This window comes from Psychromonas sp. MME2, assembly GCF_040566515.1.
Taxonomy (GTDB): Bacteria; Pseudomonadota; Gammaproteobacteria; order Enterobacterales; family Psychromonadaceae; genus Psychromonas.
Genome location: NZ_JBEWXI010000012.1, coordinates 57,672 through 115,342, shown reverse-complemented (window position 1 = coordinate 115,342; position 57,671 = coordinate 57,672). Strand labels below are relative to the sequence as shown.

At 39.5% G+C, this 57,671-nt stretch carries 46 protein-coding genes, 2 tRNA genes, 3 rRNA genes and 8 pseudogenes (1 of these 59 only partly in view); 13 read left to right on the top strand and 46 right to left on the bottom strand.

Annotated features, from left to right (window positions below; all coding sequences use genetic code 11):
• Positions 1–65 carry the 3' portion of a trypsin-like serine protease gene (locus AB1A03_RS10815; RefSeq protein WP_354624664.1) on the top strand. The gene continues 3,985 nt to the left of window position 1, outside the view, so 65 of the gene's 4,050 nt are visible here — the last part of the coding sequence; its start codon lies off the left edge, out of view; its stop codon occupies positions 63–65.
• A 963-nt stretch (positions 66–1,028) separates the two neighbouring features.
• On the opposite strand, the gene msrQ is transcribed toward AB1A03_RS10815, so the two are convergent.
• From msrQ to AB1A03_RS10720, 18 genes and pseudogenes are all read right to left on the bottom strand, one after another.
• A complete protein-coding gene (msrQ, locus tag AB1A03_RS10810) occupies positions 1,029–1,628 on the bottom strand; it encodes a protein-methionine-sulfoxide reductase heme-binding subunit MsrQ (protein ID WP_354624663.1) in 600 nt (199 codons plus the stop codon).
• An 11-nt stretch (positions 1,629–1,639) separates the two neighbouring features.
• On the bottom strand, positions 1,640–2,662 hold the full coding sequence (gene msrP / locus AB1A03_RS10805) for a protein-methionine-sulfoxide reductase catalytic subunit MsrP (RefSeq protein ID WP_354624662.1): 1,023 nt from the start codon (positions 2,660–2,662) through the stop codon (positions 1,640–1,642).
• A gap of 77 nt (positions 2,663–2,739) precedes the next feature.
• A complete protein-coding gene (gene trmB, locus AB1A03_RS10800) occupies positions 2,740–3,399 on the bottom strand; it encodes a tRNA (guanine(46)-N(7))-methyltransferase TrmB (RefSeq protein WP_354624661.1) in 660 nt (219 codons plus the stop codon).
• Positions 3,396–4,169: pseudogene (locus AB1A03_RS10795) on the bottom strand (ABC transporter permease). Before AB1A03_RS10795 ends, trmB begins: the two are co-directional and overlap by 4 nt.
• Positions 4,162–5,083 (bottom strand): annotated as a pseudogene (locus tag AB1A03_RS10790) (ABC transporter ATP-binding protein). The pseudogenes AB1A03_RS10795 and AB1A03_RS10790 overlap by 8 nt, the downstream one beginning before the upstream one ends.
• A gap of 280 nt (positions 5,084–5,363) precedes the next feature.
• Positions 5,364–6,086, bottom strand: coding sequence for an amino acid ABC transporter ATP-binding protein (locus AB1A03_RS10785; RefSeq protein WP_354624660.1), 723 nt, complete (start codon positions 6,084–6,086; stop codon positions 5,364–5,366).
• The gene (locus tag AB1A03_RS10780; RefSeq protein ID WP_354624659.1) at positions 6,083–6,733 is read right to left on the bottom strand and encodes an amino acid ABC transporter permease; all 651 of its coding nucleotides are present in this window, start codon (positions 6,731–6,733) and stop codon (positions 6,083–6,085) included. The genes AB1A03_RS10785 and AB1A03_RS10780 overlap by 4 nt, the downstream gene beginning before the upstream one ends.
• Positions 6,733–7,404 (bottom strand): amino acid ABC transporter permease, encoded by a 672-nt coding sequence (locus AB1A03_RS10775; RefSeq protein ID WP_354624658.1) that lies wholly within the window; start codon positions 7,402–7,404, stop codon positions 6,733–6,735. Before AB1A03_RS10775 ends, AB1A03_RS10780 begins: the two co-directional genes overlap by 1 nt.
• A gap of 118 nt (positions 7,405–7,522) precedes the next feature.
• Positions 7,523–8,083, bottom strand: a complete 561-nt coding sequence (locus AB1A03_RS10770; protein ID WP_354624657.1) for a transporter substrate-binding domain-containing protein — start codon at positions 8,081–8,083, stop codon at positions 7,523–7,525.
• A complete protein-coding gene (locus tag AB1A03_RS10765; protein WP_354624656.1) occupies positions 8,080–8,349 on the bottom strand; it encodes a transporter substrate-binding domain-containing protein in 270 nt (89 codons plus the stop codon). The genes AB1A03_RS10770 and AB1A03_RS10765 overlap by 4 nt, the downstream gene beginning before the upstream one ends.
• 879 nt (positions 8,350–9,228) lie before the next feature.
• Positions 9,229–9,465: a hypothetical protein gene (locus tag AB1A03_RS10760; protein WP_354624655.1), complete on the bottom strand. Its 237-nt coding sequence runs from the start codon at positions 9,463–9,465 to the stop codon at positions 9,229–9,231.
• 10 nt (positions 9,466–9,475) lie between these two features.
• Positions 9,476–12,636: pseudogene (gene putA, locus AB1A03_RS17365) on the bottom strand (bifunctional proline dehydrogenase/L-glutamate gamma-semialdehyde dehydrogenase PutA).
• 835 nt (positions 12,637–13,471) lie between these two features.
• Positions 13,472–13,587 (bottom strand): 5S ribosomal RNA (rrf, locus tag AB1A03_RS10745).
• 111 nt (positions 13,588–13,698) lie between these two features.
• A 23S ribosomal RNA gene (locus tag AB1A03_RS10740) occupies positions 13,699–16,587 on the bottom strand.
• Positions 16,588–17,106: 519 nt separating this feature from the next.
• Positions 17,107–17,182 (bottom strand) — tRNA-Glu (locus AB1A03_RS10735).
• A 72-nt stretch (positions 17,183–17,254) separates the two neighbouring features.
• Positions 17,255–18,798 (bottom strand): 16S ribosomal RNA (locus AB1A03_RS10730).
• Together the 16S, 23S and 5S rRNA genes with 1 tRNA gene alongside form the textbook arrangement of a ribosomal RNA operon.
• Positions 18,799–19,437: 639 nt before the next feature.
• Entirely contained in the window at positions 19,438–19,725 is a 288-nt protein-coding gene (gene ppnP, locus AB1A03_RS10725; RefSeq protein ID WP_354624652.1) for a pyrimidine/purine nucleoside phosphorylase, read from the bottom strand.
• 75 nt (positions 19,726–19,800) lie between these two features.
• Positions 19,801–21,714 carry an ABC transporter ATP-binding protein gene (locus AB1A03_RS10720; RefSeq protein WP_354624651.1) on the bottom strand — a complete coding sequence of 638 codons (1,914 nt, stop codon included), beginning with the start codon at positions 21,712–21,714 and terminating at the stop codon, positions 19,801–19,803.
• A gap of 133 nt (positions 21,715–21,847) precedes the next feature.
• On the opposite strand from AB1A03_RS10720, the gene AB1A03_RS10715 reads away from it, so the two are divergent.
• The 5 genes from AB1A03_RS10715 (at position 21,848) to AB1A03_RS10695 (ending at position 25,026) form a co-directional block, all read left to right on the top strand.
• Positions 21,848–22,063: a YheV family putative zinc ribbon protein gene (locus tag AB1A03_RS10715; RefSeq protein ID WP_354624650.1), complete on the top strand. Its 216-nt coding sequence runs from the start codon at positions 21,848–21,850 to the stop codon at positions 22,061–22,063.
• Between the two features lie 23 nt (positions 22,064–22,086).
• The gene (slyD, locus tag AB1A03_RS10710) at positions 22,087–22,713 is read left to right on the top strand and encodes a peptidylprolyl isomerase (RefSeq protein WP_354624649.1); all 627 of its coding nucleotides are present in this window, start codon (positions 22,087–22,089) and stop codon (positions 22,711–22,713) included.
• A 274-nt stretch (positions 22,714–22,987) separates the two neighbouring features.
• Entirely contained in the window at positions 22,988–24,265 is a 1,278-nt protein-coding gene (locus tag AB1A03_RS10705) for a hypothetical protein (protein ID WP_354624648.1), read from the top strand.
• Between the two features lie 15 nt (positions 24,266–24,280).
• On the top strand, positions 24,281–24,679 hold the full coding sequence (locus AB1A03_RS10700; protein ID WP_354624647.1) for an MlaA family lipoprotein: 399 nt from the start codon (positions 24,281–24,283) through the stop codon (positions 24,677–24,679).
• Between the two features lie 23 nt (positions 24,680–24,702).
• The gene (locus tag AB1A03_RS10695) at positions 24,703–25,026 is read left to right on the top strand and encodes an MlaA family lipoprotein (protein ID WP_354624646.1); all 324 of its coding nucleotides are present in this window, start codon (positions 24,703–24,705) and stop codon (positions 25,024–25,026) included.
• Positions 25,027–25,122: 96 nt separating this feature from the next.
• On the opposite strand, the gene AB1A03_RS10690 is transcribed toward AB1A03_RS10695, so the two are convergent.
• The 12 genes and pseudogenes from AB1A03_RS10690 to rlmE all read right to left on the bottom strand — a co-directional run bounded on the left by AB1A03_RS10690 (position 25,123) and on the right by rlmE (position 37,307).
• A complete protein-coding gene (locus tag AB1A03_RS10690; protein ID WP_354624645.1) occupies positions 25,123–25,335 on the bottom strand; it encodes a hypothetical protein in 213 nt (70 codons plus the stop codon).
• 39 nt (positions 25,336–25,374) lie between these two features.
• A complete protein-coding gene (truB, locus tag AB1A03_RS10685) occupies positions 25,375–26,307 on the bottom strand; it encodes a tRNA pseudouridine(55) synthase TruB (RefSeq protein ID WP_354624644.1) in 933 nt (310 codons plus the stop codon).
• A complete protein-coding gene (gene rbfA / locus AB1A03_RS10680; protein ID WP_354624643.1) occupies positions 26,307–26,708 on the bottom strand; it encodes a 30S ribosome-binding factor RbfA in 402 nt (133 codons plus the stop codon). The genes truB and rbfA overlap by 1 nt, the downstream gene beginning before the upstream one ends.
• A gap of 95 nt (positions 26,709–26,803) precedes the next feature.
• Positions 26,804–29,440, bottom strand: a complete 2,637-nt coding sequence (infB, locus tag AB1A03_RS10675; protein WP_354624642.1) for a translation initiation factor IF-2 — start codon at positions 29,438–29,440, stop codon at positions 26,804–26,806.
• Positions 29,441–29,463: 23 nt separating this feature from the next.
• Positions 29,464–30,966: a transcription termination factor NusA gene (gene nusA / locus AB1A03_RS10670; protein WP_354624641.1), complete on the bottom strand. Its 1,503-nt coding sequence runs from the start codon at positions 30,964–30,966 to the stop codon at positions 29,464–29,466.
• Positions 30,967–30,981: 15 nt separating this feature from the next.
• A complete protein-coding gene (rimP, locus tag AB1A03_RS10665) occupies positions 30,982–31,440 on the bottom strand; it encodes a ribosome maturation factor RimP (RefSeq protein WP_354624640.1) in 459 nt (152 codons plus the stop codon).
• A 274-nt stretch (positions 31,441–31,714) separates the two neighbouring features.
• Positions 31,715–31,799 (bottom strand) — tRNA-Leu (locus AB1A03_RS10660).
• An 18-nt stretch (positions 31,800–31,817) separates the two neighbouring features.
• Complete coding sequence (gene secG, locus AB1A03_RS10655) at positions 31,818–32,141, bottom strand: preprotein translocase subunit SecG (RefSeq protein WP_354624639.1); 324 nt, start codon at positions 32,139–32,141, stop codon at positions 31,818–31,820.
• Positions 32,142–32,305: 164 nt separating this feature from the next.
• Positions 32,306–33,641, bottom strand: a pseudogene (gene glmM, locus AB1A03_RS10650) (phosphoglucosamine mutase).
• A gap of 12 nt (positions 33,642–33,653) precedes the next feature.
• Entirely contained in the window at positions 33,654–34,433 is a 780-nt protein-coding gene (gene folP / locus AB1A03_RS10645) for a dihydropteroate synthase (RefSeq protein ID WP_354624638.1), read from the bottom strand.
• A 129-nt stretch (positions 34,434–34,562) separates the two neighbouring features.
• A pseudogene (gene ftsH, locus AB1A03_RS10640) lies at positions 34,563–36,510 on the bottom strand (ATP-dependent zinc metalloprotease FtsH).
• A gap of 128 nt (positions 36,511–36,638) precedes the next feature.
• The gene (gene rlmE, locus AB1A03_RS10635) at positions 36,639–37,307 is read right to left on the bottom strand and encodes a 23S rRNA (uridine(2552)-2'-O)-methyltransferase RlmE (protein ID WP_354624637.1); all 669 of its coding nucleotides are present in this window, start codon (positions 37,305–37,307) and stop codon (positions 36,639–36,641) included.
• Between the two features lie 136 nt (positions 37,308–37,443).
• Between rlmE and yhbY the strand changes: the two genes are divergently transcribed.
• Positions 37,444–37,740, top strand: coding sequence for a ribosome assembly RNA-binding protein YhbY (yhbY, locus tag AB1A03_RS10630; protein WP_354624636.1), 297 nt, complete (start codon positions 37,444–37,446; stop codon positions 37,738–37,740).
• A gap of 83 nt (positions 37,741–37,823) precedes the next feature.
• Here the strand turns inward: yhbY and greA are convergent, their stop codons facing one another.
• From greA to prfC, 3 genes and pseudogenes are all read right to left on the bottom strand, one after another.
• On the bottom strand, positions 37,824–38,303 hold the full coding sequence (gene greA, locus AB1A03_RS10625) for a transcription elongation factor GreA (RefSeq protein ID WP_354624635.1): 480 nt from the start codon (positions 38,301–38,303) through the stop codon (positions 37,824–37,826).
• 137 nt (positions 38,304–38,440) lie between these two features.
• The gene (locus tag AB1A03_RS10620) at positions 38,441–39,208 is read right to left on the bottom strand and encodes a TatD family hydrolase (RefSeq protein ID WP_354624634.1); all 768 of its coding nucleotides are present in this window, start codon (positions 39,206–39,208) and stop codon (positions 38,441–38,443) included.
• 122 nt (positions 39,209–39,330) lie between these two features.
• Positions 39,331–40,916: pseudogene (prfC, locus tag AB1A03_RS10615) on the bottom strand (peptide chain release factor 3).
• A gap of 240 nt (positions 40,917–41,156) precedes the next feature.
• Between prfC and AB1A03_RS10610 the strand changes: the two are divergent.
• The 4 genes from AB1A03_RS10610 (at position 41,157) to AB1A03_RS10595 (ending at position 45,135) form a co-directional block, all read left to right on the top strand.
• A complete protein-coding gene (locus AB1A03_RS10610; RefSeq protein ID WP_354624633.1) occupies positions 41,157–41,813 on the top strand; it encodes an NAD(P)H-dependent oxidoreductase in 657 nt (218 codons plus the stop codon).
• Between the two features lie 558 nt (positions 41,814–42,371).
• Positions 42,372–43,613, top strand: coding sequence for an EAL domain-containing protein (locus AB1A03_RS10605; protein WP_354624632.1), 1,242 nt, complete (start codon positions 42,372–42,374; stop codon positions 43,611–43,613).
• Entirely contained in the window at positions 43,603–44,409 is an 807-nt protein-coding gene (locus AB1A03_RS10600; RefSeq protein ID WP_354624631.1) for a GGDEF domain-containing protein, read from the top strand. The genes AB1A03_RS10605 and AB1A03_RS10600 overlap by 11 nt, the downstream gene beginning before the upstream one ends.
• A 381-nt stretch (positions 44,410–44,790) precedes the next feature.
• Positions 44,791–45,135 (top strand): RNA recognition motif domain-containing protein, encoded by a 345-nt coding sequence (locus tag AB1A03_RS10595; RefSeq protein ID WP_354624630.1) that lies wholly within the window; start codon positions 44,791–44,793, stop codon positions 45,133–45,135.
• 81 nt (positions 45,136–45,216) lie between these two features.
• On the opposite strand, the gene AB1A03_RS10590 is transcribed toward AB1A03_RS10595, so the two are convergent.
• The 4 genes and pseudogenes from AB1A03_RS10590 to cspE form a co-directional block, all read right to left on the bottom strand.
• Positions 45,217–45,579 carry a hypothetical protein gene (locus AB1A03_RS10590; RefSeq protein WP_354624629.1) on the bottom strand — a complete coding sequence of 121 codons (363 nt, stop codon included), beginning with the start codon at positions 45,577–45,579 and terminating at the stop codon, positions 45,217–45,219.
• An 8-nt stretch (positions 45,580–45,587) separates the two neighbouring features.
• Positions 45,588–46,817 carry a cystathionine gamma-synthase family protein gene (locus tag AB1A03_RS10585; protein ID WP_354624628.1) on the bottom strand — a complete coding sequence of 410 codons (1,230 nt, stop codon included), beginning with the start codon at positions 46,815–46,817 and terminating at the stop codon, positions 45,588–45,590.
• 344 nt (positions 46,818–47,161) lie between these two features.
• Positions 47,162–47,747: pseudogene (dcd, locus tag AB1A03_RS10580) on the bottom strand (dCTP deaminase).
• Between the two features lie 156 nt (positions 47,748–47,903).
• On the bottom strand, positions 47,904–48,110 hold the full coding sequence (cspE, locus tag AB1A03_RS10575; RefSeq protein ID WP_019613006.1) for a transcription antiterminator/RNA stability regulator CspE: 207 nt from the start codon (positions 48,108–48,110) through the stop codon (positions 47,904–47,906).
• A gap of 369 nt (positions 48,111–48,479) precedes the next feature.
• Between cspE and AB1A03_RS10570 the strand changes: the two genes are divergently transcribed.
• Entirely contained in the window at positions 48,480–48,935 is a 456-nt protein-coding gene (locus AB1A03_RS10570) for a YaiI/YqxD family protein (RefSeq protein ID WP_354624627.1), read from the top strand.
• Positions 48,936–48,991: 56 nt separating this feature from the next.
• Here AB1A03_RS10570 and nqrM read toward each other — a convergent pair whose 3' ends face one another.
• The 9 genes and pseudogenes from nqrM to AB1A03_RS10525 form a co-directional block, all read right to left on the bottom strand.
• A complete protein-coding gene (nqrM, locus tag AB1A03_RS10565) occupies positions 48,992–49,183 on the bottom strand; it encodes a (Na+)-NQR maturation NqrM (protein ID WP_354624626.1) in 192 nt (63 codons plus the stop codon).
• Positions 49,180–50,214, bottom strand: coding sequence for an FAD:protein FMN transferase (locus AB1A03_RS10560; RefSeq protein WP_354624625.1), 1,035 nt, complete (start codon positions 50,212–50,214; stop codon positions 49,180–49,182). The genes nqrM and AB1A03_RS10560 overlap by 4 nt, the downstream gene beginning before the upstream one ends.
• 5 nt (positions 50,215–50,219) lie before the next feature.
• The gene (gene nqrF, locus AB1A03_RS10555; RefSeq protein WP_354624624.1) at positions 50,220–51,440 is read right to left on the bottom strand and encodes an NADH:ubiquinone reductase (Na(+)-transporting) subunit F; all 1,221 of its coding nucleotides are present in this window, start codon (positions 51,438–51,440) and stop codon (positions 50,220–50,222) included.
• Between the two features lie 61 nt (positions 51,441–51,501).
• Positions 51,502–52,110: an NADH:ubiquinone reductase (Na(+)-transporting) subunit E gene (gene nqrE / locus AB1A03_RS10550; protein WP_354624623.1), complete on the bottom strand. Its 609-nt coding sequence runs from the start codon at positions 52,108–52,110 to the stop codon at positions 51,502–51,504.
• A gap of 5 nt (positions 52,111–52,115) precedes the next feature.
• The gene (locus tag AB1A03_RS10545) at positions 52,116–52,748 is read right to left on the bottom strand and encodes an NADH:ubiquinone reductase (Na(+)-transporting) subunit D (RefSeq protein WP_354624622.1); all 633 of its coding nucleotides are present in this window, start codon (positions 52,746–52,748) and stop codon (positions 52,116–52,118) included.
• A pseudogene (locus AB1A03_RS10540) lies at positions 52,741–53,528 on the bottom strand (Na(+)-translocating NADH-quinone reductase subunit C). The gene AB1A03_RS10545 and the pseudogene AB1A03_RS10540 overlap by 8 nt, the downstream one beginning before the upstream one ends.
• Positions 53,521–54,729: an NADH:ubiquinone reductase (Na(+)-transporting) subunit B gene (locus AB1A03_RS10535; protein ID WP_354624621.1), complete on the bottom strand. Its 1,209-nt coding sequence runs from the start codon at positions 54,727–54,729 to the stop codon at positions 53,521–53,523. The pseudogene AB1A03_RS10540 and the gene AB1A03_RS10535 overlap by 8 nt, the downstream one beginning before the upstream one ends.
• Before the next feature lie 2 nt (positions 54,730–54,731).
• On the bottom strand, positions 54,732–56,072 hold the full coding sequence (locus AB1A03_RS10530; RefSeq protein ID WP_354624620.1) for a Na(+)-translocating NADH-quinone reductase subunit A: 1,341 nt from the start codon (positions 56,070–56,072) through the stop codon (positions 54,732–54,734).
• Between the two features lie 295 nt (positions 56,073–56,367).
• The gene (locus AB1A03_RS10525; RefSeq protein WP_354624619.1) at positions 56,368–56,679 is read right to left on the bottom strand and encodes a BolA family protein; all 312 of its coding nucleotides are present in this window, start codon (positions 56,677–56,679) and stop codon (positions 56,368–56,370) included.
• Between the two features lie 140 nt (positions 56,680–56,819).
• Here AB1A03_RS10525 and AB1A03_RS10520 point away from each other — a divergent pair, with 140 nt between their 5' ends.
• Positions 56,820–57,539, top strand: a complete 720-nt coding sequence (locus AB1A03_RS10520; protein ID WP_354624618.1) for an arginyltransferase — start codon at positions 56,820–56,822, stop codon at positions 57,537–57,539.
• Positions 57,540–57,671 lie beyond the last annotated feature (132 nt).

Genomic DNA, 57,671 nt, shown 5'->3' with positions numbered 1-57,671 from the left:
GTGCCACGGAATACTTATTACTACTGTTAACGCTTCTATTTTTCAGAATGAAGTTTAAAGTGTAAAAATGGGGTAATTTTAATTACCTTACCACTACACTGAATAACACAAAGGGGATGTTGTATGAAAATACAGCCCCCTTTTTTTGTAGCTCTATACCTGACGCTTAGCATTTATTTTAGCAAGACCGAATACCATAAAAATATTCATATTAGCAGCAACTAATACCAACTCCGGTAAGTATGTGATCTAAATTTCGCGTAGGAAAAACAGCTTAATTCAAGGCGTAATTTGACGTAAATGGTTATTCCCTTTGCGAAAATTACAACGCAGCAGTAAGTTGTTTTAACCAGTAAAATAGATCAGCTATTTATCGGAATTGGTATAAATTGCAGACCTGCAAAAAGAGAGGCAATATCGTAATTGATTTTTTGGTGAATGAAAGTGAAAGAGGTAATTTATTGAAGCATTTGAAATGTTGAAGAACTAAGAAACTAACCTAAAGTAAGACTAAATTACTTTAGTGACTCATAAAAAAGCGGAAGAACGACTCCCGCTTCTGTATTTATTATTGAAGGTCGGTTTTCTCTAACCGGAATAATTTTCATTATTTTCTAAAGTAAGTCGGATCAAAATCACGTCTGTTGGCTTCCGCACTGTTAAATATTGAAAAATTGCGACCTGCATAAAAAAACAAAATATCCATAATAATTTCCTTTTATCATTTTTAGTTAACGTCCTCAGTGGACAGGACAAATGTAACCTAGATCACACTTTTACTCAAGCTTTTTTGAAAATTAATTACGAAACAAGGCAACACAACGCACAGAAACAAATTATAAAGCGCTTACATGTTCTTTTATTACGTAAAATAATTCTTGTTATACACAGTGAATAGAACAAATATCGCTAAAGAATGTAAAGTAAAAAAATGAATGATTGCCAGTTCACAAACCAGCTCTGCGTTGTAACACTCTAAAAGTGAACAATAATTATCTCAAATTGCACCTTGCTCGGGTATCAGAGTGTTAAATATGTAGTAATTTTTTAAAATATTCCTTGCGTTGTGCGAGTAAAAACAGACAGATCGCGATATAAATCGCTGGTTCAATTAGTCCTGATTTTACTGACCAGTAATAATGAATAACCACCAATAACGCCGCCCAATAAACAAAGCGATGCAGTGTTAGCCACGCCCGTTTCATTTTTTTACGGATAAAGGTGACGGAGGTAATACTTAAAAGCAGTAAAATAATCCATGCCAACGCCCCCACTGTCATGTAAGGACGCTTAATAACCTCATCGACAAAAAGTGCTAGTTGCCAATTTAATTCTAAATAGACAAACGCGAGTAGATGCACACATGCCCAAGCAAAGCTATATAATCCAAGTACACGGCGTAATTGTATTAATAGAGGTTGCTTAAATCGCTTGGCAAGTGGAGTTATTGCCAAAGTGATCAGTAGAAAATTCATGGCTGTTTTACCGACAAAATGAATTAACTCTTTAACGGGATCAGCCCCCAACAATCCCTGTTCGATGAGCAGCGCTAAATAGAGTAAGACAAACAGTGCAGCAAGGTGAATCAATATTTTAATGCTCATTATCTCTTTGTGATTAATTGTCAAAATAGATAACCTTAATAATTTTTTTGCAAATTTAAATTCGCGTACAAACTCGCTACCTCTTCTTGGTAGCCATTAAACAGCAACGTTTTTTGCCGAGTTTGCGAAAATAAATTCCCCTCACCAAGGAAACGTTCACTTGCTTGACTCCAGCGAGGGTGATCGACAGCTGGATTGACATTAGCATAAAAACCATACTCATTTGATGCGATTTTTTGCCATGTGTTGATAGGTGCTGTATCGGTAAGCGTGATTTTGACAATGGATTTGATACTTTTAAAACCATACTTCCAAGGGACTACCAAGCGGATAGGTGCACCATTTTGCGGTGCTAACGTTTGCCCATAGAGACCAACCGATAACAGGGTTAACGGATTCATCGCTTCGTCCAGACGCAAACCTTCGACGTAAGGATAATCAATCCCCCCACCAACATAGCGTGAAGCTTGTCCTCTCATCTGCTTTGGATCATGCAAGGTTTCGAAACGAACAAACTTAGCATTTAATTTTGGCCCTACTGATTTCAATAATGATGCAAGTGTAAAGCCTAACCAAGGGATATTCATTGACCACGCTTCAACACAGCGCATCCGATATAAACGTTCTTCAATGGTGAAACGTTTTAATAAATCTTCATAATTGAGGGTAATAGGCTTATCAACCAAGCCATCAATCGTTAGTGACCAAGGATCCACTTTAAACTGTTGAGCATGTTCAAAGGGATCGCCCTTCCCCGTGCCAAACTCGTAAAAATTATTATACTGTAATATTTTATTTTCCGGCGTTAACGGGGAGAGTGAATCATAGTGGCTATTTTTTATATAATTTAATTTGCGGCGCTTAAACTGTAAATCGCTCTGCGCAGAGTCACTATCAGAAAAAATATCCAGTAAAGCGGCGTGTAACGGTTTTGCTAGTGGTAACATTAATGCCGATAAGCCGAGTGATTTTATTATTTGGCGGCGATTTAAATAGGTATCCTCAGAGGTTAATTGCGACTCTTTAAGGTCAGATTTTTTACGAAGTCTAATAAGCATGGTTAATCCCCTAGTTAGATAACTATAAAAATATAGACCTTATCACTCGGGAATTAATTGCAAAAAATAAAAAATAATTAGTCTAATGAGCTCATTAACCGTAATGATTTTTGCCCACTTGCCCAATATTTACGTTCAAAGGGAGTAATAGCAGCATCACTATGAAACGCTTCAACGACACTGGAATGGCCTGCAAGTTGCAATGCATGACTAAATTCATGAATGTAAGTAAACCAATTACTACGCAGCTCCAACTCTCCCCCTAGCTTTATAATAGCGGGAAAAACAGCACTACCGTGCCATCGACGTTGTAGGTGTTTCGCCTTAGGCCAAGGGTTCGGATAGAGTAAGTAATGGTGCGATAGATGCCAATTTGCCTCTACCGCTAAACGCCAGAAATCATTCAAATTAACCTGCAGTAAACGGTAGTTATCGCTGATTTGTTGTGGGTGTTTACTAAGCCTATCGGCAGATTTATCTAACCCTAAAATTATCGCTTCGGGGTGTTTTTTAGCAAGGTGATAAGTACTTTCACCGACACCACAACAGGAGTCAAAAATAATATTTTTACCCTGTTGCTCGACCCACTTTTCACATGCTTTAAAAGCATCCAGTGTATGTTGCTGATAGGGCTTACGAAAAGTATGTTTGAGGTGTTTTAAGACCACCTCATCGAGTTGTTCATGCAAGCCTTGCTGATTAGAGATTATGACTCTGGAATTACCTAATTCACTCATGAACGAATCCCCACACCATTTTTTAGCAACAAAGAGACTAGGCCATAAAGCCCCGCTGTAAATACCGCTATTACAGAAAATGACCAAACGAGTGACACATCGGATATACCTAAAAAGCCATAACGGAACGCATTGATCATATAAAATACGGGGTTAAAGTGTGAGACTCCCTGCCAAAAGTCAGGCAATAATGTGATCGAGTAAAACACGCCTCCTAGGTAGGTTAATGGCGTTAATACAAAGGTAGGAATAATACTTATATCATCAAAGGAGCGTGCAAAAATCGCATTTAATAGCCCACCAATGGAAAATAAAATCGAGGTACAGAGTACACTCAATATTAAAACGACAATGTTATAAATATGTAACTTAACAAAAAACATTGAGATACAGGTAACTAAAAAACCAACCATTAATCCACGAATTACACCACCACCCACATACCCCCAAATAATGACGTAATTCGGCACGGGGGCAACCAAAAAGTTCTTCTACATTGCGCTGAAACTTAGCACTAAAAAATGATGAAGCGACATTCGAATAGGAATTGGTAATAACAGACATCATGATCAACCCAGGTACAATAAAGGACATATAGCTAAAACCGTCCATGTCACCTATCCGAGAGCCGATTAAATTACCAAAAATGACAAAATATAAACTCATGGTGATAACGGGGGAACTGAGGTCTGCACCCAGATGCGCAAAAAACGATTGATCTCTTTACGCCAAATACTTTTTAAGGCGATTATATAACTACTGTTAATCATGCGCGTTACCCTTTTCTACCAAACCAATAAATAACTCTTCTAAGCGATTAGCCTTATTACGTAGGCTTTTCACATTGACCCCTTGTTTAGTGAGATCGGCAAATAAAGCATTCAGCGACTCGTTCTTACTAATTTCAACTTCAAGGGTTTGCGCATCTATTTGCGTTATCTTGCAGTTATCGCTATATGGAACAGTGGTAGTTTTATCAATGTCCAAAATAAAAATTTCACTGTCCAAACGAGCGAGCAACGATTTTCATGCTGGTATTTTCAATTAAACGCCCTTTATTAATAATGCCAATATTGCGGCATAACATTTCTGCTTCTTCAAGGTAATGCGTTGTTAAAACAATCGTGACACCTTGGCGATTAATCTCTTTTAAAAATTCCCACATTGAACGTCGAACTTCGATATCAACGCCCGCCGTTGGTTCATCTAAAATAAGTAATCGAGGTTCATGCATCAAAGCACGGGCAATCATTAAACGACGTTTCATCCCACCAGATAATTCACGAGAGGGTTCATTACGTTTATGCCAAAGATCCAGCTGCTTTAGATAGCGCTCGGCACGCAGCAGGGCTAATTTACGGGTAATGCCATAATACCCAGCCTGGTTAACGAGAATCTGTATTGGCGGCTCAAATTGATTAAAATTAAACTCTTGAGGGACTAAACCAATTTGGCTTTTCGCAAGCTCTAATTCTGTATCTAAAGAATAACCGAAAACCTTAACATTGCCGGAACTTTTATTGACCAAGGAAGAGATGATACCTATGGTTGTAGATTTCCCCGCTCCATTGGGTCCAAGCAGTGCATAAAAGTCGCCCTCAGCAACCGCTAAGGAAATACCTTTTAACGCGGTGACTCCACCCTTATAAGTTTTTGTTATATTTTGAAGTTCTATTGCATTCATAACAGCATATGCCTTAATAATTTGATTTATAAGCAACAAGATAAAACAGTAAAAGAATCGAGTGCCATAATTATCGGGGATTGTACCACTAAATATTCACGATACCCATGCTAGTTAAGATGCATTGTTAGTTCATTTTAGGAATCGTAAAAGTATGTTTAATACACTTTAGTTAAGTATGAAGTCTAAATTTTACGCAGGAATAATCGCTTAATTAGGGTAATAAGTAAGTGATTTGAAAATAATAAAATCACTTACTTAATAGTTTGATTTCAACAGATCAAAGCACTTTACTTAAAAATTGCTGGGTTCTCTCTTGCTGTGGATTATCTAATACTTGTTGTGGCGTTCCTATCTCTTCAATTAACCCTTTATGGAAGAAGGCCACTTTATCAGAAACCTCTTTTGCAAATGCAATCTCATGGGTCACACAAATCATGGTCATACCATCATCACGTAATAATCTTAATGTATCTAACACTTCCCCCACCAGCTCCGGATCGAGTGCTGAAGTCACTTCATCAAATAACATATAAGGGGGCTCCATCGCCAATGCTCTAGCAATAGCAAGCCGTTGTTGCTGACCACCAGACATTTTAGTCGGATACTCATTAAGTTTGTCACCAAGGCCTACGTGAATAAGTTCTTTTCGCGCAATTTCCTGTGCCTTTTCTTTACTAAAACCTTTAACTATCTGTGGAGCTAGGGCGGCATTTTCCAACACGGTTAAATGAGGAAAAGAGTTCCACTGTTGGAAAACCATCCCTAAATTTTGTCTTAATTTATTGATATCAGTATTTTTATCATGGACATCGACACCATCAACAATGATCTTGCCACTATTAATTTTTTCGATGGCATTAATGCAATACAATAGTGTCGACTTACCACTCCCACTGGCACCAATGATACTCACAACCTCACCGCGATTTACATTTAAGTCAATACCTTTTAACACTTCCAAATCACCAAAAGATTTATGAACTCCTTTAATTTCAATCATATTTCCATTTTCCTTTCTACATATTTTCCATAACGCGATAAGGGGTAAGAAATAACAAAATAAAACACCCCCACACCTATTAGTATCATTAGCGGTTGTTGTGTTCTTGATATTAGCTGTTCGGCTGTTCTTAAAAGCTCCATATAACCAATCACAGAAACAAGTGCAGAGTCTTTTATCACACTCAGTGCGACCCCCAACCAAGAGGGAAAGACCGCTCTCATTCCAATGGGAATTCTAACGTGGCGAACGGCCTGTAAATAATTCATTCCTAATGATCTAGCAGCATTTATCATGGCAGGAGAAACACTCTCAAAACCACTCCTAAACACTTCGCTCATAAATGCCATAGTATAAAGAGATAATATAATCGCCCCCGCTTCAAAGGGGTCGAGTGGATAACCCATCGCACCAATAAAAGTACTGAATAGGATAAGTTGAATAATCAGGGGAACTAATCGCAGAATATCTAAAAATGCACCCAACAATACATTTACCGCTTTATTAGATTCAGCTCGTACAAAACCAACCAGCAAGCCCAACAAACTACCCACAATGATTGCCACAACGGATATATAAACGGTGTTTAATATACCTGTTAATATAAATCCAGCATCATTCCATGATAGGGGAGTAAATAAATTCATTATGAAATCTCCCCTTTAAACATTTTATTGGCAATTAAGCCAGACGAAATAAGCACGATTTTGGTGATCACAAAATAGATAACCGCAGCGACTATAAAAAATTCTAATGTTCGAAAAGAGGTTGACTGTAACCGTTGTGTTTCACCTGAAAGCTCATCCATACCAACCAATATGCCAAGAGAGCTCATTAATATTGACCAAACAAACTGATTGGTCATCGGGTGATATATTCTCCTAAACATTTGTGGCAAAATAACATAGCGATAGACTTGTATATTGTTCATACCTAAAGATTTAGCAGCGCTATACTGCGTCGTTGGAATTGAGAGAAAACCACCGCGAAATGTTTCCGCTAAATATCCCGCATTGATAAAAACTAATGCAGAAAAAACAGCAACATAGGGGCTAAGGTGGATACCGTAGGCACCTAAGCCAAAATAGGCCATATATATTAAAAAAAGTGCGGGAGTATTTCTTGCAATCTCCACCCAAATATTGGCGGCATGATAAAAAACTTTCGATGTTGACATTTTTCCTAGTGCTAATAACACTGCAATGGCGATACCAACAAGCATTGATAAAACAGAGACGTGTAAAGTTGTAAATGCACCAGTTAAAAGTTGTGGAAATGCATCAAAGACGACATTCCAATGAAATTCATAATTGTCCATATTTCCTCTTTATCAGCCTCCTTACCGGACGGTATGATTTGTTTGATCATGACTGAGGAGCCTAAAGATCCTCAGCTTAGCTGGAGGTTTATTGCTTTTGATTCAAGATTCGATAAAGTTACTTATTATCAATTAAAGATTGAACCATATCTGGCGATACTGGCGTGCCAAAATGTTTCATATGTAGATCATTTAAGCGACCGTCTCTAATTTGATGAACTAAAAATAGATTAAGGTAATTTATCCAAGCAAGTTCATTGCGTTTTGCAATAAGCCCAACAACATCATCATAATTTGGTACATAAGGTCCAGCAACGAAATCGTCAAACTGACCAGAAGTGAGCTTGGTGGCTATATTGGTGTTAGTGGAAATTAATGCATCAACTTTACCTTGATATAGCCCTAAAAACGCATCATTTTCTGATTTAAAAGAGGTGTAATTATCACGCCCCCATCCTTTCGAATCCGCATATTTAAAGTACTCGCTTTCGTATGTTGTACCTAATGCAGCACCAACTTTCACATCCTTAAGATCATCAAAAGATATCATTTTCACACCTTTCTTCGATAATACTTGAAACTTAAAGACAAAATAGGGGTAAGTAAATCCAACTGATTTGGCACGCTCTAATGTATCTGAAGTTGAACCAACCACCACATCTGTTTTAGCAGAGATCAATGAAGGAATTCAATCTCCCAAGTCAGGTTGATCACGTTTGATTTTACGCCTATCGCTTTAGCTAAGTCGTTACAGTAGTCAACGTCAAAACCTGCGGGTTTGTTGTCTTTATCGGTATAACCCATCGGCGGGAAGTCAAAAACAACACCACAATTTAAAGTGCCTCGATTGATAACGTCATCAAGTTTGTCTGCATTAGCGGCAGAAATCGATCCAATAACGGCAATTGAAGTAATAACTAATGAAACTTTCTTTACTAAATTCATACACTCTCCTTAGGTATAATTTATCACTGAATTAACTTAGGAAAATGACTGTATGACAGTTTAAAAAACATGTAATCGCATCATGCATTTTAGCCACTTAATCCTAATTTCAAGTTAATTTTACATTCATAATGTCAATGCTAATTTTTTAACATTGTGAATACTGTATCAAAATTAAGGCAAGTTCTCAAACAGAGCATAGTATAAGTCTTTGTAAGGATTAAAAAATAGAGCGATTATAGTCTGTTATTACTTCGTAAAAAAACAACAAAAAGTCCCAACCCTTGGTATCTATAGCGCTGTTTTGGCATATCACATTACAGTTCGCTCGATTAATTTTAAATGATGAATTAAACTGAAAAAATAGCGTCTATATGTGATTAAAAATCAACCAACAAACCATTAATCACCACAACCCAATGCCATCAATGTTGCATTTCCCCCTATAGCGGTAACGTTGATTGTCTGTGTTTTTTCAGTAATAAAACGCAATAATAGATAACTGTCCAAGAGCGTTGTTAAGCGCCATAAATCTGTTTCTACAATTAATGGGGCAATAGCCCCTTCACGACAGGCTAAATCTTTTTTAATATTAACCGCCTTAGACTGATCCCCATGAATACAACGCCGGCAATTGTACTTTTGTTTATTACGCTATCAACTTCCCTATAGTTAACTGTCGTTACAATAGATTCACTTAGCCCAGCAGCCATTAAACTACTACATAAACGGTCCGCCAGTGACTCCCGCTCTGCTAAAGAGAGCAATATTGTATTACCTGCCACCAGTGCACAACTTATAAACCCCACAATGGCTGTCAGAGGAACTTCACGCTCAGCAGCAATAAGAAATACCCCCCGACCAGCGGTAGATAACTCATTAATTTCTCCCGTGGCCGGTCATTATTTGCGCCTGAGAAATCAGTTCAATCGCTCTACTCGATTGATATTCAATCATTTTTATAACTAATGAATCGACACATTCAACAGTAAGTTGTTTCGGTAATAGTTCAGCCCAACGTTGTAAGCATTGCGCTCTTATTGTTACGCTTAATGCACTCCAAGATGGGTAAATATTTAATGCCTTACGCAAAGCTAGTTGGGTATTACTTAACATCACTTATTTCCTATGAAAGACCATCTTCGGCAGAACGATTATTGTCAACTTGATCAACAAAACGATACAAGTAACGGGGTCCGCCAGCTTTAGGCCCCGTACCAGAAAGCCCTTGCCCACCAAAAGGTTGTACACCAACCGCAGCGCCAACTTGATCGCGATTAATATAACAATTACCGACTCTAGCTCGTTTGGCAATCGACAAATAACGTTTTTCATTGCGACTGTGTATGCCAATAGTCAAGCCAAAACCTGTACCATTTATTTGATCGATTACCTTATCTAGCTGCGCTGAGTTAAAACGAATAACATGTAAGACGGGCCCAAAATTTTCAGCTTGTAATTGTCCTAAATTATCAATTTCGATAGCCGTTGGAGCAACAAAATTCCCATCTAAGCAACTGTCATCTAATATCCCGGTAGCGATTAATTTATGATTATCATTACAAAGACTTGCAATATGCGAAAGTAATTTAGCTTTCGCCCTGCTATCAATAACAGGACCGATATCAGTGCTATGTAAATAAGGTAAACCAACCTTTAACTCTTGCATTGAACCTTTAATCAAGGTGATAACACGCTCAGCTATCTCTTCCTGAATGAATAGAACACGTAATGCAGAGCAGCGCTGCCCGGCAGAAGCAAAGGCCGAGCGAATAACATCTCTTACCACTTGTTCAGGTAAAGCTGTACTGTCCACTATCATCGCATTTTGCCCCCCTGTTTCAGCAATAAAAGTAAACTCAGCACTACCACGCGCGGCTAAAGCGCGATTTATTGCTTGTGCGGTTATCGTTGAACCTGTAAAAACCACACCAGATACTCTCAAATCGCTCGTTAGAATAGATCCAACCTCACTACCAACTCCGGGTAATAAATGAATTGCTTTTTCAGGAACCCCTGCGGCAAGTATAAGCTCTACGGCACGCGCAGCGATTAGTGACGTTTGCTCAGCAGGTTTAGCTAAAACCGTATTTCCCGCAACTAAAGCGGCACTAATTTGCCCAATAAAAATTGCAAGCGGAAAATTCCAGGGGCTGATACAGACAAACACCCCTTTTCCCTCCATTTTGACTTGCCTTTTTATACCATCATAACCAATAACCGTGCCAATAGACTCAAAGTGGTGTATCGCTTGTTTGGCATAGTAACGACAAAAATCAACTGCTTCGCGTACCTCATCAATACTATCTTGTATCGTTTTACCCGCTTCTTTATGACACAAAGCGATCAATTCTGGCATGTGTATTTCTAGTAATCAGCCAATACCAATAGGCAGTTTGCCCGCTCTACAACCGTTTTTTGTTGCCATTGATAACGATATTGATAAGCGCTATGCAGCGCTTTTTCAACAATGCAAGGATTCGCAAACTGTACTCTGCCAACCTCAACATTACGGTCATAGGGAGCATAAATAGTATGGTGATCCTGTAACTGATCATCACATGGGTAATACTTACGACCATCGACAATCGCACCAGAATGCCAATAAGAGTCTATAAAAACGTCAACACAACACTGTAAAGAACGGGCCTGATCATTAATATGAATATTAATAGAGTGCGAATTTTTACGATCAGAGAAAATATTGGGAGGCAATGCAATTAAGCCATTATGTAATGTTGGCCGTTGCATTAATATATCGGCAGGATGTTTTGTTAATTCATCAATAGGGCAGTTAGCATCAACAAGTCGATGCACAAAAGAGCTATTAGCACCATTTTCTAATAAACGCCTAACCAAATAGGGTAATAAATCTTTATGGCTACCGACTGGCGCATAAATACGGACAGGAATATTGAGCAAAAAAACAACTTGTTTATATAAAGCTTCCCCCATCCCATGCAAACGCTGAAACTCAAATTTTTTATGCTTTGCAATCAATGAAATTGCAGCAACCGTATGCGCATTATGAGTCGCAAACTGAGGGTAAATAAGACCTTTGATATGGTCACTTAACAAAAATCTAGCACATGCTAAATAAGAAACATCCGTGCCTTCTTTGCGTGTATAAACAGGGTATGCATCATAACCATGCTGCTGTGATAACTTTATCTCACTATCCCAATATGCCCCCTTTACCAAGCGCACAGGGATACAATCACCCTGCTGCTTGGCCAGTGCAGCCAGCCAAGCCAAAACTGCTAAGGCACGTTTACTATAAGCTTGAATAACGACACCTAATTTTCCCCAGCCGCGACATAGTGGATGCCGATATAATTGTTCAAATAGAAGTAATGACAACTCTAGACGGTCAGCTTCTTCAGCATCGATGGTTACTGCAACACCAACTGACCTAGCATGTTTAACCAGCAATAGAACCGTATCAAATAGCTCTTTTAATATATTATCCTTATTAGTAAATTCATAACGGGGATGTAAAGCAGATAATTTAATGGAAACTGTTGCTGCATTACATTTATTGGCAAGGTTAAGTTGATTTTGCCCAATGGATTCGATAGCTGACATGTATGAATCAAAGTAATGGCGAGCATCACTCCGCGTTAATGCAGATTCACCTAACATATCGTAGGAGTAACTAAAACCTTGGTTCGTGAAATACTCGCTCTTTTTTTGCGCCTCCTCTATGTTTCTACCTAGTACAAATTGTTGTCCCATTATTTTCATCGCTTGATAAATAGCTTGACGTATTACAGGCTCAGACATTTTATGTATCAAACGGTTAATAACATGTCCGACATCTCCGTCGTGTGTCACGTCAATACGAGAAATTTTCCCCGTTATTAACAATCCCCAGGTGGATGCATTAACAAAAATAGAGTCTGAGTGCTTTAAATGTGATTGCCAATCGGCTGAACCTAGTTTATCTCTAATCAACTCATCGGCAGTGGCTGAATCAGGAATACGCATAAGTGCTTCAGCAAGGCACATTAATTGAATACCCTCTTGAGTATCTAAGCTATATTCAAGTAACACTGCATCAATCATATGTATTGCTTTTTTATCCGCTCTTACGCGAGAAATAATATCTTTTGCCACTAATTTAGTTTGTGCATTTTTAAATGGATCTTCTGTGACAACAGATAAAAGTTCAGACATCCAAGCGGACTCGTCAATCATATAAAGCGCTGATATATATGACCAGAGCTGAGGCATTGGCCGTTCGATAAAAGCTGAAGAAATGCAATGTAAGGCATTAAAAGGAACCATGTGAAAACCTTATAGTTAAGAATAAACTGGTGAGGTAAAACTTTAAGTCTGCAATAAAATGCACCATCGGAAATCAATCATCTGATTTTTTATCGCCAATCGCTATTTTCATTAGCCTAGCAAAACAACAGAGTAACACGTAAAAAAGAACTATAAATTATCACTGCTATGGAGAATAGCTCATAGAAATAAGAGTATCTTACTGTTGTTCTATGAGAAAGGTCTAAAAAACAAACAAAAAAGCTTTACTCCGATAACACTAAATTTTTGTGGGCAGGGCATATACCAATCCCTGTAATTTTGAAATCTAGTTAGGGGGGGGGGGTCAAGGAAACAAGATGCAACTAAGTACCATCAGCGCAGCTGCGTTTCACTTCTGAGTTCGGAATGGGAAGGAGAGCAAGGTCCGTTAGTCCAGTGGACTAACGCAACCTTATACCAATTCCGATAAATAGCTGATCTATTTTACTGGTTAAAACAACTTACTGCTGCGTTGTAATTTTCGCAAAGGGAATAACCATTTACGTCAAATTACGCCTTAAATTAAGCTGATTTTCCTACGCAAAATTTAGATCACATACTTACCGGAGTTGGTATTACTTGACGTTGATGGGCCACTTTTATCATCTCTAAAAAGCAAAAAAGCCCTGATATTTCTATCAGGGCTTCTTCTAAATAGGTGTCTAGCAATGGAAAGTCGTCGCAGAGCACCGAAGCTCGTGACACATCGCTATCGCGATACTCGCCCTACTCTCGAGCAGGTCATCCTCGTCAGTACCCTAAAAAGAAAAAATCCCTGCTGACATCGTCAACAGGGATTTTTCGTTTATTAGGCGCTTGGCGATGACCTACTCTCACATGGGGAGACCCCACACTACCATCGGCGCAGCTGCGTTTCACTTCTGAGTTCGGAATGGGATCAGGTGGGACCACAGCGCTATGTTCGCCAAGCTAAAAAGTTAATTAGAAAAGCTGTCTATTATTCTTTAATCTTGCAAGTTGTAAAATATGTTGTCGCAAACGTACTTTTTCTTGGTTACATCAACACGTCTTAGGTGTTGTATGGTTAAGCCTCACGGGTAATTAGTACAAGTTAGCTCAATACGTTACCGCACTTACACACCTTGCCTATCAACGTTGTAGTCTCCAACGGCCCTTCAGGGGACTTAAAGTCCCAGTGAGAACTCATCTTGAGGCTCGCTTCCCGCTTAGATGCTTTCAGCGGTTATCGATTCCGAACGTAGCTACTGGGCAATGCCATTGGCATGACAACCCAAACACCAGCGGTTCGTCCACTCCGGTCCTCTCGTACTAGGAGCAGCTCCTCTCAATTCTCAAACGCCCACGGCAGATAGGGACCGAACTGTCTCACGACGTTCTAAACCCAGCTCGCGTACCACTTTAAATGGCGAACAGCCATACCCTTGGGACCGACTTCAGCCCCAGGATGTGATGAGCCGACATCGAGGTGCCAAACACCGCCGTCGATATGAACTCTTGGGCGGTATCAGCCTGTTATCCCCGGAGTACCTTTTATCCGTTGAGCGATGGCCCTTCCATTCAGAACCACCGGATCACTATGACCTACTTTCGTACCTGCTCGACGTGTCTGTCTCGCAGTTAAGCTGGCTTATACCATTGTACTAACCTCACGATGTCCGACCGTGATTAGCCAACCTTCGTACTCCTCCGTTACTCTTTGGGAGGAGACCGCCCCAGTCAAACTACCCACCAAACAATGTCCCAAACCCCGATTCAGGGGCCATGGTTAGAACTCAAAACATACAAGGGTGGTATTTCAAGGTTGGCTCCACGTCATCTGGCGACAACGCTTCATAGCCTCCCACCTATCCTACACATGTAGGCTCTAAGTTCACTGCTAAGCTGTAGTAAAGGTTCACGGGGTCTTTCCGTCTAGCCGCGGGTACACTGCATCTTCACAGCGATTTCAACTTCACTGAGTCTCGGGTGGAGACAGCATGGCCATCATTACGCCATTCGTGCAGGTCGGAACTTACCCGACAAGGAATTTCGCTACCTTAGGACCGTTATAGTTACGGCCGCCGTTTACCGGGGCTTCGATCAAGAGCTTCGACCTAAGTCTAACCCCATCAATTAACCTTCCGGCACCGGGCAGGCGTCACACCGTATACGTCATCTTGCGATTTAGCACAGTGCTGTGTTTTTAATAAACAGTTGCAGCCATCTGGTATCTTCGGCCGCCAATAGCTCCATCCGCAAGGGACTTCACCGTCAGCGGCGTACCTTCTCCCGAAGTTACGGTACCATTTTGCCTAGTTCCTTCACCCGAGTTCTCTCAAGCGCCTTGGTATTCTCTACCTGACCACCTGTGTCGGTTTGGGGTACGATCCTTATATTTCTGAAGCTTAGAGACTTTTCCTGGAAGCATGGCATCAATGACTTCATCACCTTAGTGACTCGACATCGTATCTCAGTGTTAAGAAAACCCGGATTTACCTAAGTCTTCCACCTACATACTTGAACCTGGACAACCATCGCCAGGCCCACCTAGCCTTCTCCGTCCTCCCATCGCAAAATATAAGGGTACGGGAATATTAACCCGTTTCCCATCGACTACGCCTTTCGGCCTCGCCTTAGGGGTCGACTCACCCTGCCCCGATTAACGTTGGACAGGAACCCTTGGTCTTCCGGCGGGGAGGTTTTTCACCCCCCTTATCGTTACTCATGTCAACATTCGCACTTCTGATACCTCCAGGATGCCTTACAGCTTTCCCTTCGACGGCTTACAGAACGCTCCTCTACCATGCCTATAAATAAGCATCCGCAGCTTCGGTGATATGTTTAGCCCCGTTAAATCTTCCGCGCAGGCCGACTCGACTAGTGAGCTATTACGCTTTCTTTAAAAGATGGCTGCTTCTAAGCCAACTTCCTAGCTGTCTAAGCCTTCCCACATCGTTTCCCACTTAACATATACTTTGGGACCTTAGCTGGCGGTCTGGGTTGTTTCCCTTTCCACGACGGACGTTAGCACCCGCCGTGTGTCTCCCGTGATTGCACTTGTTGGTATTCGGAGTTTGCATGGGGTTGGTAAGTCGGGATGACCCCCTAGCCCAAACAGTGCTCTACCCCCAACAGTGATACACGAGGCGCTACCTAAATAGCTTTCGAGGAGAACCAGCTATCTCTTGGTTTGATTGGCCTTTCACCCCCAGCCACAAGTCATCCCCTAATTTTTCAACATTAGTGGGTTCGGTCCTCCAGTTGATGTTACTCAACCTTCAACCTGCTCATGGCTAGATCACCAAGTTTCGGGTCTAATCCCAGCAACTATTCGCCCAGTTAAGACTCGGTTTCCCTACGGCTCCCCTATACGGTTAACCTTGCTACTGAAATTAAGTCGTTGACCCATTATACAAAAGGTACGCAGTCACCGAACTAAGTCGGCTCCTACTGCTTGTACGTACACGGTTTCAGGTTCTATTTCACTCCCCTCACAGGGGTTCTTTTCGCCTTTCCCTCACGGTACTGGTTCACTATCGGTCAATTAGGAGTATTTAGCCTTGGAGGATGGTCCCCCCATATTCAAACAGGATTTCTCGTGTCCCGTCTTACTCGTTTTCACTGTAAAGAAGTTGTCATATACGGGACTATCACCCTGTATCGTCGGACTTTCCAGACCATTCTACTAACTTCTAAACAGCTTAAGGGCTGTTCCAATTTCGCTCGCCGCTACTTTCGGAATCTCGGTTGATTTCTTTTCCTAAGGGTACTTAGATGTTTCAGTTCCCCTCGTTCGCTTCGTTAAGCTATGTATTCACTTAACGATGACACTAAGTGCCGGGTTGCCCCATTCGGAAATTCCAGGATATAACGCTTGTTATCAACTCCCCTGGACTTATCGCAGATTACCACGTCCTTCATCGCCTCTAATTGCCTAGGCATCCACCGTGCACGCTTATTCACTTAACCATACAACACCTAAAAAGTGTCACGCAGTGACGCGTTTTAGGTATTGTTCCCAACAAGAGATTGACGTCTTTTTGTCAATGTCTGAGTGGGCAACACCATTTGGCATCACTACTTAATACTGATTTTTGTTTTGTATGTCGTTTCCAAGACGCTTGCGATTTCTCATATTTTACAATACAAAAAACAACATTCGTTTTTCGTGCACCTATCAATCATAAGATTGAGTAGATACGTACTGTTCACATTTCACTACGTGAAAAATGAACTTTTATTTTTGCTTGATTACAATGATTAATAAATTAATCATTGAGAACAATTTCGTTTCGTTTAAACATATTGATATCTATATCCATACGTTCAAACAGAACTTTATCAGCTTTCCTAATTGTTAAAGAGCAGTGTTAAAAAACACTTTATAAGCATTAAAACTTAATGTTTATAAAGTGACTTTCACTTAAAACGTAAACTCAGTTCCTACCAATGGATGGTTAAAAAGATTGAATATCTTTTTTATCGTAGTGGTATCCCCAAGGGGATTTGAACCCCTGTTACCGCCGTGAAAGGGCGGTGTCCTAGGCCTCTAGACGATGGGGACATAGAACTTCTGCACTTCTTCAGTCTAATCAAACAATCTGTGTGAGCACTCATTATTGTGAATTTCTTTACGTAAGGAGGTGATCCAGCCCCAGGTTCCCCTAGGGCTACCTTGTTACGACTTCACCCCAGTCATGAACCACACCGTGGTCATCGCCATCCCGAAGGTTAAGCTAATGACTTCTGGTGCAGCCCACTCCCATGGTGTGACGGGCGGTGTGTACAAGGCCCGGGAACGTATTCACCGTGGCATTCTGATCCACGATTACTAGCGATTCCAACTTCACGGAGTCGAGTTGCAGACTCCGATCCGGACTACGACAAACTTTATGAGATTCGCATACCCTCGCAGGTTAGCAACCCTTTGTATTTGCCATTGTAGCACGTGTGTAGCCCATCCCGTAAGGGCCATGATGACTTGACGTCGTCCCCACCTTCCTCCGGTTTATCACCTGCAGTCTCCCTAGAGTTCCCGGCTTGACCCGCTGGCAAATAAGGATAGGGGTTGCGCTCGTTGCGGGACTTAACCCAACATTTCACAACACGAGCTGACGACAGCCATGCAGCACCTGTCTCAGAGTTCCCGAAGGCACTCATCAATCTCTTGGTGATTCTCTGGATGTCAAGGGATGGTAAGGTTCTTCGCGTTGCATCGAATTAAACCACATGCTCCACCGCTTGTGCGGGCCCCCGTCAATTCATTTGAGTTTTAACCTTGCGGCCGTACTCCCCAGGCGGTCTATTTAATGCGTTAGCTTTGAAACCCACGGCATATAGCCACAAACTTCTAATAGACATCGTTTACTGCGTGGACTACCGGGGTATCTAATCCCGTTTGCTCCCCACGCCTTCGCGCCTCAGTGTCAGTCTCTGTCCAGGTGGCCGCCTTCGCCACTGGTATTCCTTCAGATCTCTACGCATTTCACCGCTACACCTGAAATTCTACCACCCTCTACAAAACTCTAGTTAACCAGTTTCAAATGCAGTTCCAAGGTTGAGCCCTGGGCTTTCACATCTGACTTAATTAACCACCTACGCGCGCTTTACGCCCAGTAATTCCGATTAACGCTCGCACCCTCCGTATTACCGCGGCTGCTGGCACGGAGTTAGCCGTGCTTCTTCTGCGAGTAACGTCACAGATACAGGGTATTAACCTGCACCCTTTCCTCCTCGCTGAAAGTGCTTTACAACCCGAAAGCCTTCTTCACACACGCGGCATGGCTGCATCAGGGTTTCCCCCATTGTGCAATATTCCCCACTGCTGCCTCCCGTAGGAGTCTGGACCGTGTCTCAGTTCCAGTGTGGCTGGTCATCCTCTAAGACCAGCTAGGGATCGTCGCCTTGGTAGGCCTTTACCCTACCAACTAGCTAATCCCACTTGGGCTCATCTTGTCGCGATAGCTTATAAATAGAGGCCACCTTTGGTCAAAAGACATTATGCGGTATTAGCAGTCGTTTCCAACTGTTGTCCCCCACAACAAGGTAAATTCCCAAGCATTACTCACCCGTCCGCCACTCGTCAGCAAAATAGCAAGCTATTCTCTGTTACCGTTCGACTTGCATGTGTTAAGCCTGCCGCCAGCGTTCAATCTGAGCCATGATCAAACTCTTCAATTTAAAGTTTAATTAGGTTATTTTCTACGAAGTAGAATTTAACCAAGCTCAATATTACTGACTAAAACTAAGTACCGAAGTACTTGTTATTCTGAATTAATCACCAAATATAAATATTTGGCCTGTTAATCATTGAAAGATAAATCTTTCAATGTAAATGAATTAATTCGTGTGTCACTTCTATTGATGTTACCTAAACAAGTTAGGTGTAACTTTCTGCAAGCAGAAGCGTTACTTTTTGATTATTTGAAATCACATCAACAATAAGTGCCCACACAGATTGTTTGATTAAATTGTTAAAGAGCGCGCCTTGCGGCGAGGTGCGTATATTACGCGCCTTTCGAACAATGTCAACGTCTTATTTTACATTTCTTACGAAGCGATAAATGCGTTTGTTTTATTCTCAAACTGGTTGCTAACTTGCGTTACGCCCCGTGTCTGTGGATGCGCATTATAGGGATTCAGATCACATTGGCAAGCATTTATTGACAGATTATTCCAAACAAGCAATCGTTTGTAGAATTACCAACCAATATGCTGTTTTTTTAGCTGTAAACCAAATGACCAACCTCTATTTTCAATATCTATTGGGCACAAAAAAGGAGCTTTCGCTCCTGATTTAATTACATTTACTACTTTTATTTATTTTTCATAAAGACATAAATAAGCAGTTTGCACCGTTACTTGTACATCAAAACTAGAATTTGCTTCAACCGGGAATGTTTCACCTGCATTATAAGTAACCCAATCATCACTACCTGCAAGTTTAATTGTCAAACTTCCACTTACAACAGTCATATACTCCTTAGCCCCAGTGTTAAAAGTATATTCGCCTATTTCCATAACCCCTACCGTTGCTGGCAGCGTTTCAGTTTGGAAAGCAATTGATGCCACATTGCCATCAAAGTATTCATTTGTTTTAAAGCTCATTCTTATTTCCTTACAATTATGCGTTAATCCACTTTGTGATTATGAATAATATTATTTAAAACTCAAGCAGTTAATCTATACAGAAAACTCTACTTGCATTAATTCAATTGTCTCTTGCGCTTCCATCCATTGCATTTCAGCTTCTTCTAATGCTTGTTTTACTTCAGCTTGTGATTTTAACAACTCGGTTAATCGAGCTTTCTCTGACTGTTCATATAAACCCGCATCGGATAGCTGCTCTTCTATTGTTTGCAGCTGTAGTGAGTATGTCTCCATTAATTTTTCAGCTTCATTCAACTGTTTTTTAAAAGGCGTTAATTTCTTTCTAAACTCTGCATCTAACCTTTTTTGTTCTCTACGGTTGATATTTACTGAGCTTTCTTTATCACTTACTGTTTCATTTGATTGTTTTTCGATGCGTTGTTGCTCTGATAGCCATTTATGATAATCATCGAGATCGCCAATAAAAGGCTCAACTTTTTGGTCGTGCACTAAATATAAATCATCCGTCGTTGTTCGTAAAAGATGTCGATCATGTGACACAATGACCATTGCGCCTTCAAATTCTTGTAATGCCATAGTCAAGGCATGACGCATTTCTAGATCGAGATGGTTGGTCGGTTCATCGAGCAATAATAAATTAGGCTTTTGCCATACTAATAATGCCAACACTAATCGCGCCTTTTCTCCACCAGAAAATGGGGCAACCTTTTCTAGCGCTTTATCTCCCTGAAAACCAAAACGCCCTAAGAAATTACGCAATGGTAACTCTTTTTCTTCTGGCGCTAATCGAGCTAAATGTTGTAGTGGTGATTCATCTAATCGTAAAAACTCTAATTGATGTTGGGCAAAATAACCAATTTTAGCATTAGGATTGATCTCTATTTCACCAGACTTGGGCATTAGTTGATTAGAAAGCAGCTTAATTAATGTCGATTTCCCTGCACCGTTTCGGCCTAATAATCCGATACGACTCCCCGGCACCAAGTTTAGCTTTATTTCATCTAAAATTAATTTATCATCATACCCCGCAGATACTTTCTCCAATGTTAATAAAGGCATCGGTAAGGCATCGGGTTTTTTAAACGAAAAACTAAATTGACTATCAATATGAGCCGGTAATAGTTGCTCCATTTTTTCTAATGCTTTTATACGGCTTTGTGCTTGCTTTGCTTTACTCGCTTTGTATCTAAATCGATCAATATAACTTTGCATATGCTGCATTTGTGTTTGCTGCTTTTCGAAAGTCGCTTGTTGCTGCGCTAATTTTTCAGCTCTTTGGCGTTCAAAACTACTGTAATTACCCGTGTATTCATGTAATTGATTTTGTTCTATATGAATAATTTTATCGACGATACTATCAATAAAATCTCGGTCATGAGAGATAAGTATTAATGTTCCAGAATATTGTTTCAGCCACTTTTCCAACCAAATTACCGCATCTAAATCTAAATGGTTAGTTGGTTCATCCAGTAGTAGAAGATCTGAAGGGCATAATAATGCTTGAGCTAAGTTTAAACGCATGCGCCAACCGCCAGAAAAATCACTCACTGAACGGCGTTGCGCCTGTTCAGAAAACCCGAGTCCCGCCAATAATTCAGCCGCACGAGATTCAATACTATAACCACCTGCATTATCAAGTTGTATGTGTAATTCTGCAATCAACGTACCGTCATTTTTATCTTCTGCTATTGTCAATTTCTTCTGTAATTCACGGAAATGTACATCGCCATCAATAACATACTGTAATGCATTCTCATCTAATGCCGGGGTTTCTTGAGCAACACTCGCAAGTCGCCAATGTTGCGGAATGGTTAAGTCGCCACTATCTACATGGGTCTGTTTCTTCAATAGCGTAAAAAAACTCGATTTACCACACCCATTGGCTCCCACTAATCCCACTTTTTGACGTGGGTTGATTGTTGCACTAGCATCTTTGAGTAGTGGTTTTCCGCCACGTATAAATTCAATATTACTTGCCACAATCATAGTTAAAACTCTCAATCGGTATTAAAAAATAGGCGGAGATAATAGCCGATTTTGTAAACTTGAGCTATAGCCACTGTTAATCTATCCCATATTTGCTTAGCATTAATCATCATAAATTTAATAGAATCTTAGAATGACGCTATCTAAAACTAAAAAACGCTTTATTGCAGGAGCAAACTGTCCAGAGTGTAACAAACTTGACACTATTGCGCTGACATTAGAAAATGCCATTGAAAAGCTAACTTGTGTGCATTGTGGCTATACACAAACACAAACACCCAAACAAGCAACGAGCGCAACCCGCCAATTTGAACAGATGATCGGAATATTCAATCCATCTGATAAATAACCTATAATAGAGTGAGAAATAGAATGAAAGTAAAAAATGATTTAGTGGTTGCAATCCATTTTGGTGTTGCTGAAGTTGACGGACACGCACTTGATAGCACAGAAAATGGCGCACCACTTGAATTCATCCAAGGCACACATTATTTAGTACCTGGATTAGAAGCAGAGCTTGAAGGCAAAGCTGTTGGCGATAAATTTGATGTTACCTTACAACCAGAGCAAGCCTACGGCGTTTTCCGTGAAGATTTAGTACAACAGGTACCACGCTCTTTATTTGAAGGTGTCGATGAAATTCAAGTCGGTATGACATTCCACGCAGAAACAGATCAAGGCACCCGCACCGTTGAAGTGACTGCTGTAGACGCGGAAAATGTTAGTATTGATGCTAATCACCCATTAGCAGGCATGACGCTACAATTTGTTGGTGAAGTCGTGTCCATCCGCGAAGCTACGGCTGAAGAGTTGGCACATGGCCATATCCATCAAGCTGGCAGCTCTTGCGGTGGGCATGGGCATGACCACGATTCTGACCATGAATGTTGTGGTGGTGACAAAAGCAAGCATGCAGATGGTGATGAATGCTGTGGTGGGCACGGACATGAAACAAAAAAAGAAAAATCGCCTGATGGATGCTGCGGTGGTTGCCACTAGAGCCTTGCATTAATTAACCCCCTTCAAGTGGCTTTTATATAAAGCCACTTACACGCAAACTTTTTGCTCAGCCTATACAGCACATCAATACTCTTTTAATTAAAATTCTCATTATTTCTCCTTTTTATTATTCTTTAGTCTAACTTATTAAATAATTAGCTAAAAATATTAATTATCAGCTTTAAAAAAAATGAATTTCATACATACTTAGATATTTTCTAACTTCAACAAAATGGCATTTATTGATATGTATTTATTACTAAGGAATATAATTATGAAAAGGATATTATTAGCAACGCTGCTACTGCTTTTTGGGCATACCTCCTTTGCAACCTCAACTTATGATTTTCCATTTAAAGATCCTTTCAAAGCAACAGTATACGGAACACCTACTGAATATAAGGCGGAACTTTCTGCTGATATCAATCGAGAAGATTTAACGGTTGATATCCTTCCGGATAGAAAAGTGCCCGAGGTATTCTGGTATCACGAAGAATTTAAGTATTCAGTTGTCCATCAAGATCACCCTGCCCCCCTTATTTTTTCTATTGCAGGCACAGGGGCTAAATATAACGACAGTAAGCTGAAACAGCTCGAAAAAACCTTCTTTCAAGCTGGTTATAATGTGATATCTATTAGTTCACCGACTCATGCTAGTTTTATTGTTGGCGCTTCAGTCGATCAGTTCCCTGGTTACTTAGATAATGATGCCAAAGAACTCTATAACGTAATGCAAAAAACAGTCGCAGACGCACAAAACAAGCTCGGTGATAAGTTACAAATTACGGATTACTACTTAACGGGTTACAGCCTTGGTGGTGCACATTCCGCTTTTATTAGCAAACTAGATGAAGAGGAAAAGATATTCAACTTTAAAAAAGTGTTTATTGTTAACCCTCCCGTTAGTTTATATCGCTCAGTACAAATACTTGATGGATTTGTAGATAACGTTGGTACGGAACAAATTAAAGATACGGTTAATAGCATCTTTAGTCGTGTCGGAGATTCTGTTTCTCATGCAGACCATGTTGAACTAACCACTGATTTCCTCTATCAAATGTTTGTTGCGGCAAAGGTTAGTGATCAAGAGCTATCTGAATTAATAGGCTTAGCATTTCGCCTTAGTTCAACAGATATGATCTTTGCCATTGATGTTATGAAGAATATCGGTGCCATTACTTATAAAAATCATACTATTGATAAATTTGAGTCTATTAGCCCAGCATTTGCTCGCGGCGCTCAACTTGGTTTTCTGACCTATTTTGAAAAAGGCATGTTGCCTTATTACAAGGCTGAAGATACAACACTGAACAAGCAAATAATGATAGATAGATTAAGCCTAGAAAGCATTGCTGATTATCTTAGTTCATCAAATAAAATAGCAATGGTGACCAATGCTGATGACATCATTTTAGCCGAAGGTGATTTATCTTTTTTAGTAAAAACGTTTGGAGATAGAGGGAAAGTTTTCCCTTATGGTGGTCACTGTGGAAACATGGATGAAAAAGTTTGGGTTGAACATATGCTGGCGTTTTTCGCCTCAGACCTATAAGTAGGGAGATGACACATGACACATAAATCATATATACATAACATAATTTTCTTTTTTGCTGCATTAATATTAACAGCTTGTAGCTCAACACCTGTTCTTGAAAAAGACGCTGTTGAACCTACTGTATCATTACCCAAAGATATCCCAGATAACGGCATTTCCAAAAACAACAATCCATGGGAAGGATTCAATCGCCATATGTATTACTTCAATGCTAAAGCGGATCAGTATGTTATCTTACCTGTTGTTAATGGTTATCAGTGGGTAACACCAGAAATTGTGCAAGACGGCGTCACTAACTTCTTCAGTAATCTAGGTGAAATTAACACCTTTTTTAACTCGGTATTACAACTTAAAGGAGAAAGGGCATTAGTTACAACCTGCCTGTTACAAATACGACTATTGGTGTATTAGGACTTTGGGATCCCGCAACACGCATGGGAATGTATAAAGAGAAGGAAGATTTTGGTCAAACGCTTGGTCACTGGGGAGTTGGCAGTGGTCCTTATGTAGTTTTACCGCTTCTTGGTCCATCAAGTGTACGTGATGCGAGTGGGATTGTTGTAGATTCATTTGTCACTAGCGCTGCAATTGACCAACTTGATATGAAATGGGAAGAGGTGTTAGCACTTAATTTATTAAGAGCCATTGATACGCGTAAAAACATCGCATTCCGTTATTACGGTTCAGGCTCGGCATTTGAATATGAGTTAATTCGTTTCTTATACCTAAGAAAACGTGAAATAGAAGTTAAACGCTAAGCGAATTCAATAACTTAATTTAATGAAAATAGGCGGTTATATAACCGCCTATTTTTTAATATAATGAAAACCAGTCCAATATAAGGGGAAGAAAGATTATTTTTCAACTTCCAATTCAATATTTGTACACCCTTTACTGCAAGTAATACCAGTATCATGCAATACGGAAGAGACATTTAAAACTAATGGTGAATTACATTTATCACAAAGCACTAATTCACCTTTCGCTAATTTTTTTATTAAATTACGTTGCCTATTAAATGAATCAGCAGTGGCTTTATTTATTACAGAAAAGTCTAATTTAGTCATTGTTATACCCTATTATCTTTATAGTATAAAAATCAACATTTATAGATTGGCTAGACGTTTCGGCGCAATCAAACCATCATCATTCATTTGCCCAACACCAATAAAAGTATGCGCATCACCGACCGTGATACGAACGATGGTGTTATCTGGTGCACCAAAAACCTGTACCGGTTGCCCATGCAAAACATAGTCTCCCATTTCATCAGTGATATTCACTTCAGGATAATGTTTAACCGCGGTATCCATGGCAAGCAACTGCGCATCTAATAATTCATAGGGGCAACTATCAGATTCATTTGCTTGTTCTACCAATGCTTCTAATTGCTCAATAGTGACCATACGTTCATAAGGGTAATCAGCAACTTGTGTACGTCGTAACATCGAAACATGCGCACCACAATCAAGTAGTTCACCTAAGTCATCTACGATAGTACGAATATAAGTTCCTTTGCTAACGTGCACATCTAAATCAACTTCATCACCTTCAAAACGTAATAGATTGATTTCATAAACTATAATCGGTCTTGCTTCTCGATCTATGGTGATCCCTTCTCTAGCATATTTATACAGGGGTTGCCCTTGATGTTTAAGTGCAGAAAACATCGAGGGCACCTGCATAATATCGCCCCGAAAAGTATCCAAAGCATCCATCAACTGCTGTTTATTAACATTAACAGCACGCTCTGTAACAACATCACCCTGTGAGTCACTGGTGGTAGTTCGCACGCCCAATTTAGCCGTTACAATATAACGCTTATCAGAGTCCAATAAAAACTGAGAAAATTTAGTCGCTTCACCCAAGCAAATAGGTAACATACCGGTTGCTAAAGGATCCAATGCCCCAGTATGCCCAGCTTTATTAGCAAAGAAAATACGTTTTACACGCTGTAACGCATGATTTGAGCTGATGTCTGTGGGTTTATCTAGTAAAACAATACCATTGATAGAACGACCCTTTCCTCGTCTTGCCATTACTCTTGATCCTCATCAACACGTCCTGACTCGACGATTTTTTCTTTGTCTTTTTTGACCGCACCGCTTACCAACTCAGAAATGCGCAAACCTTCGGTTAAGGTTTCATCAAAACAAAAACGGACTTCTGGTACGATGCGTAATTGCATTGCTTTACCTAATAATCTGCGGATATATCCCGATGCAGCATTAAGCCCCTTTAAAGATTCTTCATTAGTCTGCTCACCAATGGTTAGAAAAGTAACAAATACTTTCGCATAGGCAAGATCTCGGGTTATTTCAACACCAGAAATAGTTACCATACCAATACGAGGATCTTTAACTTCTTGCTGTAAAATACGAGCAAGTTCTTTTTGAACTTGCTGTGCAACACGTGAAGTACGGCTAAATTCTTTGGCCATGTTTAACTCCTTCATCACCCTAGTGATGATAATTTATTTTTTAAATAAGAATGGAGGCACTCAGCCTCCATTCTATAATCTAAAATTGAGTATTTTTATAAACTACGTTTAACTTCAATAATTTCAAATACTTCAATTTGGTCACCAACGCGAACATCGTTGTAATTTTTAACACCGATACCACATTCGGTGCCATTACGAACTTCAGTCGCATCATCTTTAAAGCGACGCAATGATTCAAGCACACCTTCATAGATAACGACATTGTCACGTAAAACACGAATCGGATTATTACGTTTTATCGTACCTTCTGTCACCATACAACCCGCAATAGCACCAATTTTTGGTGATTTGAATACTTCTCGAACATCTGCAATACCAGTAATTTCTTGTTTGAATTCTGGCGCTAAGAGGCCACTCATTGCAGCTCTAACTTCATCAATCAAATCATAAATAATACTGTAGTAATGCAAATCGACAGCTTCGTTATCAATAAGTTTACGCGCAGACGCATCAGCACGAACATTAAAGCCGATTACAATGGCACCAGAGGCAGAAGCGAGTGAGGCATCTGTTTCAGTAATACCACCAACACCACGACCAATAATATTAACTTTCACTTCATCGGTCGATAGCTTACTCAATGAATCACAAATCGCCTCTAGAGAACCTTGTACGTCTGCTTTAAGAACAATATTAAGCTCTGAAACTTCGCCAGATTCCATGTTTGCAAACATATTGTCAAGCTTAGCTTTCTGCTGACGCGCAAGTTTAATATCACGGAATTTTCCTTGGCGGTATAGCGCAACTTCACGCGCTTTTTTCTCATCACGTACAACAGTGGCTTCATCACCAGCTTGAGGCACACCAGAAAGGCCTAATACTTCCACTGGAATAGATGGGCCAGCAACTTCAATTGCTTTTCCGTTTTCATCACGCATTGCACGAACACGGCCATATTCAAGGCCACAAAGTACAATATCACCTTGCTTTAATTCACCGTGTTGAACAAGAATAGAAGCAACCGGACCACGCCCTTTATCGAGGCGAGATTCGATAACAACACCCGATGCTGGGCCTGTTGCTACCGCTGATAAGTCTAGCATTTCAGCTTGTAAGAGAATACTGTCTAGTAACTCGTCCACACCTGTACCAGCTTTAGCTGAAACATAAGCGAAAATATTTTCACCGCCCCACTCTTCAGAAATGATGTCGTGTTGCGAAAGTTCACTCTTAACACGTTCAAAATCTACATTTTCTTTATCTATTTTATTGACAGCAACGATTAATGGCACTTTAGCAGCTTTCGCATGTTGGATAGCTTCTATAGTTTGCGGCATAACGCCGTCGTCTGCAGCAACAACTAATATAACGATATCGGTCGCTTTTGCACCGCGTGAACGCATAGATGTAAAGGCAGCATGTCCTGGTGTATCAAGAAAAGTGATCATACCCTTATCGGTATCTACATGATAAGCACCAATATGCTGAGTTATACCACCCGCTTCGCCATCGGCAACTTTCGCACGACGAATGTAATCAAGTAGCGATGTTTTACCATGGTCAACATGTCCCATGATAGTAACAACAGGTGCACGAGATGTTAATTCACCACCCTGTTGTGCTTCTGCCATCACAGACTCTTCAAGCTCATTTTCTTTAGTTAAAATAACCTTATGGCCCATCTCTTCAGCAACAATAGTTGCGGTTTCTTGATCAATCACTTGGTTAATGGTGGCCATAGCCCCCATTTTCATCATAACTTTAATAACTTCTGTCGCTTTAACAGCCATTTTGTTAGCCAATTCAGCAACGGTAATTGTTTCCCCAATTTTAACATCACGTTCAACTGGTGCTGCTGGTTTTTCAAACGCTTGCTGTAATACAGAAGGAGTATGTGGGTTTGATTTTTTTCCACGACGTCCACGACGTCCTTGCACAATTTCCTGTGCAGGTTCTGATGCTTTCTTCTTCTTCTTACGACGAGCAGGACCTTCCTCTTTAGAATCCTGCGCATCTTCAGCTGCTTGTGCTGCTTTAGATGAGGTCATATGGTAGTCTGCTTCAGCCGCTTTCTTACGCGCTTCCTCTTCTGCCGCCCAACGAGCCGAGTTTTCTTCAGCAAGTTTCTTAGCTATCTCAGCTTGTTCAGCCGCTTTCTTTTCAGCTTTTAACAACGCTTCTTTTTCCGCTTTTTTAAGTAATTCAGCGGCTTCCTGCTCTAATTGAATTTGTTCAGGTGTTTTTTCAGATTTAGCTGCAGCCTGTTTTTCTTTATTAATAACAGCGGCTTTCTTCGCTTTTTCATCTGCAGCTTTCTTCGCTGCTAATTTTTCAGCTTGCGCCTTCTCTGCCGCTAATTTCTGCGCTGCAATTTCGGCTTGTAATTTTTCCTCTGCTGCCTGTTTTTCTGCGATTTCTGCTTCTTTTAATGCAGCAGCTTCTGTATCAGTACGTTGCACATAGGTGCGTTTTTTACGCACTTCAACATTAACAGCATTCGCTTGACCTTTAACATTTAAAACGGTTTTTGTTTTACGTTGTAAAGTCATTTTCTTTTTCACTTCACCACCATGTTGTTTTTGTAAAAACGTAGTGAGCATCTCTTTTTCTTGTAACGTCACATGGTCTGACGCTTTTTTAGTAATACCTGCATCGGCAAACTGTTTAAGTAATGTTTCTTCTGATTTATTTAAATCTTTAGCAAGGTCTTTCAATAAAATATCTGACATAATTTTTTTCCCCTATCTGATGCTTATTCAGCATCTTCGCTGAACCAACAGATGTTGCGCGCAGCCATAATAAGCTTACCTGCTTTTGCTTCGTCCAACTCTTCGATTTCAAGTAGATCATCTACGGCTTGTTCTGCTAGATCTTCTAGTGTAATAACGCCTTTACTGGCAAGTACATAGGCTAAATGCGCATCTAAACCTTCAAGAGCAAGTAAATCCGCAGCAGGTTTTGCCCCTTCAAGCGTCTCTTCTTGCGCAAGCGCTTTAGTCGCTAAGACATCTTTAGCGCGAGTACGTAACTCTTCAACAATATCTTCATCTAACCCTTCAATAGCTAATAACTCATTGATTGGTACATAAGCAATTTCTTCTAGAGAGCTAAAGCCTTCGTCAACTAAAACAGATGCAAACTCTTCATCTATCTCTAATGCGTTTGTGAATAGATTAATAACATTATTCGCTTCAGCTTGATGCTTCGCTTTTAATTCAGCAACCGTCATGACGTTTAATTCCCAACCTGTAAGTTGAGACGCTAAACGAATGTTTTGACCATTACGACCTATCGCTTGAGCAAGGTTCTCCTCTTCAACAGCAATATCCATGCTATGAGCATCTTCATCAACAACAATTGATGACACTTCCGCTGGTGACATTGCATTAATTGCAAATTGTGCCGGATTTTCATCCCAAAGGATAATATCAACACGCTCTCCACCTAATTCACCTGAAACGGCTTGAACACGTGCGCCACGCATACCAACACAAGCACCAATGGGATCAATACGCTGGTCATTGGATTTAACTGCAATTTTAGCACGAGAACCAGGATCGCGAGCGGCGCCCATTAAGTCAATCATCTCTTCTGCAATTTCAGGTACTTCTAAACGGAACAATTCGACTAATACTTCTGGTTGAGTACGTGTCATAAAAAGTTGCGCGCCGCGCGCATCTGGACGAACATCATACAATAAACCACGTAAACGGTCACCAGGGCGGAAGTTTTCTCGCGGTAACATTTCATCTCGAAAGATAACAGCTTCAGCATTGCCACCTAAATCAAGCAGAATATTATCGCGATTCATACGTTTGACGACACCAGTGATTAATTCACCTTTTTGTTCTGCATATTGCTCTACAACTTGAGCGCGTTCAGCTTCACGAACTTTCTGTACGATAACTTGTTTAGCAGTTTGTGTTGTAATGCGATCAAAGGTAACTGATTCAATTTCGTCTTCTATGTACTCACCCACTTTAATATCAGGGTTATCATATTGAGCAGCTTCAAATGTCATCTCTTGACATGGATTTGCCATTTCTGCATCGATTTCTAATACTAACCAGCGACGGTAGGTTTTAAAGTTACCCGATTCACGGTCAATTTCAACGCGCACTTCAATATCATTTTCATATTTCTTTTTAGTAGCAATAGCAAGTGCACTTTCTAATGCTTGAAAAATTGCTTCACGAGGAAGACTTTTCTCGTTTGATACTGCCTCTACGACAAGTAAGATCTCTTTATTATTCATCTTGAATCGCCTTAATTAATCAAATTTTGCAACAATATTCGCTTTCTGGATATTACTTAATGCAAAGCGTTCTTCTTTTTCGTCTACGCTTATACAAATTATTTCACCTTCAACAGAGGAAATTGTACCTTTCCATTTGCGACGGTTTTGAACTGGCATTCTTAACTGTATACGCACTTCCGTGCCGATGAAATTGGCATATTGCGCAGCGGTAAATAGAGGACGTTCTAAACCAGGTGAAGAAACTTCAAGTGTATATTCATTGGTAATTGGATCTTCAACATCCAATATAGCACTGACTTGGCGACTGACGGCCGCACAATCATCGACTAAAATACCACCATCTTGATCAATATATATCCGTAATGTTGAATGCTTGCCAGCACGAACATACTCAATACCAACCAATTCATAACCAAGCCCCTCAACACTTGGTTTTAGCATTTCAACTAAACGTTCTTCTAAACTTGCCAAATTAATCCCCTATCAGAAACAAAAATAGGGCTATAAGCCCTATTTAATTAACAACTTATGTTTATTAAAAACAAACATAAGTTGTCATATTGTAAAGTTGAAATAGTATTTTCAACTTCTCAAATAACAAAAAAGCCCCAATAAATTGGAGCTTAATTCAGTTTATTCGAATACTCGAATAAGACAAGCTTACTAAAAGCTCTATCTAATGACAGCGATTATATCGACTTAACCATGGCTAAGCAATCACTATTATTACTACCTATAAAATAATTGGTGCGGATAGAGAGACTTGAACTCTCACGACCTAAGTCATAGCCCCCTCAAGACTACGTGTCTACCAATTCCACCATATCCGCATTTATTAAATAAATATTCTATTCTGGTATTTGATTAGAAGTATCAACTTCTTTTGCTACTTCAGCTGGCACCTGGATGGTAAGGTCTGAATACTCATCATTAACCGAAACTTTATTTGTTGAAAGGTTACCAAGAACAAGGCTTAAAATGAAAAACATAACAGCAAGTATTGCTGTTGTGCGAGTCATAAAATTCCCTGCACCACTTGCACCAAATACAGTATTTGAAGCGCCTGAACCAAAGGATGCCCCCATACCAGCGCCTTTGCCTTGTTGAATTAATACAAATCCAATTAAAATAATTGCAACAATCAAATAAACAACTAACAGCATCTCATACATAGAATATACCTAATATTTCAACAAAAACTTCTCGCGCTCCATCCAAGAAGCGGGCGAATATTACCCAATAGAAGAACAAATCACAAGTGAATAAAGTGATATTTTTTTCTTTTCGGGTATTAACCATTTAACCGCTCAAAAAAAAAGCAATAATTGTAATTTATTTATACTTTAACTTTATCAGCAATCGATTGAGCATAGCTACGCACCACATCTTCATCGGCATCAGCTTCAACCATAACTCTGAAAACAGGTTCGGTACCGGATTTACGCAATAGTACACGACCTTTATCAGCCAGCAACTCTTCAATAGCACGGCACTCAGCCAATACATCCTCGTCGGATAATGGGTCAATTTCATTATTAAAACGCACATTGATTAAAATTTGAGGATATTTTTTCATTCCCTGTCTTAGCTCTTTTAACGTCATGCGACTTGCTTGCATGGCACTAATCACCTGTAACCCAGAAACGATACCATCTCCTGTTGGTAGGTGCTCAGAGCTAATAACATGCCCTGAATTTTCAGCACCTAAACACCAACCATTTTTATTCATTAACTCCATTACATGGCGATCACCCACATCAGAACGTTCAAATGGAATACCTAATGTTTTCAATGCCTGCTCAAGACCTAAATTAGACATCGTCGTGCCGACAACACCGCCTTTTAATCTCCCTGCTCGCAATTTATCTCGGGCAATAATGTAAAGTAGCTCATCACCATCGAGAATATAACCGGTATGGTCGACCATCATCACCCTATCGCCATCGCCATCGAAGGCAATACCAAAATCAGCCTTCTCTTGAACAACACGCTTCGGAGATCGCCTGCATACTTGTTGCACCACAATTTAAATTAATATTGACGCCGTTAGGCTCCACGCCCATAGCGATAACTTTAGCTCCCAGCTCATTAATAACCAGAGGAGCAATATGGTATGTTGCACCATTTGCACAATCCACTACCACTTTTAATCCCGTTAGATTATATTTACTGGGGAAGGTGCTTTTACAAAATTCAATATAACGCCCAGCGGCATCGTCAATTCGCGAAGCCTTACCAAGCTCATTTGATTCAACACATTTTAGTTCTTTATCAATTTCAGCTTCAATTTCTAGTTCCATTTCTTCCGATAATTTAACACCTTCATTTGAAAAGAACTTAATGCCATTATCGTCATAGGGATTATGTGAAGCACTGATAACGATGCCTGCAGATGCACGAAAAGTACGCGTTAAGTAGGCAACAGCAGGTGTCGGCATCGGCCCCATCAATACGGGACGGAGCCCTGCTGCGGTGATCCCAGCTTGTAGAGCCGCTTCTAACATATAGCCTGAGATACGTGGATCTTTACCAATTAAGACTTTTTGAGATCCTGTTTTTGCCAATACTCTGCCTGCAGCCCAACCTAATTTTAAAGCAAACTCAGGTGTAATTAATGATGCACCAACTTTTCCACGGATACCATCTGTACCAAAATATTTTTTCTTCATTATCGTCTCAAATTTTTAATTATATGAATTAACGGCTTGTAGCACTTTAATGACATCAACTGTTTCAGCTACATCATGTACTCGGATAATTTGCGTTCCCTGTTGCAGCGCGATTATAGCACCTGCAAGACTGCCTGCAAGGCGGTCATTTATATCACGATTTAGCAATTGACCAAACATTGATTTTCTAGAAACGCCGGTTAGCAAAGGATAACCCAGCTCCACAAACTGTCTAGTCGCTTGCAATAATTGATAATTATGTTCCAACTTTTTACCGAAACCAAAACCTAAATCTAAAATAATATTCTCTTTTTTTATACCCGCAGCCATGCATTGCTCGGCACGTTGCATTAAAAAAGATTTTACCTCTGCGATTAAATTTTCATACTCGGGTGCATTTTGCATAGTACGAGGTAATCCCTGCATATGCATCAAACAGACAGGCACATTTGCCTGAGCCGCAACCTGCAAAGCATTCGCTGCTTGCAAGGCTCGGATGTCATTAATTAAATCGGCGCCAGCTTTGACTGCCTCTTGCATGATTAGGCTTTTACTCGTATCAATCGAGATCCAGCAATCTAACCGTTTAGCTATTTTCTCAATGACAGGAATAACACGATCTAACTCTTCTTGTGTACTAACATCCTCAGCACCTGGGCGAGTAGACTCCCCTCCGATATCAATAATGGCAGCGCCTTGTTCAACCATCTTCACGGATTGTAAAAAAGCTGACTCGATATTCGCAAAGCGGCCACCATCAGAGAAAGAATCTGGGGTTACATTTAAAATACCCATTACTTTCGGTTAATCTAGATTAAGTGTTTTATGCCCGCTACTTAATTGCATCAATTTCTCACTGAAATTTAAGATAATAAAAAACCTAAGCAAGCTTAGGTTTTCAAGGATACTCAGCCATTGAGATGTTTATAGTTTATCGTTTTTATCTTCACTATTCGGCGCAGACTCTTCAACCGTATCTACGGGGGTATCAACGGCGTCACTGACATTCTCATTGTCTACCGGAGACACAACTTCAGCATCCACTTTGGTTGTTGCCAATAATGCATCGTTCCAATCCGTAGGGGGGCGAACCTCAATCCTTGCCATTAAATCATCCACCTGCTCCGCATCTATCGTTTCATATTTGATTAATGCATCTTTCATTGCATGCAAGATATCAATGTTATCGGTTAATATTTGCTTAGCGCGAGTATAATTCTTCTCAATGAAAAACTTCACTTCATCATCAATAATTTTGCCAGTTTCATGGGAAACGACATTAGATCGCAATGTATTTGAGTCAACGTTTAATAAAATAGGCCCTAATTTTTCAGAGAATCCCCATTCGGTAACCATCGCTCGTGCAATATATGATGCTTGTTTAATATCCTGAGAAGCACCCGTTGAAACCTTATCGGCTCCATAGATCAACTCTTCGGCAATACGACCACCATAGGCAACGGAAATACTACTTTCAAGCTCGGTACGATTTTGGCTAATTTGATCACCCTCAGGCAAAAATTGTGTCACACCCAGCGCGCGACCACGAGGTATAATCGTCACTTTATGAATAGGGTGATGTTGCGGTACTAATTTCGCAACAATAGCATGCCCTGCTTCATGGTAAGCAGTCGATTCTTTATCTTCTTCACGCATAACCAAACTGCGGCGTTCTGCACCCATTAAAATTTTATCACGAGCTTGTTCAAAATCTTGCTTATCAACGGTACGTTTATCACCTCTGGCAGCAAACAACGCAGCTTCGTTAACTAAATTCGCAAGATCTGCACCAGAAAAACCTGGGGTGCCTCGCGCTAAAATAGCGGCTTGAACGTCACCAGCAAGCGGTACTTTACGCATATGAACATTAAGAATCTGCTCTCTGCCTCGCACATCAGGTAGGCCAACAACAACTTGACGGTCGAAACGTCCAGGACGTAACAGGGCTGCATCGAGTACATCTGGACGGTTGGTTGCTGCGATAACAATAATACCTTCGTTACCTTCAAAGCCATCCATTTCAACCAACATTTGGTTTAAGGTTTGCTCTCGCTCATCATTACCACCACCGACACCAGCACCACGTTGACGACCAACCGCATCGATTTCATCAATAAATATAATACAAGGAGCAGATTTTTTGGCTTGCTCAAACATATCACGCACGCGAGAAGCACCAACACCCACGAACATTTCAACAAAATCTGAACCAGAGATTGAGAAAAAAGGAACCTTAGCTTCGCCAGCGATTGCTTTTGCCAATAACGTTTTACCCGTTCCAGGAGGGCCAACTAATAAAACCCCCGTTGGAATACGCCCACCTAATTTTTGGAATTTAGTCGCATCTTTTAAGTAATCAACAAGCTCTTTAACGTCTTCTTTTGCTTCATCACACCCAGCCACATCAGCAAAGGTTGTTTTGATTTGATCTTCTCCCATCAATTTGGCTTTACTTTTGCCAAATGACATTGCCCCACCTTTTCCACCGCCTTGCATATTGCGCATGAAAAGAATCCAAACACCAATTAATAACAGCATCGGGAACCAAGAAACAAATAACGATGTTAAAAAGCTAGTTTCCTCGGGCGGAGTACCTTCAACAAGGACACCGTGTTTAATTAAATCATTCAATAGGTCAAGAATCGGGTGCAGGAATATACGTCTCAAAATGGCTTTGATTACTTTTAACGCCTTTAATTACTTGCCCATCAATTTTAACTTGTTGGATTTGCCCTTGGCTAACTTCTTTGACGAATGTTGTGTAATCCATTTGCGATTTTTTTGCGCTATCCGTTCCAAAACCTTGGAATAACGACATCAATACTACTGCGATGACTAACCACAATATCAGGTTTTTTGCCATATCGTTCAAGATGTAAACCTCATGTTAATAAATAATAATGTGTTGTAGATTACTACAGATTAAAATCTGTCGCCAGTAAATATACTTGACTCATTCAGTGAAGAATAAATACATAATGCAACTGCACTTTAATCTATTTAGCCTTTGTATCCCGTTGCAACAAGATAAACTTCTCGAGAACGCGCTCTAGAAGAGTCAGGCTTACGAATTTTTACGGCGCGAAATTCGCCACGAACGTCTTGCATGAAAGCTTCAAAATCAGCCCCCATGAATACTTTGACAATAAAGCTGCCATTTTCAACCAATACCGCACGGCACATATCTAGTGCGAGCTCAACTAAATACATTGATTTAGGTTGGTCCATTGCCGCATTACCACTCATATTGGGTGCCATATCAGATAAAACAACATCAACTTTGTTATCACCAATACGTTTCAGTAACGCATTTAGCACGGCCTCTTCACGGAAATCACCCTGTAAAAAATCGACTCCAGCGATAGAATCCATAGGCAAAATATCACAGGCGATCACTTTGCCCTTCATGCCTACAGTATCAACAGCCCATTGTGACCAACTACCCGGTGCAGCACCTAAATCAACCACCGTCATTCCTGATCGAATTAACTTATCTTTGTTATTGATCTCTTCGAGTTTAAAAACAGCACGAGAGCGCAATCCTTTTTTATTCGCTTCTTTTACATAAAAATCATTAACGTGCTCTTGCATCCAACGTTTAGAGCTAGCCGAGCTATTTTTCTTTGTAGCGCCGGATTTCACTTCGCCGGAATTAACTTTTTTGCCCATCTAAATGGTTCCTCAATATTGTTACTGTGCCATTATTTATGATGAATAAAGCGGATAAATAACAATCAAAATAGTAAAGGGTATCAATTAAGGGTAGAATGCCCTGTTTTCAACCCTTAAATGAAAAGAAATTTGTATGAAATTATCAAATAAACAAAAACAACACTTAAAAGGTCTTGCACATAGTTTAAAACCGATTGTGCAACTTGGCCAAAATGGCTTAACTGAAGGCGTACTAGCAGAAATTGAGAACGCACTCAGCTTTCATGAATTAATTAAAGTGAAAGTTGCAACTGACGACCGAGAAATGAAGCAACTTATCATTGATGCAATTGTACGTGAAACTGAAGCACTTGATATCGCTAAAATTGGTCATGTTGTGGTTTTATTCCGCCCTAGCGAAAACAAAAAGATAGAGTTGCCACGTAAATAACCCAAGCAAACAGAGCTAAAATGCATAAAACACGAACCTATTCAGGTTTTATGCATTACTCTACACGATTTGATATCCCCTCATTAAGCAACATATTGTACGTTAATTATTTCGTACTCGATTACACCACCGGGTGTTGTAATAACTATTTCATCATTTAGCATTTTGCCAATTAAGCCACGTGCAATAGGTGAACTAATCGAAATCAAATTGCGTTTGATATCCGCTTCATCATCACCAACAATACGGTAAGTCACTTCGGCATCCGTCTCAATATTTACAATAGTCACCGTTGAGCCAAAAATGACTTTACCATTATTAGCCATTTTAGTGACATCGATAATCTGTGCGTTAGATAGCTTAGCCTCTATATCTTGAATACGCCCTTCACAAAACCCCTGTTGCTCACGCGCAGCATGGTATTCGGCATTTTCCTTCAAATCACCGTGTTCACGCGCTTCTGCTATTGCCTTGACAATTTCAGGGCGTTTCACTGTTTTTAAATTTTCTAATTCAGCGCGCAAAATTTCAGCACCTTTAGCTGTCATTGGATATTGAACCATTAAAAATCACCTTATATGTAACTAGCAGCTCTATTTTTAGCCTTTGAAAAAGGCAGTTATTCTACGCTTTTTTTATACATTATACCAATTCCATTAAATGTCTCGTGTTGGTTCGTGTTTAATCTTCATTATTCAAACTATTTACAAGAAAAAATATTCAAAGTATTTTGATATAATTGTTTAGCCAGACACTCTTTTGATTCACTTCGCAATTCCGCCAAGGCAGTAAAAATAGGTAATAAATTAAGCGGTGTATTAACTTTGTCACGTTGTTTGTAAACTGGCATATCCGGTGAATCTGTTTCAAGTATTAAAGATTCAACTGGTAATAAACGCAGCGTTTTTCTCGTTTTTAGTGCATTAGGATAGGTAACCACACCACCAACACCAATTTTAAAACCTAGCGCAATGAAAGCTAATGCAATATCTTCACTACCAGAAAAAGCATGGTAAACGCCTCCTTGAGTAAATTTTAATTGCCGCAATATCTCCAGTACACGCCCCTGTTTCTGAACAACATGTAAGATAATGGGTAATTTAAATTTTTCAGCTATTTTCACCTGCTCGATAAAAATGTCCTCTTGCATCCTCATATCTGTACTGATTCTCTTATCTAAACCAATCTCACCAATCGCGATACATTGCCTTTCTCTGCGATTCACAAGTGCTTGTAGATAAATTAGGTCCCCATCTTCATAATGGTCTAAAAAATGGGGATGATAACCCAATGAATAATACAAATTAGGATACTGACAGCATAAATCGATAATATCTTGCCAGGTAGAACGATGCGTTGCAGGAATAATAAGTTTATCTATTTGTTGGTACGCTAAAGAGGATATTAATTTATCACGCTGCTCATCAAAACAGGCAAAATTCACGTGGCAGTGGCTATCAATAAACATTTGCTTTCCTTCATGGGTATAGGTAGCAAAAATAATAGGGGGAGCGTAAAGCATAAAATGGCTAAAAGACATTTTATGCTTTTAATTAATCATAGCAATTCCTTCAATAGTAGGATTTACTATTAATGTTCACGCGTTTTTCTAAAACTGATTGCCGGATAACGTTCAATCGCAAGATTTAAATTAACCATCGTTGGTGCAACATAGGTCAAGTTATTACTACCATCAAGGGCTAAATTGTCGTAGGCTTTTTTCTCGAACTCAGCAAATTTAATAGGATCTTCACTGTCCACCCAGAGCGCAGTGGCAACACTAATGCTCTCATAAATGGCTTCCACTTTATATTCAGATTTTAGACGCTGAACAACAACTTCAAATTGCAATACCCCGACAGCCCCAACGATTAAATCATTACTACGTAATGGTCTAAACACCTGTACAGCACCTTCTTCGGACAACTGCATCAAACCTTTGAGCAGTTGCTTTTGCTTAAGCGGATCTTTTAAGCGTATACGACGGAACATTTCTGGTGCGAAATTGGGGATGCCTGTAAATTTGAGTTCTTCACCACTGGTAAAGGCATCACCAATTTGAATCGTACCATGATTATGCAAACCAATAATATCACCCGGGAAAGCCTCTTCAGCAGCAGCTCTATCTCCAGCCATAAAGGTGACCGCATCAGAGATGCTAACCATCTTCCCAGTGCGAACATGACGCATCTTCATGCCTTTTTCATATTTTCCTGAACAAACACGCATAAAGGCGATACGGTCACGGTGTTTAGGGTCCATATTCGCTTGAATTTTAAAGATAAATCCAGAAAATTCCGTTTCTGTGGGGTCAACCACTCGCTCATGGGCAACACGCGCTAACGGCTTCGGCGCCCATTCCGTCAAGCCATCTAATACATGGTCAACACCAAAATTACCTAATGCAGTACCAAAATAAACAGGGGTCAACTCGCCTTTTAAAAACATTTCCAAGTCAAATTCATTAGAAGCCCCTAAAACAAGCTCCATTTCTTCACGCAGGTCGTTAGCATATAACGGTAAAATTTCATCGAGTTCTGGATTATCCAAGCCTTTAATAATACGACTTTCTTGAATCGTATGGCCTTGCCCGGTTGAATATAGATCACCTCATCACGAAGAATATGGTAAACCCCTTTAAACTCTTTCCCCATGCCAATAGGCCAAGTAATGGGAGCGCAGGCAATATTTAAAATATCTTCAACTTCATCCATTAACTCAATTGGCTCGCGAATATCACGGTCACATTTGTTCATAAAAGTGATAATTGGTGTATCACGCAACCGGGTCACTTCCATCAGTTTAATGGTCCGTTGCTCAACCCCTTTTGCGGAATCAATGACCATTAAACAAGAGTCAACGGCAGTCAATGTGCGGTAGGTATCCTCCGAGAAATCTTCATGCCCAGGCGTATCAAGTAAGTTCACAATGGAGTTATTATAAGGAAACTGCATCACAGAGGTCGTGATCGATATACCACGATCCTTTTCCATCTCCATCCAGTCAGACTTTGCATGCTGCCCTGATTTTTTACCTTTTACGGTACCCGCTTTTTGTAGTGCATTACCGAATAACAATACCTTTTCAGTGATCGTTGTTTTACCCGCATCAGGGTGAGAGATGATAGCGAAGGTACGTCTACAGTTGACGGCTTCGAGGAACTTAGCGTCTGCCATTTTTATTTTCTCTTAAAATAGTACACAAACATGCACAAAATATTTTTTTATAGGGAAGGTTTTATCGAATGTGCGCAACTATAACAAAATATAAGCAACATTCATAAATGTTAATGGCAATAAAAATTTAATAAATTAAGCGTTCCTGATGGCGTTAAAGATAAACATGGAAATTAAAATAGCGTAGACAGCAACACCATATCCGTTAAAATGGCAACAAATACCAACAAGGATATAATTATGCTTCATCCAATTATCACTGACTTAAAAAACCGTTATACGACAAAACGTTATGACGCCTCAAAACGAATTTCACAATGCGACCTTGATGTTATTTATGAAGCGATTCGTTTGTCAGCCTCATCAATCAATTCACAGCCATGGAAATTTATCGTTATTGAAAGTGATGCAGCCAAGCAGCGGCTGCATGATACTTTTGCCAATAAGTTCCAATTTAACCAAGTTCATGCCAAAACAGCTTCACACATTATATTGTTTGCCTACAATCCCCACTATAAGCGAACTGATTACGCAAAAGTTGTAGATAAAGGTATTGCAGATGGCCGCACTAAAGCCGAAAACAGAGAGCAAGCCTTTGCAAGTTTTACATTTGCAGATTTAAATACCGATGCCACAGGAAATACATCAGCGTGGACCAAAGCACAAACTTACCTTGCTCTTGGTAACGCTCTGCACGTACTCGCTCGTTTAGGGATTGATTCCACCACAATGGAAGGTGTGGATAGCGATTTGATTGCTGAGGTTTTTAAAGAGGAATTAGCAGGTTATCGTTGTGATGTAGCGCTTGCCATGGGGTATCACCACCAAGATGAAGATTATAATGCAGCACTGCCTAAGTCGCGTTTAGCTATGCCAGAAATACTACAAGTAGTATAAATGGCCAATCGAAAAATCATCTCCGACATCCCCATGCTACTTCAAGATACAAAGTCAGCAATAATAGTTGCTACTATTTTCTTGCTCTACGGAGCGCTAGCACCTGACAAAGCACCTTGAAGCAGCATCGGTATATATTTCATAATTGGCCAGTAAATACCCCTCGCCTGTCGTGGAATATAAAAAATCATAGAAAGCGATTATGCGCCAATAACAGCCGCACTAGATCTATTTATAACTAGCAAGCAGCGACAACAATTTCTATGCGTAATGTCATTAAAATAGAAAATGACTCTGGTCAAGTCATTATGAATACTTGCTTAAATGAAAAAGAGTCTTTATTCTTGCAATTAGATAAAAATAAGCTACCGGAATAAAATGACTCTCTGCCTATTTTTAATGAAGCAGGATTGCGATGATGCTCAAAGTTCAAATAATAAAAAAATAATGAACTATTTTAACGTTATTTAGCTGAAAAAAGGACATATTACTCCTTTAGCCCCCCTTAAATAATAATTAAAATAAATGGATTGAAGTATTAAAAAGGATAGTAATATTTTGTTCCCTGATGATTTATGTATCAAATTAAAAAAAACAAAGGATATCAAAACGCTTTTTTTAATTGATATTCTACACATGAAAGATATTAATGCTTCCTATGGTTTTGGTAATGGTAATGCTGTCTTAAAACAATTTAAGGAATTTATTAAGTCTCTTTTAAAAAAAGAGATAAGTGAAGTAATCAATAAAGCCTATGGCAAAAAAATCACAAGTAGAGTCACTAGGCACCACTCCGATGTATTTGCACTTATTATCTATGAAAATTTACATGATAATCTAATACTTACTATAAAAGATATAATCAATACAGCGCTTCTCTCTTATTCCTTTGATATATCCAAACCCAATTTAAAAATCAACCTCAACACGACTATTGGTTGTTCAAAAAGCCACTGCAATGATTTATTTATCTTTGCAGAAAAAGCATTAAGTGGCGCGAAACTTAATTTTGAAATGTTTATGTTTTTTGATGCAGATTTATACAAAAATGAAACTTCTAATAACAGCCTCGTCGAATTAATCAAATACAATATTGAAAACGAAACTGTAGCCCCCTACTTTCAAGCCATGCTCTGCAATACAACCGATGAAATTGTAAAATACGAAGCTCTTATGAGACTTTTTGATGAGCAGGGGAATATGCTCTCACCGGGTGTGTTTTTGGAAAAAGCAAAGACCTATCGCCTCTATACGCCCCTGATGATAATTATGATCAAGAAAGTTTTTGACATAATAGTGAAATATAAAATTCATTGCAGTATTAATTTAGAATATACAGATATCATTAATCCTTTAATCAGCAACCTTATAACGACTCAAATTCAGCAGCACAACATAGGAAACTATCTTAATCTTGAAATTTTAGAGAGCGAACGAATTAAAAATTTTGATGTCATTAACGATTTTATCCGTACAGTAAAAGAGCATGGTGCAACAATTGCCATTGACGATTTTGGCACTGGTTTTGCGAATTATGAATACATCCTGAAATTAAATGTTGATTACCTAAAAATTGACGGCAGCTTGATACAAAAAATTGATGAGGATATCTATATGAACCTAATCAAAAGCATTGTTATGTTTTGTAATAAACAAAATATTAAAACCATTGCTGAATACGTTAGTAACATAAAAATACAACGATATGTCAAATCATTAGGCATTAATTACTCACAGGGATATTACATTCAAAAGCCTTTGTCAATAGAGCAATTAAAGGGAGAAAAATGTGAAGGATGATTTAAAAAGAATTACAGATATGACGGTAAGTGATCTATTGCAAAATGAGATAATTTTACCATCAACTTACTTTAAAGCATTTGATCAAAATGCCAAGAATTTGAGCGTTAATATAAATAGCATTCAATTTGAAAGTGAAGTTAGTACTGTAATTACAAATGAATGGGAAAGTATCAATAACTATATGAAAAAAACAATCGATAATATTGATACGCTAAGTGAAGTAACAGAGCATGCACAAAAAGCCATTGATGAAAAAGATACCGAGTCACTAAAAAGTATTGGCTCATCCCTATTGGCAATGAAAAAAGAAATCAACTCCCTCAGAGAGCTCATTTATATCGATCCATTAACACAAGTTTTTAACCGAAAATGGATATATAACCATGCTATTACTAAGGAAGGAAAGTTTTTTCAGGATGGCGTGCTGGTATTAATCGATGTGAATGACTGCAACTATCTGGCTAAGAAATATGGACAATTAATTGCCGATAACGTCATTATCTATATTACAAAATTTTTAACCAAAAAATTAAAACATGAGCAGATTGAATTTGATCTTGTTAGATACAGCAATGATCAATTTATTATTTTGATAAAAAATGAAAATGTAAACAATATTTTTTCTTTCATTACCAATGCTAAACTAGAGTTAGCAAACGCCACCTTAAAAAGCAAAACAGGATTGATTTTCAAAACCAGCTTTAACTTTGGTAGCCAACAGTATGCAAGCAATGATTTATTTCAAAATACACTTGAAAATGTCGCCTTTTTATCATTAAAGGACAAAGCATAACAATAGCCCCACTTGATTGACCTAACCTCAGTGCTGGATAAACAAATCCACATATTATTATTTCAGATAATAGTCATTTCAACCCAGCGCAAAGGTTATCCCAATTGGCATAATATGATGGTAATAGCTTGTTGATGAAAAATGATAGAGAGCAATATGCATGATTCTGTAATAGCTGGCTATTACGATTGAATGCAACGCTGTTATCTATTATTTTAATCAACAAGATAGATCAGATACTTATGCAGATTAATGGTATTAGTTAGCTACGCAACCAATCTGACTGAAATATAATATCGATAAAAAAGTAACAAGCTCAGAAATATTGACAACTATCTGCTACTATAAAAACTTAAAATATCTTATATCAAGTGGTACCCAATGAAAATACTTGTTCGTAACCTTGCCAAAACAACAAATGAAGAAAAAATTTATGCCCTATTTAGCGAATATGGCGCAATTCAATATTGTAACCTAATACTCGATGATAAAACGGGGGCATCAAAAGGGTTTGCCTTTGTTGAAATGCCAAAGTCGGGAGAAGCTAAAGTTGCCATACAAAAACTAAATGGCTATAAATTAGCTGGCAATATTATTCGTGTGAAAAAAGCAGAAGTTAAAAAAGAAACGTTAAAAACTGAGGTTAATCACTCAGAAAATAATGGCATCAAAAGTAATGCTAATAACGCATTAAATATCTATGGCACCCCAAAGCAGTCCGATTAAATTTGCTCTATCCCGCTAGCGTGACACAAACGTAAGCGGGATATAAATAGCGGCTCAATTTAACGCCTTAAAAGCACATAGTTAATCTAATGAGTATAATTTTTTCTCTTGCATTTTCCGAGAAAGAGCATCGAAACGACTAAGGCAGATAGCTTCCATACTAGCAGGGGCAACTTTTTTTAGCAGTTTAACGCTTTTAAAAAAAGTTCTGTAAACAACTTCAGACTCATTGAGAGGGTAGTAACGAATGTCACTAGCACTATCTTCAAACATCTCCTCATAGTAATGCTGTAAAGCTAAATCGTTAATACGCTTAGCAACCGCCGCACAAGCCTGATAATTTGCCAATTGCCGACCATCCTCTTGCAAATCAACATTTGCAAGAGCATGTACATTATTCGAGAGGAGACTTAAAAACAGTAAAAATGCAAAAATTAGCTTCATTATCTTAGCTATGCAAGCGCTTGTTCAAAATCAGCTAATAGATCTGCTGTGTTTTCAATACCGATTGAACAACGTACCATCGTTTCGCTAATGCCCATTTTTTGACGATTATCAAGCCCCATTTCATGGTAAATCGTTGGAGCGACAGGTAAAGCTAGGGTGCGATTATCACCCAGATGAGTTGCACTGATCACAACCTTTAATCTATTAAGTAAAGCACAACAATCTTCACCAGCGACTAAGTCAAAACTTAGCATTGCACCAAATTTTTTAAATAAACGCTTCGCAGTATCATGTTGAGGATGAGAATCTAACCCAGGGTAATAAACTTTGGCAATTTTCGGATGTTGCTGCAAATACAGAGCTAATGCCATAGCATTATCACATTGACGTTCCATACGTAATTCCATTGTCTCACTACCAACAGAGATAAGGTGTGCTATCTGAGAGCTAATACAGGCCCCCATATCTCTTAAACCTTTTTTCTTGATCTGGTTTATTCCCCACAATTTAGTGTCACCAGTTCGATAAGCGCCAAAAATATTCGGATAACTTTCCCAGTTAAATAAGCCAGTGTCAGTAACCGAACCGCCTAAAGCATTACCATGTCCAGCTACATATTTTGATAGGGAAGTCACAATGATACTTGCTTTGACTTTAATCGCATCAAACAGGTAACTCGAGGTTAACGTATTATCAATAACATAGATAAGCCCCTGTTCTTCACAGAAGTCACCAATTTTATCTAAGGCACTAATTTGTGTAGCGGGGTTAGCAATAGTCTCGACAAAAATAAGGCGTGTATTATCCTGTTGCGCCGCTTTAACTTGCTCAATATCCGTTGCATCGACGAAGCTAACTTCAATCCCGTAACCTTCCAAGGTACCAATTAAACTCGTTGTATTACCAAATAAAAAACGGCTACAAATAATATGGTCACCATTTTTTAAAAGAGATAGGAAAGTCGTTACAATCGCGGCCATCCCACAGGAAAAGACTAAAGAGGATATGCCATTATCCATCTCTTTGATCTTATGCTGGAGAGCATCAATTGTTGGCGTGGATGAACGTGCGTAAGCATGTCCTGCTTGAGTACCTTGAAAAACATTAATCAGACCTTGTACATCGTCAAAACCGTAAGGCACTGAATTATGGATAGGCGCATGAACTGCACCGAATTCCAAATTAAGTAAACGATCTGAATGCACTATTTTTGTTGTAAATCCTTGCTCTGACATTAATATTCCTTGGTAGTTTTAAGCTAATTATAAAATGATTATACAGAGTTAAATAAAGAAGTTGAAATTGAATAGTTTATTGCGTCAATAGAATTAGGTTTTTACTAAAAAAAGGGTTGTTAATCGATTAATTAATAACAACCCATTTAATCTAAGGCGAGCGATAGAATGTTATACCAATCGGATTAAGTATGTGATCTAAATTTTGCGCAGGAAAAATAGCTTAATTTGAGGCGTAAGTTGACGCAAATGGTTGTTCCCTTTGCGAAACTTACAACAAAAAAGTAAGTTATTTTAACCAGTAAAATAGATCAGCTATTTATTCCGATTGGTATTAGTTATTCCTATCCATCTTGATTGATGCGACTTGCAACTGCGCCCTGCTGTTCTCTATATTTAGCATTGCTACGTTTATTATAAGGCCGCGCAGCAGGTGCTGAGAGTGTTTCGAAATTTAATGCGCCAATCGTCATTTTAGGACGTAAAGCTAATGGAAGTTTGCCACTATTATAGAATTCGAGGACTATTTTTACCAGACCAACCAGGGTCAATTCGATGCGCGGTAACATGTACCATCAAGCCTAATCGGGCCAATGAAGAGCGCCCATCTAACCAACCAACAATATCCGCAGGTAAAGTGACATCTTCATAGGTGACGGCAAGTGCTAATTCACCAGGATGCAAGAAAAACGATTGCTCATCGTCAATCACAATGGCATCACTCATGACGCGATCAAGCGATGCTGCAACCTCTTCTTTTGGGCCAGATAAATCTATAAACGGGGTCGTATGTTCACTAAAGACGCGAAACTCATTGCCTAGGCGGATATCAACGCTAACACCTGAAATTGATGATTGCGGTGGTCGAGGGGTGATAACTAGCTTCCCTGCATCTAAATATTCTTCGATATGGGTATCACACAAGCGCATTTTATTTCTCCAGTAAGAAAAGTAATCCTTAAAATCAACCGCATTATACACATAAAGCGATGTGCAAACTATTTTCTTACGGGCATAAAAAAAGGCAAGTCAATGACTTACCTTTTTTTCAATCAGAATGAGCTAAGTTAGCTCATCGAAGCAATATTAAAGAGCTACGATGTTTTCTGCTTGAGGACCTTTTTGACCTTGAGTTACAGTGAACTGTACTTTTTGGCCTTCAGCAAGAGTTTTAAAACCAGTGCTTGCAATTGCAGAGAAATGTGCGAAAACGTCAGGACCGTTTTCTTGCTCGATGAAACCAAAACCTTTAGACTCGTTGAACCATTTTACTGTACCAGTAGTTGTAGACATAATAATATTATCCTATTATAAATTAGTAATTTTACCTTTAAAAACAAGGCTGTGTGCTAGAAGTGTTACTATTACTTATGAAGTATAGGATTCGGTACATAATACGGAACATCGAACATAAATATAAAACGAACTTACAAGCTGAATCTGAGTATATATATCTCTTCACAGCTGTCAATAGCTATTTATCAAAATCCACGAAAAACATGAATTTTTTGCAAAATAAATCACTTTTTTTTGTTTACAATCAGCGTTAGCTGAGATACAAAAACTAGCGCTGCCCAACCATATTGCGATAACATGAGTATAAAGATCAAAGCTCAATTATTGTTTGATAACAGCGTTTTAATCACCTCATAAGGAGAAAAAATGACAATTTGGATTGATGCAGATGCCTGCCCAGTCCCTGTTAGGGATATTACTTTACGGGCTAGTCAACGCACTAATACAGCGCTTATATTCGTTGCCAATAGCCCATTACCAATTGCAACACGCCCCTTAGTTAAAACTGTACGTGTTGCACAGGGGTTTGATGTGGCGGATAATTATATTAGCCAACACGCCCAATCAGGAGATTTAGTGATAACACAGGATATACCTTTAGCAGCAGAAATGGTCGCTCAGGGGATTACGGCTTTAAATCCAAGGGGAGAACTATACAGTGTTGAAAATGTTCGCCAACGTTTAGCAATGCGTAATATTGCCGAAGAGTTACGTAGTATTGGGCAAACCACTGGCGGAGCAAATAAATTTGCAGATAAAGATAAACAAGCCTTTGCGAATGCCTTAGATCGATGGTTGCAGCAACAAAAAAGCAAAAAATAACCTATTTTTTGCTTTTTACTGCGCTTAAATAATCCTATTATCGTTTTTCAGTTTATTTAAACGCGCCAATTCTTGATTCTTTTTTTGCGATTATCACAGGGCTCAGGACAATCGCACTCTTTCTCTACCCCGACGGATGCTAATCCACCGCAGCTACCGCTAATTGTTTTTTTCTTAAAAATATAACCAATAGCCATCGCTGCAATGACCAATAAAAAAACAATAAAGGTAGCAATAAAATAAATCATTCATTTTCCTTTAATAAATATGGCGCAAACTCTGGGGTAAAATACTCAACAAATTCATCCCCTTCTTTGACTAATAAAAAAGCTGCTATTTTATGCTGCTTGGCAAAGCGCAGTCCATCTTGAGGGCCGAGTACAGTGATCGCTGTTGCTAAGCCATCTGCAATCATACAACTTTTATCAATAACAGTCACCGAGGCTAATTTGTGCGTAATCGGTTTCCCTGTTTTAGGATCTATCGTATGTGAATAACGCACCCCATCAAATTCAAAATAGTTACGATAATCACCTGAAGTTGCTATCCCATTTGTACCAATCTGAATTAAACGTTGTACATTACGCCCTGCAACTGGACGTTCAATCGCTAATGTCCAATTTTTATTATTAGGCTTTAAACCACTCGCCCTAAGCTCACCGCCTATATCGACGAGATAATTATCAACCCCTAATTGTTGCAAGTATTCACTTACAACATCAACACCATACCCCTTCGCAATGGAGGACAAATCAACATAGAGTTGAGGAATTGATTTAACCAGACGCTGACCATCTACATGGAGATATTGGCTGCCCACAATCTGTTTTTTCTCTGCAATCGTTGCATCGGATGGAATTTTGGTCGGTTTTTTATCTGGACCAAAGCCCCATAGATTAACTAAGGGCCCGACAGTTACATCAAATGCCCCATTACTCTGATGGTTTAACTGTAATGCAGCTGTGACGACCTTTATCGTTGCCGGAGAAACAAGCAGTGATTCAGTTGCCTGATTAAAACGTGACAATTCTGATGCTGGTCGATAAGTTGACATTTGTTCATTCACTTGCTCAAGTAACTTATTAATCTCGCCCTGTATTTTATCAGTCTCTAAACGAGCGTCTTTTTGTTGCTCCGTAGATAATACATAGGTAAGTTGATAATAAGTCCCCATCGTCTGCCCTTCAATATGCAACAGTTGTTGCTTATTTTGCGAGCAGGAAGAAACAAAAAAGGCTAGCCCTATTAAGGCTAGCCAATACATTATGCTTTTAACCATTACTATCAACCAAAATCATCAAGCATAATATTTTCATCTTCAACACCGAGCTCTTTTAACATCGCAATGACAGCGGCATTCATCACCGGTGGACCACACATATAATACTCGCAATCCTCTGGCGCTTCATGGTCACGCAGATAATGCTCATACAATACATTATGAATAAATCCGGTATAACCATCCCAGTTATCTTCTGGTTGAGGATCACTTAAGGCAACATTCCATTCAAAATTATCGTTTTCGGCTGCGATACTATCAAAATCTTCTTCATAGAACATTTCTCGTTTAGAACGAGCACCATACCAGAAGCTCACTTTACGCTTGGTTTTTAATCGACGGAACTGATCAAAGATATGAGAACGCATCGGCGCCATACCTGCTCCACCACCAATGAACACCATTTCACTATCACTTTCTTTAGCAAAAAACTCACCAAACGGGCCTGAAATTGTCACTTTATCGCCGGGTTTTAAGCTAAAAATATAAGAAGACATTTTACCGCAAGGTAAATTTAATTTATGTGGTGGAGGTGTTGCAATACGCACGTTAAGCATGATTAAACCCGCTTCATCGGGATAATTAGCCATTGAGTAAGCACGAATAGTTTCATCATCTACTTTTGATTCTAGATTAAAGAATCCAAAATGGTCCCAGTCACCACGGTACTGCTCTTCTATGTCAAAATCACTATATTTAACATGATGTGCAGGCGCTTCAATTTGAATATAACCACCAGCTCTAAATGGCACGCTCTCACCATCCGGAATTTGTAATTTCAACTCTTTAATAAAAGTCGCTTTATTATCATTAGAGATAACGGTACATTCCCATTTTTTAACACCAAAGATCTCCTCTGGTAGTTCAATGCTCATGTTCTCTTTTACATTGACCTGACATGAAAGACGCTCCCCCTCTTTTGCTTCACGCTTAGAGATATGATCTAATTCTGTTGGCAAAATATCACCACCACCAGATTTAACTTTCACGCGACACTGACCACATGTACCTCCACCGCCACAAGCAGAAGAGACAAATACACCAGAATTTGCAAGTGCACCCAGTAATTTGTTGCCAGCTTGCGTTGTGATGCTCTTAGATGCATCATCATTAATAGAGATTGTTATATCGCCTGTACTTACCAATCTTGCTTTTGCAGCTAGTATAATGACAACTAACGCTAAAACGATAATGGTAAACATGGCAACGCCGAGAAATATTTCCATCGACTCATTCCTTGTTTAAAGGGAGCTAAACTCCCAAATTTCGTAAATTTTAAACAGCTAACTAAAGTTGAATGCCAGAGAAAGACATAAAACCAATTGCCATTAACCCCGCTGTTACAAATGTAATACCCAGTCCTCGAAGGCCTGATGGCACGTCTGAATATTTCATTTTTTCACGGATCCCCGCTAATGCTACGATAGCTAGCGTCCAACCAACACCGCTGCCGATACCATATACGGCAGACTCAAGTAGGGTGTACTCGCGCTGAACCATAAAGGCCACGCCACCAAAAATGGCACAGTTAACCGTAATAAGGGGAAGGAAAATACCCAAAGCCTGATACAGTGCTGGAAAATATTTATCTAACACCATTTCCAAGATTTGTACCAATGCAGCAATAACACCAATAAAGGTAATAAAACCGAGAAAACTAAGGTCAGCATCGGGAAGCCCCGCCCAAGCTAATGCCCCCGGCGCTAAAAGGTTAAAATAAATAACTTGGTTAACGGGCACTGAAATACCTAACACCACGATAACCGCAACGCCTAACCCCATAGAGGTTTTAACTTTTTTAGACACAGCTAAAAAAGTACACATCCCTAAAAAGAAGGCGAGTGCCATATTCTCTATAAAAATAGAACGTACAAAAATACTAAGATAATGTTCCATTCAAGTTACTCCTTCGACTCTACTTGATCCGGTTTAATGGTACGAATAATCCAGATCAAACCACCAATAATAAAAAAGGCACTAGGAGGTAGCAGCAATAGACCATTACTTTGATACCAACCGCCATTGGAAATTAATGGTAGAATTTCAATCCCAAATAGTGAGCCAGAGCCAAATAATTCACGAACACCACCAACAACCATAAGAATAAAGCCGTAACCTAAACCGTTGCCGATACCATCCATAAAGCTTGGAAAGGGACTATTTTTCATGGCAAAGGCTTCTGCTCGCCCCATTACAATACAGTTAGTAATTATCAAACCAACATAAACAGATAACTGTTTAGATATTGAAAAAGCATAGGCTTTTAATACTTGGTCAACGACAATAACCAATGAAGCAATAATTGCCATCTGTACGATAATACGCACACTATTGGGAATATAATTTCGGATCATAGAGATAAACAAATTAGAAAAAGCCGTAACGACGAGTACAGCTAAAGTCATTACAAATGCAGTTTCTAATTTACTGGTTACCGCTAACGCCGAACAAACCCCTAATATTTGCAATGCAATCGGGTTATTATTAACGACTGGCGACGTAAGAACAGCTTTAATATCCGTTGATTTAGCCATTGTTCATCTCCCCTTCTCGAACTTTGCTAAGAAATGGACCAAAGCCCTGTTTACCCAACCAGAATGTAAAAGTATGTTGCACACCAACACTCGTTAATGTAGCACCAGATAGGCCATCAACTTCATGCTTATTACCGGCAGCAGCTTGACCTTTAGCAACTTTAATAGCTGGTAGCCCTTGTTCATCATAGAGTTCCTTACCAACCCACAATGCACGCCAACGAGGGTTTTCAACTTCCCCACCAAGCCCAGGTGTTTCACCTTGCTCATAATAAGTAATACCATCAACTGTATTACCATCAGGTTGAATGGCAACAAAGGCATACATCGTCGACCATAAACCTGCGCCATGAACTGGCAATATAATACGCTGTAATTCACGGCATCATTAGACACGAGATAAACCGTTGCTACATTCGCTCGGCGACCAATTTTAGCAATATTATCTTGTTCCGAAAGGGCAATACTTTCCTTCGGATTTTTAGCCGCTTTGCGTTGTTCATAATTATTAGGCAAAACACCATCAACATTATCCACAAACTCACCTGTTGCTAAATCAACAAGCTTAGTTTTAATATTTGTGGCAAATATTTCTTTGATACTTTTATCCGTTTCTAAACCTGCAACGGCTAAAATATTGCTTTGCTTATCTTTCTCTTTATTAGCCTGTTGCGTTGAGCGCAGGCCTACGGCTGCACCAGCAACAATAATTGAGCAAACTAAGCAAACAGCTAGTACGACCAATATGGTTCTGCTGAATGTTTCTTGTTGATTAGACATTACGCGACAACCTCCGTTTGATATTGCCTTGCACTACAAAGTAGTCAAAGAGTGGAGCGAAGAGATTAGCAAATAAAATAGCGAGCATCATACCCTCTGGAAATGCAGGATTAACCACGCGAATAAGCACTACCATCACACCAATTAAAATACCGTACGCCCATTTTCCCTTATCGGTAAAGGAGGCTGAAACCGGATCCGTTGCCATGAACACCATACCAAAAGCAAAACCGCCCATCACAAGGTGCCAATACCAAGGTAACTCAAACATGTGATTTGTTGTGCTACCTATCATATTAAATAATGTCGAGACAGCAATCATACCAACCATGACACCCACAATAATTCGCCAGGAAGCAATACCGGCAATAACAATAAATGCACCGCCGATCAAAATAGCTAAGGTAGAAACCTCACCGATACTACCTTGCATATTCCCCAAGAAAGCATCCATCCACGACAATCCCGACTGCGCGACTGCATCAAGACCACCTTGATAAGCAAGGCTTAGTGGTGTCGCGCCTGAAAAGCCATCCACAGCTGTCCAGACTGAATCACCTGAAATATCGGTCGGGTAAGCAAAGAACAAAAATGCACGCCCAGCTAATGCGGGATTTAAAAAATTACGCCCTGTGCCACCAAAAATCTCTTTAGCAACAACAACACCAAAGGTAATACCTAAAGCAACTTGCCAAAGTGGAATCGTAGCAGGAACAATAAGTGCGAAGAGTACAGAAGAAACAAAGAAGCCTTCATTAACTTCATGTTTACGTACACTGGCAAAAAGTACTTCCCAAAAACCACCAACAATAAAAGTAACGGCATAGATGGGGACAAAATACATGGCACCAAATAAGAAGTTATCAATAACGCCCGCACCAGATCCAAGCGTGACACCAATTGCATTAAGAATCGCCACTCGCCAATCATCAAATGCAGAAAGCCCCGCTACAATCGCGTCGTTAGCTTGTACTCCAGTATTATACATACCAAAAAACATAGCTGGAAATGTCGCTAACCAAACAAAAATCATGATTCGTTTTAAATCAATCCCATCACGAACATGGGTAATGCCTTTGGTTACTAATCCGGGTGTATAGAAAAAAGTGGCCGTTGCTTCAAAGAGTGCGTACCATTTTTCATAGCGCCCTCCCGCCTCAAAATGCGGCTCCATTTTTTCAAATAAATGTTTAAGATTCATGCTTAGCCTTCCTTCTCAATTTTGCTTAGGTTGTCACGCAAGATTAAGCCGTAATCGTATTTACCAGGACAAACGTAAGTACATAAAGCAAGATCTTCTTCATCTAGCTCTAAACACCCTAAAGCCTGTGCGCCATCAGTATCACCAACAATAAGATCACGTAATAACATGGTTGGTAGAATATCCAGAGGCATAATACGTTCATACTGACCAATCGGCACCATGGCGCGATCACTTCCCCCTGTTGTGGTTGTAAAAGCAAAACGTTTAGCTTTATTAAGTGCAGAGGTGAACACATTAGCAACGGAGAATTTATTCGCACCGGGCACGCCCCAGCCAAATAACTCCTTCTCATAACCTTCAGCCAATACCGAAATTTGATTATGATAACGGCCTAAAAAGGCATGCGATTTAGTTGCATGAACACCGCATAACACCGATCCCGATATAACGCGATTATTGCCTTCAAGCAACTCATTCTCGGTCAATTGAGATACTGACGCACCAAGGATTGTCCGTATTAAACGAGGTTTTTTTACTGCTGGGCCAGCCAAAGAGATCACTTTATGGGTATAAAGTTCACCGCTGGTAAATAATTTACCAAAGGCAATCACATCCTGATAATTAATCGACCAAACTTGTTTGTTGATTGATACCGGATCAAGAAAATGAATATGGGTGCCAGCCAATCCCGCAGGATGCATGCCAGTAAACAGCTCTTCCTGGACATTTTTTTGTGTTGATTTAGGTAAGCTAGCCTCACCTTTACAAACAAAAACCGTACCGCTAGTCAATTGTGACAATAGCGTCAGACCGTCAATAAATCCCTGGGAATTTCCATTAATGATCAATGCCGCATCTGCAGACAGTGGATTAGTATCCATTGCGGTTACAAAAATAGAAGAGGGAATAGCGGTGATTTGCGGAACCTTGCTAAACGGGCGTGTACGAAATGCAGTCCATGCGCCGGAATCAACCAAGTTCTCTACAATGGCACTACGTTCGATAGTTGCAAGTTGAGCACTCTCATATTTAGGGAAAGATAGACTCTCTTCACCAGTAATAGAGATAACAACGGATTGCAATACACGTTTTTCACCACGATTAATTTCTTTAACTACACCAGATGCAGGAGCGGTAAACTTAACGCCAACATTCTTTTTATCACTAAAAAGAAGTTGACCTTTTTTTACTGTGTCTCCAGCTTTAATTGCCATAGACGGGCGCATGCCAACATATTCTTCACCCAGTACAGCCACTTCAGAGATGGTCGGGCCATCATGAATAACTTGCTCTGGCGCTCCTAAGATGGGGAGGTCCAGTCCTTTTTTTATAGTAATCATATTCTCTTGCACTATGTTTACGGGGATAAAAGTTAGAAGCCTTGCGGCATAACAACAATTACTTGCCTGCTAATATATTTATACACTGTAACAATTCAGCAACAAGTAAACTCAAATTTTCTAACGAATAATAGCATTACAAGAGGATGAATTGATATCGGAAAAGTGCCATCTTAGTGATTTTAGTTCAAATTTTCGTGTAATATTCATTTACAAAATAATCAGACATTGACATTTTTACCCACAATTCATTTTCGCTGCAAATGAAAAAGCGCGTTAACCATTTGTAATGACGTTATTTACTACCACCTAAACACTGACTGGATTGAGGTAGTTGCTGCTCCCTTAGCTGCCATTGCTCAGGTGTATAAGTATGCAATGCCAAGGCATGTACTGGCCCTGCTAACTCTTCTTTTAGTAAGTCATTAATTAGACGATGACGTTCGAGTAAGCGCATGTTTGCAAAGTCAGTACTCACCAATACAACTTTAAAATGGGTCTCGGAATCCTTTGGAACCGAATGACGATAACTTTCATTATCAATTTGTAAAAAAACAACTTGCATATTATTTTTTATTTTACGTTCTATTATTTCTTCTATTTTCATCTTGAACATTCCTGTAAAAGGTTAATATACTCATCTTACTCAAGCTCCTTGATCCGTCGCTAACTCAGATAGCCGAACGATGATAGGCTAACAATGAATAATCGTTTATTTTTCAATAATACAATATACCTAGGTTTCATGTGTCTGATCAAAAAACATCTTTAAATATCGGTCTCAGCAAAGCATTTCCTTGCTCTTACCTTGATCAACAGGAAGAGCAACTCCTCATGCTCATCGATCCGGAAAATAATGCGAAACGCTTTTATCCTTTATTATTAGCTCAGGGGTTTCGACGTAGTGGTGATGCAGTTTACCGCCCACATTGCCAGCAATGTTCGGCTTGCCAATCGATTCGCATTCCAATTCGTCATTTTGCCCCATCTCGAAGCCAAAAACGACTCTCTAATAAAAATAAAGCCTTCACCATAATACAAAGCCAACAAGTCAAAGCTTGCTATTATGATTTATATGAAAATTACATTAATCAGAGACATAGTGATGGTGTCATGTTTCCCGCTACTCAGCAGCAATTTAATGAATTCATTCATTCATCTTGGAATAACTGTTTTTTTCTTGAAATATACGACCAAAACAGACTTATCTGTGTCGCTATTACCGATATCGTTACTGAGGCTTCGGGCACCGCATGGAGTGCCTTCTACTGTTTTTATGATCCCACATACAGCCACTATTCACTGGGTAAGTTTGCGCTACTCACACAATTAAAGTTGGCAAAAAAAGAAAATATTGATTGGCTCTATTTAGGCTATTACATAAAAGATTGCCGAAAGATGAATTATAAAACGCAATTTACCCCCCACCAGCGCTTTATAAATGGGCAATGGTTATCTTTCCTATGAACTTTTAATTATTTCTTAGCGAGTGAATTGCAAATTGTTAATCGCATAAATAGCTATAAATACAGGCATAGTAGCAATTTACTTATCAGCAACAGCGATTAGTTACCTTATTTACTACAATATGGCTCAATA

What these genes read in the sequence shown, in the direction of transcription:
- msrP (WP_354624662.1), bottom strand. Translation starts at nt 2,662, where the DNA reads ATGCTTATTAGACTTCGTAAAAAATCTGACCTTAAAGAGTCGCAATTA.
- trmB (WP_354624661.1), bottom strand. Translation starts at nt 3,399, where the DNA reads ATGAGTGAATTAGGTAATTCCAGAGTCATAATCTCTAATCAGCAAGGC.
- AB1A03_RS10785 (WP_354624660.1), bottom strand. Translation starts at nt 6,086, where the DNA reads ATGATTGAAATTAAAGGAGTTCATAAATCTTTTGGTGATTTGGAAGTG.
- AB1A03_RS10780 (WP_354624659.1), bottom strand. Translation starts at nt 6,733, where the DNA reads ATGAATTTATTTACTCCCCTATCATGGAATGATGCTGGATTTATATTA.
- AB1A03_RS10775 (WP_354624658.1), bottom strand. Translation starts at nt 7,404, where the DNA reads ATGGACAATTATGAATTTCATTGGAATGTCGTCTTTGATGCATTTCCA.
- AB1A03_RS10765 (WP_354624656.1), bottom strand. Translation starts at nt 8,349, where the DNA reads ATGAATTTAGTAAAGAAAGTTTCATTAGTTATTACTTCAATTGCCGTT.
- AB1A03_RS10760 (WP_354624655.1), bottom strand. Translation starts at nt 9,465, where the DNA reads ATGTTAAGTAATACCCAACTAGCTTTGCGTAAGGCATTAAATATTTAC.
- ppnP (WP_354624652.1), bottom strand. Translation starts at nt 19,725, where the DNA reads ATGAGCTTTAAAACAAATGAATACTTTGATGGCAATGTGGCATCAATT.
- AB1A03_RS10720 (WP_354624651.1), bottom strand. Translation starts at nt 21,714, where the DNA reads ATGATTGTGGCAAGTAATATTGAATTTATACGTGGCGGAAAACCACTA.
- AB1A03_RS10715 (WP_354624650.1), top strand. Translation starts at nt 21,848, where the DNA reads ATGACGCTATCTAAAACTAAAAAACGCTTTATTGCAGGAGCAAACTGT.
- slyD (WP_354624649.1), top strand. Translation starts at nt 22,087, where the DNA reads ATGAAAGTAAAAAATGATTTAGTGGTTGCAATCCATTTTGGTGTTGCT.
- AB1A03_RS10705 (WP_354624648.1), top strand. Translation starts at nt 22,988, where the DNA reads ATGAAAAGGATATTATTAGCAACGCTGCTACTGCTTTTTGGGCATACC.
- AB1A03_RS10700 (WP_354624647.1), top strand. Translation starts at nt 24,281, where the DNA reads ATGACACATAAATCATATATACATAACATAATTTTCTTTTTTGCTGCA.
- AB1A03_RS10695 (WP_354624646.1), top strand. Translation starts at nt 24,703, where the DNA reads ATGGGAATGTATAAAGAGAAGGAAGATTTTGGTCAAACGCTTGGTCAC.
- AB1A03_RS10690 (WP_354624645.1), bottom strand. Translation starts at nt 25,335, where the DNA reads ATGACTAAATTAGACTTTTCTGTAATAAATAAAGCCACTGCTGATTCA.
- truB (WP_354624644.1), bottom strand. Translation starts at nt 26,307, where the DNA reads ATGGCAAGACGAGGAAAGGGTCGTTCTATCAATGGTATTGTTTTACTA.
- rbfA (WP_354624643.1), bottom strand. Translation starts at nt 26,708, where the DNA reads ATGGCCAAAGAATTTAGCCGTACTTCACGTGTTGCACAGCAAGTTCAA.
- infB (WP_354624642.1), bottom strand. Translation starts at nt 29,440, where the DNA reads ATGTCAGATATTTTATTGAAAGACCTTGCTAAAGATTTAAATAAATCA.
- nusA (WP_354624641.1), bottom strand. Translation starts at nt 30,966, where the DNA reads ATGAATAATAAAGAGATCTTACTTGTCGTAGAGGCAGTATCAAACGAG.
- secG (WP_354624639.1), bottom strand. Translation starts at nt 32,141, where the DNA reads ATGTATGAGATGCTGTTAGTTGTTTATTTGATTGTTGCAATTATTTTA.
- folP (WP_354624638.1), bottom strand. Translation starts at nt 34,433, where the DNA reads ATGGGTATTTTAAATGTAACCCCAGATTCTTTCTCTGATGGTGGCCGC.
- rlmE (WP_354624637.1), bottom strand. Translation starts at nt 37,307, where the DNA reads ATGGGCAAAAAAGTTAATTCCGGCGAAGTGAAATCCGGCGCTACAAAG.
- yhbY (WP_354624636.1), top strand. Translation starts at nt 37,444, where the DNA reads ATGAAATTATCAAATAAACAAAAACAACACTTAAAAGGTCTTGCACAT.
- greA (WP_354624635.1), bottom strand. Translation starts at nt 38,303, where the DNA reads ATGGTTCAATATCCAATGACAGCTAAAGGTGCTGAAATTTTGCGCGCT.
- AB1A03_RS10620 (WP_354624634.1), bottom strand. Translation starts at nt 39,208, where the DNA reads ATGTTTATTGATAGCCACTGCCACGTGAATTTTGCCTGTTTTGATGAG.
- AB1A03_RS10610 (WP_354624633.1), top strand. Translation starts at nt 41,157, where the DNA reads ATGCTTCATCCAATTATCACTGACTTAAAAAACCGTTATACGACAAAA.
- AB1A03_RS10595 (WP_354624630.1), top strand. Translation starts at nt 44,791, where the DNA reads ATGAAAATACTTGTTCGTAACCTTGCCAAAACAACAAATGAAGAAAAA.
- AB1A03_RS10590 (WP_354624629.1), bottom strand. Translation starts at nt 45,579, where the DNA reads ATGAAGCTAATTTTTGCATTTTTACTGTTTTTAAGTCTCCTCTCGAAT.
- AB1A03_RS10585 (WP_354624628.1), bottom strand. Translation starts at nt 46,817, where the DNA reads ATGTCAGAGCAAGGATTTACAACAAAAATAGTGCATTCAGATCGTTTA.
- cspE (WP_019613006.1), bottom strand. Translation starts at nt 48,110, where the DNA reads ATGTCTACAACTACTGGTACAGTAAAATGGTTCAACGAGTCTAAAGGT.
- AB1A03_RS10570 (WP_354624627.1), top strand. Translation starts at nt 48,480, where the DNA reads ATGACAATTTGGATTGATGCAGATGCCTGCCCAGTCCCTGTTAGGGAT.
- nqrM (WP_354624626.1), bottom strand. Translation starts at nt 49,183, where the DNA reads ATGATTTATTTTATTGCTACCTTTATTGTTTTTTTATTGGTCATTGCA.
- AB1A03_RS10560 (WP_354624625.1), bottom strand. Translation starts at nt 50,214, where the DNA reads ATGGTTAAAAGCATAATGTATTGGCTAGCCTTAATAGGGCTAGCCTTT.
- nqrF (WP_354624624.1), bottom strand. Translation starts at nt 51,440, where the DNA reads ATGGAAATATTTCTCGGCGTTGCCATGTTTACCATTATCGTTTTAGCG.
- nqrE (WP_354624623.1), bottom strand. Translation starts at nt 52,110, where the DNA reads ATGGAACATTATCTTAGTATTTTTGTACGTTCTATTTTTATAGAGAAT.
- AB1A03_RS10545 (WP_354624622.1), bottom strand. Translation starts at nt 52,748, where the DNA reads ATGGCTAAATCAACGGATATTAAAGCTGTTCTTACGTCGCCAGTCGTT.
- AB1A03_RS10535 (WP_354624621.1), bottom strand. Translation starts at nt 54,729, where the DNA reads ATGAATCTTAAACATTTATTTGAAAAAATGGAGCCGCATTTTGAGGCG.
- AB1A03_RS10530 (WP_354624620.1), bottom strand. Translation starts at nt 56,072, where the DNA reads ATGATTACTATAAAAAAAGGACTGGACCTCCCCATCTTAGGAGCGCCA.
- AB1A03_RS10525 (WP_354624619.1), bottom strand. Translation starts at nt 56,679, where the DNA reads ATGAAAATAGAAGAAATAATAGAACGTAAAATAAAAAATAATATGCAA.